The sequence below is a fragment of the Marinomonas sp. ef1 genome (assembly GCF_002806845.1).
Taxonomy (GTDB): Bacteria; Pseudomonadota; Gammaproteobacteria; order Pseudomonadales; family Marinomonadaceae; genus Marinomonas; species Marinomonas polaris.
This window is the reverse complement of sequence record NZ_NHTT01000015.1, coordinates 1-57671: the sequence shown is the minus strand read 5'-3', so window position 1 is coordinate 57671 and position 57671 is coordinate 1. Positions and strand designations below refer to the sequence as shown.

Here is a 57671-nt window from a genome sequence, read left to right as displayed (position 1 = left end):
CGTTTGCGATGATTTTACCAGCTTGGGCTGAAGGTACAGTGGCTCGTGCTCAATTTTCAACAGATGTTGTAGATCGAGAGCCGATTGATGATATTGGGCCCACTGTAAAAGTAGAATATGGCGAAATACAAAGAGTGTATTTCTTTACTGATTTACGTGATATGTCTGGCAGCCAAGTTATTCATCGTTGGAAACTGGATGGCGAAGATCAAGCTGATATAGGATTTGATATAGGTGGTGACCGTTGGCGAGTATGGTCAAGTAAACGATTAATGCCTGGTTTTGATGGTAAATGGAGTGTTGATGTCGTTCAGGATGGCCAAGTGATTGAAAGTCGTTCATTCGATTATGTGGATGAAGGTTAGTAAATCAGGCATTATTTACTGCTAAATTGTTGATATCGACTAAGGATTAATATGCCTCATTTACGTGTTCGTGGACTAGCTTTTGACGAATTAGAGTCTATCGCAGATATCCTGATAGAAAACTTAGCTGAAATTACCGATACGCCTAATTCACATTTTACCCTTGAGTATCAAGCAACGACGTATCTTGCGGTCGGCGGCGCTTCTCCAGCTTATCCATTCTTTGATGTTTTGTGGTTTGATAGAGGCGATGAAGTAAAGCGCAAAGTAGCGTTAATCATTGAAGAGTTGGTTAGACCATTGGTTGATAGTGGCCAAGACATTACCGTTTTGTTTCATGATCTACAGGGCAAAGATTATTACGAGAATGGCGAGCACTTTTAAGAGATAACCCCCTCCCAATCTCCCCCTTAGCAGGGGGAGGAGCTGAAGCCCCTTATCTTCAAGTATAGGGTTAGAGTGGGGTTGTTCGAGACTATCTTTGAAATTCGTAGACACTTCCCAAGTGCATTATCTGAGTTAATTCATCTAATGCGTTGCGACTTTCGATTAACAGCTGCGGATCGGCAAGGTCTTTTTCATGCAGTTCATCCCGGTAATGCTTATCTACCCAGATATTTAAACGCTCAAACAAGGTGTCATTCATCAGTGTCGATGGATTAATTGCCGCTTGCTCAGCTTGCGTGAGGGCAACACGAAGTCGTAAGCAAGCTGGGCCGCCGCCGTTGCTCATGCTTTGTTTGAGGTCAAAGACTTTGATCTCATTGATCGGCGATTGACCAACAACTAGGCTATTTAAATACGCCCAAACCGCTGGATTGTTTTCGCATTCACCCGGTACAACTAAGACCATGTCATCATCGTCACGGCTTAATAACTGGCTATTAAACAGGTAAGACTGAATACAGTCTTGTACTGATACGGCATTACTCGGAACTTCAATCAGGTGTAGCTTAGACGCTCTATCTCCCCAAGCTGTTAGTAAGTCTTGCTTCATCTTAGCGGTATCTAAGAAAGCCTCTTGGTGATAAAAGTGCGCGTTGCGGTTACCTACGGCAATCACGTCGTTGTGGAAAACACCAGCATCGATGACGTCTGGATTTTGTTGTGCGTAAACTACTTGTTCTGGGGATAATCCATGACGGCGGGCAACCGCTTGAGAGGCTTCTAAAGTGTGACGAGCTGGAAATTTAGCCGGATGTGGCGCGCTGTTGTTGAAGGCTTCCATTCCATACACAAAGAACTCGATGCCTTGTTCGCCATAACCATGGCAAAAACGTGTGTGGTTTGCTGCCCCTTCATCGCCAAAGTGATCGACACTAGGCAACGCTGGATGGTGAGCGAAATGTTTTTCGTCTTTAAAGGTCGCTTGTAAAATCGCGCCAGTGGTTTCATGTTCGATGGAACGATGGAATTTATTTACCAAGTTTGCAGGCGTGAAATGCACTCGCTTGTCACTGGTGTCACCACTTGGCGATACGGTTGCAGCGTTGGCTGTCCACATACAAGACGCAGAACTAACCGCAGCAAGCAGCTTGGGTGCTTGTTTAGCGGCTTGTTCTAATATATTTGTGTCACTACCAGAAAAACCTAAACGGCGCAGCGTTGGGATATGTGGGCGTTCGTGTGGCGCGAGTACACCTTGAACAAATCCCATGTCAGCCAAGGCTTTCATTTTTACTAAGCCTTGTTTTGCCGCTGCTTTTGGATTGGATGGACGTGCCGAGTTATTCAATGAAGCGACGTTACCAAAAGATAGGCCGCTGTAGTTGTGGGTTGGGCCCACTAAGCCGTCAAAATTGGCTTCTGTCGCTGTGTTCATAACTGCCTCTTGTAAATTGTGTCTTCTGTGTCGTTAAAGGGTAATGCCGTGACCGAGTTTTTCCGGCATGGTTAAGCTGTCTGCCTCAATACTGGCAACTGGGTACGCGCAATAATCTGCTGCATAGTAAGCGCTGGCTCTATGGTTGCCACTGGCGCCTGTGCCACCAAATGGCGCGTTGCTTGATGCACCGGTAGTTTGGCGATTCCAGTTGATAATGCCAGCACGGCTATACTGTAAGAACCATTCATACTCAGCAGCATCATCGGATAAGAGACCGGCAGACAAACCAAACTTGGTGTTGTTGGCGATGTTCATGGCTTGATCCAAAGAGTCATAACGAATCACAGTCAGCAAAGGGCCGAAATATTCCTGATCTGGAAGCTCGTCTAGCATGTCTGTTGCGTCGATAATACCCGGTGTAACAAAGCCGGTTTGGCTGTCGCCGCGAGTCATTTCTAGGATCGGTGATGCGCCTAATTTGATCAGTTTTTGGTAGGCTTGCAGTAAACCGTCGGCGGCTTGAGCTGATACGACTGGTCCCATAAAAGGTTGTACTTCGGCATCAAAACGATCGATTTTTAGCGCTTTGGTTGCCGTTACTAGGGACTGCAAAATCGCATCGCCAAGCTTGCCTTTTGGCAATAATAAACGACGGGCACAAGTACAACGCTGTCCTGCTGATATAAAGGCTGACTGGATGATTTCATGCACGGCAGCACGTTGATCCGCTATTTTTTCAGAAACCAATAATGGGTTGTTGCCGCCCATTTCTAACGCCAAAATTTTACCCAGATGGCCAGCAAAATCGTTGTGTAAAATGTGACCTACTTGTGGACTGCCGGTGAAGAATAATCCGTCGATGCCTTGGTGATTGGCCAAAGCAACGCCAGTGTCGCGCTCGCCTTGAATCAAGTTAAGTACGCCAGCTGGCAGACCAGCTTTTTCCCATAACTGAATGATCAAATCCGACGTAGCAGGAGCTTGCTCGCTTGGTTTGAAAACCACTGTATTACCTGCAATCAGCGCTGGAACTATGTGGCCATTGGGTAAATGCCCAGGAAAGTTGTAAGGGCCAAATACAGCAACCACACCATGTGGACGATGGCGTAGTCGGGCTGTGGCACCAGGCATAGGCGTGGTCTTTTCACCTGTTCTTTCGTGATACGCCTGTTTGGAAATCGCGACCTTGCCCACCATAGCAGCGGCTTCGGTGCGGGTTTCCCAGATTGGTTTGCCGGTTTCGCGGCTAATGGCGGTAGCGATTTCTTCGCTGTGCTGTTTTACCAATTCTGCGAAGGCTTCAATAATCGTTAAGCGTTCTTCTAAAGGGCGATTAGCCCAAGTAGGAAATGCAGAGCGAGCAGACTTGATGGCTAAATCTACTTGGTCTGAAGTGGCTGTGTTGGCTTGCCATACTAAACTTGCATCTGCTGGGTCGATAGAGCGGAGTAGCTGGCCTTCGCCTGCTAACCATTGACCATTAATATAATGTGCTTGTTTCATGATAGCTCCTGTTAATTCGTGCACTTTTAACTTTAGTACTTTCAATTCTGATAAAGGTTAAGCGCACTTATCTTGAATAGGGTGATAGTTCCACGATTCGAACGGGTTCTTTGTTTATTATGCAGAGGCAGTCTGCTTCCTCTTGAGTCAAAGTCATAGCGCTGCCAGGCGGTATTGATCGTTGAATCAGAATGCAACGAAAGTCTTTTACCTTGGCATTCGAGACAAGATAGTAATTACCTTCGCTCATCCCTTCACCTTTGCCTTCACGGATGCCTTTAGGTTGACCTATGTTAGCAAGGCAAAGTCGGCTATCTCGGACTGCTCGTATGTCTTGCACACGAGCCTCTAAACTTGGGCCGCCATCAAAAATGTCGACGTAGTTTTCATAACGAAAGCCTTCTTGTTCTAATAAACGACGGGCTGGCACCGTATTTTTGTGAACTTGTCCCAAGACGTCGCGGGCTTCTTGTGGCAGCAAGTTAACGTAGACTGGGTTGTTCGGCATAAGCTCAGCAATAAACTGTTTGTTACCTTGAGAGGTAAGTTCGTCAGCTTCTTTAAAATCAATAGAGAAGAAGTGGCGGCCAAGACTCTCCCATAGAGGAGAAATGCCATTTTCATCACTAACACCACGCATTTCCGCGAATACTTTATCGGTAAAACGTTCAGGAAATTGTGCCATGAACATAAAACGTGCCTTAGAAAGCAGTTGGCCGTTTTTTGAATGACGGTAATCTTCTTCTAAAAACAGTGTGCAGATCTCACTAAATCCGGTGAAGTCATTATTAAGTATCAGAGTAGGAATGGCGTTATGTACACCAAGTTCACGGGATGCGTGAGTAATGGTTCCTAGATGATAGCTGTAGAAGGGTTCATCTAAACCAACCGTAGCTAATATTCCACAGGTACCAACAATGTCACCTGTTGTGGTATCTTCAAGTACCATCAAATAATCTTCATTGTGGGGCTTGGTGACGTTTTCTTTGTTAAAAGAACGCACGGCGCCGTCGATTTTCTTTTGTAGAATGGCTTCATCAGACACCAAGGAGGTAAAACCAATGCCGGTTTTTTCTGCAAGTCGATAAAGAGACTTTAGGTCATTCTGACAAATGGGGCGTATGACCATCATGATGGTGTTCCTCGTATTTAATTAAGCTGCTTTTGACGGTTATTAAGATCATGCAGATCGTTATTATTGTTTATAGAGCAACCCACTGGATACGCTTTCCAGATGAAATGCCTAGCCTTTCTTGGGTCGATTTTTCTAATGCTAATCCTGCTACTTGCGGCTCAGCAGGTGCGGCAGTCACTCTGAAATTCTCTAAATGGCCTGCAGATATAAGGTGGATAGCGCCTTTTGAGGTTTCTGTTAGCGTCAGTGCCTTGTCTGTTTTCTGGTTGGTAATGGTGTGCAGGCTTTCTGTTCTTGCTTCGATACTAGGGCCGGCATCAAATATGTCCACATAGCCACGGAACTCAAAACCTTCATCTAATAAAATGTCTGCACTTTGCCCTGAGTTTTCATGCACTACACCAATTGCTTCTTGTGCGGCTTCTGGCAAGGTTGGAACATAAATCGGGTAGCGAGGCATTAATTCTGCGATAAAATTTTTATTGCTGACACCTGAAAGATAGTCGGCTTTCTTGAAGTCCATGGTAAAAAAGTGTTTTCCCAAGGCGTCCCAAAAAGCAGAGTAGCCGTGTTTGTCACTTTCGCCGCGCAATTCTGCAAATAAACGCTTAGTAAAACGCTCTGGATAACGAGCAATAAAGAGTAGGCGTGCTCTGGATAACAAAGACATAGCAAGGGGGTTCTGGTGCGCCTTGTCGACCACTAAGGCAATAAGTCGGCTGGTTCCGCTATAGTCATGGCATAAGAAGAGTGCAGGAATTCGATTGTGAATTTGCAACTGTGGCGACGCATGAACCACTTCATCAATGCGATAGCTGTAAAACGGTGTATCGACTCCCACCATGGCATCGATGCCACAACAACCAACAATCTGTTCATTGCTGGTATCCACCAACACAAACAAGTAGGATTCGTCGCCTGGCTGTACGACATCAGTTTGAAAAGAACGACGAGAAGACGCGATTTTGTCGTTGAGGCGTTCTCTGTTTGCGGGGAAGTTTGTAATACCAATACCCGCCTGTTGAGCAAGGCGTTCCAGCGCAGGAAGATCGGCAAAATCTACTGGACGTACTAGATACATAGAAAATTCCTGAAAATGGGTTAGGGCGATAATATGTAAGTATTATTGCTGAGTTCTATAGTACGTGTAAGAGAGTAACTTTCGCATTAGCGACAAGTTTTTCTAGATATTGGCTAATTATGGTCGATTTTTAAAAAGTATAGAGGTTTTAAATATGAAAGCGGGCGTTTATCAACATTATAAAGGGGCGCTGTACTGGGTTGAGCGAGTGGCAAAACACAGCGAAACTGAGGAAGAGTTAGTTATTTATCAGGCTTTATATGGAGAATTCGGCTGGTGGGCAAGACCGCTAAGTATGTTTCAAGAGTCTGTTGAAATAAATGGTGAAAGAATCCCGCGCTTTGATTGGGTTAGATCGGAGCGCGACGCGGGATAATTCTATTAGAATGTGGATGCATCAAACTGGTGGATGCATCCAGGGGGATTCACGCATAAAGTAAATGATCTGTTCTCTCAACCAACGATGGGCAAGGTCATTATTGAAGCGTTCATGCCAAAAAATATGGATAGGGTGTCGACCACTATATTCATCGAGCTCCAATACTTCTTTTGGAATTGGCAATAATTTCACTGGATAAAAATGGGCTTTCTCGCACATTATTTGTAAAAATAAGTCGCCAATTGAGCGAGATGTTACCAGTGCCATGCCTCTTTTCACTGCTTGCATAGCAACCATCAGGCTATCTGTTTCTAGACTTGGCTGAATTATATGACCTTGTTGTTTTAGTTTTTGTTCTGTTTTTGAAAAAGAGCCGTTTCGGTTGGGGCGCAAGTGATGTGTCACCACTTTGTGGGATAACAGCTCTGTTACCGTCAATTCTTCTTTGTGATAAAGCGGATGCGCTTCACTTAATATAATACAAGCTTCCATGTAGCCTATTAGCTTGCTGCGAACATTACCGGGCGTATCGTTGATGCGCATAATCCCAAGATCTACATTGCCTGAAACTAGCTCATCTAGGTGGGAATCTCCCCATGAGCTGATGGATAGTCTCATACCTGGTGCCTGATATTGTAATGACGCTAGTAATGGCTCAATAAAATTTTCTAAATCTCCTTCATCTACACGTAGCTTGAAACGTCGATCTAGGTTTTTTAAATCTAGTGAGTTCGGGCTCATTAATTCAGAAAGAGAGTTTAAAATTGGCTGAATTAGGTCGTGTAATTCAGAGGCTCGCGCTGTTGGGCTTAAGCCATAGGCTTGGCGAGTGAATAGCGAATCCTTAAATAAATCTCTTAAGCGTTGTAAGCTTTTACTAAGTGCAGGCTGTGTCACTCCAAGTCTTTCCGCGGCGCGAGAAACGCTGCCTTCTTCCATGATAGTGACGAAAGCGACGAGTAGCTTAATGTCTAATTTTAAGATGTCGTCTAGATGCATGGTCTTCTCAATACGATAGATAGTTTAAAAACAGGAGCTTTATCTATTCGATAAAGCTCCACCCTCTAAATACAACGCTTAGTCATTATTCAAAGGTATTATTCAAAGTCTTCGTGATGACGATATTTGACTCGGAATAATATAGTGTAAAACACAGGTACAGCGATCAGTGTCAGTATTGTCGCGAAGCCTAAGCCAAAGGAAATGACCACGGCCATGCCTTCAAAAAACGCATCGTAAAGTAATGGCACCATACCAAGAATGGTTGTGACTGCAGCCATACAAACAGGTCGAACACGGCTCACAGCAGAAATGAAGATAGCTTCGTATTTCTCTGTACCTTGTTCAAGTTCGTAGTTTATTTGGTCCGCTAATACGATACCATTTTTCACCGTCATACCTGACAAACTCAAGAATCCAAGCAATGCCATAAAGCCGAATGCAGAGTTCATTACCAGTAGCCCTGTTGAAACACCAATTAATGCTAGCGGCACACAGAACCAAATTGTCAGCGGCACACGAATTGAGTTAAACAGTAATATGGTGATGATAAACATAAATAGGTAGCCCATCGGCAAAGCCTTGAATATGTTAGCCTGAGCATCAGTACTGCTTTCGTATTCACCGCCCCAATCTAGAACATACCCTGGTGGCAAATGAATTGCTTCGATTGCGCCACGAGTTCGAGAAAATATCTCCATTGCTGTTTCATCACCTAAAATTTTAGGGTCAGCCATCACCGTAATAGTACGTTTACGATCTCGACGTTCAATGATTGGATCTTCCCAAACGGTTTCAAATCCAGATACCAGTGTCGAAAGGGTTACGTAGGATCCTGTCGCTGGGCTATAGATCTGTAAGTCACGGATTTGGTCTATTGAGACACGCTCATTTTCAGGCGCTGTTCTTACGATAGGTAGCAAGTCAGTGCCTTCACGATACAAACCAATTTGAGATCCAGTAAAGTTGGTTAACAATACATCGTCTAATTCTGTTTTGCTGATACCTAGACGTCGAGCTTGAGCATCATTAAAGATTGGGCGAAGCACCTTAACAGGCTGACGCCAGTTGTCTTTAATATTTTCAAGGCCACCATCAGTGCGGTAAATCTCTTGGATCTGCGCGCTTATTTGACGTAAATGTTTAGGGTCAGGACCACTTACACGAGCTTCAAGCTTAGCACCACTAGATGGCCCTAACTGTAGACGTTGTAGTTTTACCTCCAGCCCTGGGTACTCTTCTTGCATCTTGTAGTACAAGTCTTTGAGTAAGCTAGGAATTACATCAGCACTTTTGGTGCGAATAATGAACTGAGCGTAACTTGAGTTAGTTTGTTCTGCTGTGTACGTCAACATGAAACGCAAAGCGCCTTGCCCAGTTGTTGACGTTACGTAGTTAATACGATCGTCTTTCAACAGATCGCTTTCAATTTGTTTTACGGTTTTGTAAGTACTATCAATGTGGGTTCCTTCCGGCATTTGAATGTCCATGTAGAACATTGGTGTTGTCGAAGGTGGGAAAAAAGATTGTTTTACAAATTGGAATGCCCAACCTGCAGTAAACAAGCTACCAATTAAAAGAATGACCGTTACCCAGCGATAGTGCATGGCTTTATCTAGCAACCATTTATAACCAGTAAAGATAAAACCTTTGTAAGGGTCGGCTAGTTCTTCTGCTGAACCGTCTTCATTGTTGGCTTTTTGGATTGTTTCTTTGAAGAATAAATCACAGAAAAAAGGCGTCAATGTAATGGCTGTGATCCAGCTTAATAGCAGAGAAATCAACAAAACATAGAACAGCGAACCAACGAATTCACCAACAGCATCAGGCGATAAACCAATCGGTGCAAAAGCGGTAACTGCAATGACGGTTGCACCTAAAAGTGGCCATTTAGTCTGTTTCACAACTGCACTGGCGGCTTGTAATTTGGTCATGCCCCTTTGCATGCCTATGAGTACACCTTCGGTTACCACTATGGCATTATCTACCAACATACCGAGGGCGATAATCAGACCACCTAAAGATATTCGCTGTAGATTGATATGGAAGTAATCCATAATAATGAAGGTACCAAGGATGGTAAGTAACAGAATAATACCGATCAAAATACCAGAACGAATGCCCATGAAGACCAAAAGTACTAGGATAACGATACCTACGGCTTCAACTAGATTAAGCAAGAAGTTTGATACAGAACGATCTACTTCTTTTGATTGGAAATAAATAGGATCCATGCTTAAGCCAATAGGCTGCTGGTATTGAAGCTCTTCAATTCGGTTTTCTAATGCTTCGCCAATTTTCACCACGTTTACGCCAGATGAAAAGGATATGCCGAGTAATAGCGATTTAGCGCCATTGAAATCAACAATGTGAGTCTGTGGTTCAACATATTCACGTTTCACCGTGGCAATGTCTCGTAAACGAATTAAATTGCCATCCGATGGGGTACCGACAATAAGGTTCTCAAGCTCAGATATGTCTTTGAATTCACCAGTCGGGCTAATGCGAATATACTCACTGCCAACTTTTACACGTCCAGCGTTTGATACGCTGTTTTGGTTCGATAATAAGTCTTCTAATTGGCTTGGTGCGATGCCCATATTGGCCAATTTAGCACGAGAAATTTCAATAGTGACTTGCTCGTTTTGTTCTGCAGCTACGGTAACTTTAGCGACACCATCAACTAGTACTAATTCACGCTTGATGTAATCAACGTAGTTTTTAAGGTCTTTGTATGGATAGCCCTGACCATTGATCGCCAGCATCACGCCGTATACATCGCCAAAATCATCTAAAACAATAGGTGTGGACACGCCGCTTGGGAAATCGCCTTGAATATCGCGAATTTTCTTACGAACTTCATCCCATATTTGCTTTAGTTCTTTAGCGCGATAGGAGTCTTTGATGGTTAATTGAACCTTTGAATAGCCCGCTTTTGATGTTGATGTAATTTTATCTACGTAAGGCAGGTTCTGTAATTCAGTTTCAATCGGATAGGTGACTTCTTCTTCGACCTGTTCTGGTGAAGCGCCAGGATATTGGGTAATGATCAGAGCATCCTTGATAGTAAATTCAGGATCTTCTAATTGACCAAGGTTAGTAAAAGCGATAGTACCGCCGATCAATAAGATCAGTGTTACCATCCAACTCGTTACTTTGCGTTTAATAAAATAAGCAGCAATATCCATTATAGACCTCGCTCACGTGTCCAAGGGCGAACATGCATGGAGTCTGTGAGACTGTTTACTCCTGCAGCAACCACTTGATCTCCAGCGTTAAGGCCTGAAGTGATTTCAATTTGATTACCTTGTAAGGATCCAAGTGTCACAACACGTGCGCTCACTTTGCCTGTGTCTTTATTGAAGACCCAAACAGTGCTGTTTGATTTACCTGTGTCTGTATCTTCGCGACGTGTAACCGCTTCGACAGGAATAACAACATGCTTTTTCATCCCTAAAAGACGGTTTAAATCTATATCGACGTTCGCTGTCATACCAGGTAATAAAGTGTGTTCTGGTTTACCGTTGCGGATTAGGCGCAGTGAAACATCATAGGCCATGGATGTTTGATCGGGTGTTGTGTTGTGTTCTTTGTATGTGCCTGATAATACTTCGTCTGGTGCTACATCGACTATTACGTTTGGTTGATAGTCTGACTGTGTGGATTTAATGCTGACTACTAGGCTTTCTGGAACTTGAAACTCTACATCCAAATCGTCAATATTTTGTATGTGCATAATAGGTGCTGTAGCACTAATGTATTGAAAGTTTTCCGTCGCTACAGAGGAAATAACTCCTTTAAACGGTGCGTAAACTTTAGTGTATTGAAGTTGGTTTTTAGCAGATTGTAGGGCGTTATTAGTTTGATCCAATGTTGCTTTGCTTGAGTCATACTCAGATTTAGTTGTAGCGTTTTGCTTAAATATTGCCTGAATACGCTTAAACTGCGCCTCGGCAAGACTTTGGTTTGCTTCAGCAAGCTCTACTTCAAGTTTGAAATCAGTTGGATCCAGTAAAGCTAGAAGTTCGCCTTTATTGACCCGTTGACCAGCGACAACATTTACTTTCATTAATTGCCCGCCAACGCGGAAGGCAATATCTGCTTCTTCACTGGCTTTTAATTCTGCAGGAAAGCGACGAATATTTATTGAATCTGTTGCCTCAATGGTAATTAATTTTACTGGTCGCACAATTTCTTTTTCTACAGCTGATTCATCTTCGTTCGATGAACAGCCAGTTAGCAGCAGAGATGCTGCTAACGTTAAACCAATAATCGTATTAATACGTTTTTGGGAATTCATTGATTACTCCGTAAAAATATAGGAAATACTTAGATGAATGCATTTTATATCTCTGGAGTTAGGATATAAACTTTTAAATATATATGAAAGATATTCCATATGTTAGATATCTGTCTTATAGGTTATGTTTTATTGGTTTTTTTCTAACTCATTTAAAAATGTTTCCAGAATGAGATTGGCACGAGCACCTTTTCGAGTGATTGCTGAAAACTGGGTGATGTAATGGCATTCATTGGGAAGAATGGTGCGCATTCGGCCGTCACGAATCCAATGTTCTGCTACATGGTCTGGTAGAAAACCAATATAACGTCCTGTCAAAATAAGGAAGGCAATCCCTTCTCGGTCAGTCGCGGTTGCACTTGCGGTAAGAGGTTGGTGTTGGGCTTTTATTTCAGGTGTTTGCGCATAAGCAGGAAGTACTGCGTCAAAGTCTTTGAGTTTGTTTTTGGATATTTTGCCATCTGTGACCGAAAATAATGGATGAGTATCGCTGCAATAAAGTTTGGATTCTTCTTCGTATAGATGGTGATAATCTAAACCGCTGAGTATTTTTAGGTCTGGCACTATGCCAACATGCAAGCGCCCATCTAACACACCTCGTTCTACATCTGTGGGTGGAATCATCCGAATATTGATAGCAACTTGCGGGCCTTTGTCTTTTAGTCCTGCTAAAGCTCTTGTAATACGTGTATATGGCAGGGTCACAAGATTATCGGTAATGCCAATGTTTAATTCACCTTTCAAATGTTGATGAAGCGCATTGATGTTGGTTCTGAAATCTTCGATGGATGACAATAGTTGTAAGGTGAAGTCGTATACTTTGCTACCTTCATTGGTTAGCGAAAAACCTGAGCGGCCACGTTGACATAAGCGGAAGCCTAAACGTGTTTCTAAATCAGATATGGCAATACTGATCGCGGCGCGACTGATATTTAACTCAACTTCGGCAGCGGAAAATCCGCCACATTCCACCACTGTTCGGTAGATTCGTAAGATACGAAGATCAGCATCGCTTACCTGGCTTTGAAATTGATTCATTATTTATTCTGCCCTAGAGATCTTAGTTAAGTAAAAGATTAACTAAGCGTTAATAGATTCGACTTTTTATAATCTATTCCTCTTGTCATAGTAGAGTCAATGTTTGTCATCAGTGTGGCTTTTACTCTGTCGTAATGATGCCAATAACCCTTTTATAATGACTATATGGAGTACTCATGGAAATCATCGGACACTTGATCGGCGGTAAACACTCAGAGCAAGCCGAACGTACTCAAGATGTGTTTAATCCCGCAACTGGCAAGGTGGCAAAAAAAGTTGCCATTGCTTCTCGTGAAACGGTAGAAGAAGCTATTTCAGCTGCTCAAGCTGCGTATCCAGAATGGCGCAATACTCCGCCATTAAAGCGTGCGCGCATCATGTTTAATTACAAGGCTCTATTGGAAAAGCATGCCGATAAAATTTGTGAACTCATCGGTGCTGAGCATGGAAAAATTTGCCATGACGCCGCGGGTGAATTACAGCGCGGGATTGAAAACGTTGAGTACGCCTGTGGTGCACCAGAATTGTTGAAAGGTGAGTACAGCAAAAATGTTGGTCCAAATATCGATTCTTGGAGTGAGTTCCAACCGTTAGGTGTGGTGGCCGGTATTACGCCCTTTAACTTCCCTGCGATGGTACCACTGTGGATGTTTCCGATGGCGATTGTATGCGGTAATACGTTTGTCTTGAAACCGTCTGAACGCGATCCAAGTACCGCATTGTTTATCGCGGAACTATTGTATGAAGCTGGTTTGCCTGCTGGTGTATTTAACGTGGTGAATGGCGATAAAGTGGCTGTTGATACCTTATTGGAAGACAAGCGAGTAAAAGCCGTGAGCTTTGTCGGTTCCACGCCGATTGCCGAATATATCTATAGCAAAGCTAGTGCAAACGGCAAACGATGCCAAGCACTAGGTGGCGCGAAAAATCACGCTATTGTCATGCCGGATGCGGATATGGATAACGTTGTCAGCCAGTTACTTGGTGCAGCTTTTGGCTCCTCTGGCGAGCGTTGCATGGCCTTGTCAGTAGCAGTTGCGGTTGGTAAAGCCGCTGGTGATGCTTTGGTTAGCAAAATGGCCGAAGCCATGAAGCCTCTTAAAGTGGGTGAATGTTCAGATAAAACCAATGACTTTGGTCCAGTTATTACTAAAGAGCATAAAGACAAAGTGGTTGGTTTTATTGATAGCGCTGAATCACAAGGTGCGACGATTGTTGTTGATGGTCGTCACCCTAATGTTTCAGGTTATGAAAATGGTTTCTTTGTTGGTGCGACGCTTATTGATGGCGTGACCAAAGACATGGAAAGCTACCAACAAGAGATTTTTGGTCCTGTGCTGCAAGTGGTTAGAGTCGATACTATGGAAGAGGCCATGACGCTGATTAATGACCACGAATACGGCAACGGCACTTGTATCTTTACTCGTGATGGCGAAGCGGCGCGTTATTTCTCGGATAATATTGAAGTGGGCATGGTTGGCATTAACGTGCCTTTACCAGTGCCTGTGGCGTATCACAGTTTTGGTGGTTGGAAGCGTTCTTTGTTCGGTGATCTACATGCTTACGGTCCGGATGCTGTGCGTTTTTACACCAAGCGAAAAACCATTACTCAGCGTTGGCCTTCAGCTGGCGTTCGTGAAGGGAAGAGTTTTTCTTTTCCTTCATAGGGATTAAATCTATAAAAGATTTGAGTTATTTAATGGCTGTTTGTCGAAAGATAAGCGGCCATTTCTTATATACGAGAAATGTAAGCATAAAAACTTCTTCATACACTTCCCTCGTATTGGTTGGCAATATAAAGTAGCAGCGAAGGCTTGTTATGAATTGACACTTTTCTTTTCGCTAGGACCAATATGAATACCAAGATATCTTTTTTACATAGTGCTAAGTGGCTACCTGTTTTGCTGAGCGTTTTAATATCGGGTTGTGCCTTGTCACCTGAAAAAAAAGAAAGCGTTCAATCAAGTGCTGAGCTGACCATTGAAGTCGAAGGAAACTCGGCTTATTTATCTGGTGTCTTGGGCGCAGACCTCGTAAAGCAGCTAAGCGATATGGTGCGTAAAAATCCTAATGTCACGGATCTCGTTTTAGTTGATGTGCCAGGTTCTGTTGATCAGCAAGCGACAATGGAAGGTGCACGTTTGATCCGTCGGCTTGGCTTGAATACTCACATAGCGCCGACGGGTTACGTGCTTTCTGGTGGTGTTGATCTATTCTTAGGTGGTGTAACACGAAGTATTGGAGCTGGCGCTGGTGTTGGCGTTCATTCATGGTCAGATGGCACGAGAGTAGTAGCTAAGAGCTTGAGTGTTACCGATCCTGTGCATGCGGCGTATGTTAATTTTTATTTAGAAATGGGTGTGACAGAGAGATTTTATTGGTTTTCTTTGGATGCAGCTCCAGCGGATAGGGTGTACTTTTTATCACCAGAAGAAGTGTACGATTTTCAGCTAGCAACTGAATAGCGTCGAATTACATTAACGTCTTAAGGGGGCATTATGGAACAAATAGAACTGTTTGCCATAGAAAGCCCTTGCCGAGGTGTGTGTGAAAACAGTGCAAAGGGATTCTGTAAAGGCTGCTTACGCAGTAGGGAAGAGCGCTTTCATTGGTTTTCTTTGTCCAATGAAGCGCGACATCATGTATTGGATCTTTGTCAGCAACGTCGTGCGCGTCTGCTAAAAGCTCGCCAAGAAAGATTGGAAGCCGATTCCGCCAAGGCGCTTCCATATGGTATGGAAGATGAACAGATTACAGACCTGTTTGAACTAACAAATGATTAACCACCCACTCGGGCCGTTAATCGGTCAATTAATTCTCAAAAATCGCGTCTAGCGCTTCCGATAAACGTTCAACCCCAATGACTTTCATGCCTTCAATGGGCTTTTTGGGGCAGTTAGCTTTTGGTACCACCGCTCTGGTAAAACCATGTTTCGCCGCTTCACTAATACGTTCTTGTCCTGATGGCACAGGGCGAATTTCACCCGATAAACCGACTTCTCCAAGTACCACTAAATCATGTGGTAATGCTCTATCGCGGAAACTAGAGACTACCGCTGCGATAGCGGCAAGATCAGCGCTGGTTTCCAAAACTTTCACACCGCCAACCACGTTTAGATAGACATCTTGATCTGATGTTAGTAAACCACCGTGCTTGTGTAACACCGCCAATAGCATGGCTAAACGATTATGATCAAAGCCCACCGTGACGCGTCTTGGATTGCCTAAAGCTGAATCATCGACCAGTGCTTGGAGCTCAACCAATAACGGGCGCGTTCCCTCCCAAACAACCATCACAAGGCTACCAGCCGCGGGATGATTACTGCGGTTTAAGAAAATAGAACTTGGGTTTTTGACTTCTTTTAAGCCATTTTCGAGCATAGCGAAAACGCCAAGCTCATTCACGGCACCAAAGCGGTTTTTCATGCCGCGAAGGGTACGAAAGCGCGAGTCTTCTGAACCTTCCAGCAACACAGAACAATCTACCATGTGTTCAAGTACTTTCGGCCCAGCCAAAGAACCATCTTTAGTAACGTGCCCGACAAGCAATACCGCAGTTTGAGTTTGCTTAGCAAAACGCGTTAAAACAGCGGCACTTTCTCGAACCTGCGATACGCTGCCGGGTGCGGATTCCACACCATCTAAATGCATCACTTGGATCGAGTCGATAACCATGACTTTGGGTTTGACTTGTTGAGCGATGTTTAAAATCGCTTCCACATTGGTTTCTGACAACATTTTTAGGTTTTGTGTTGGCAGCCCAAGGCGTTGTGCTCGCATGGCAACTTGTTGAAGGGATTCTTCCCCTGTTACGTACAAAGCGGTTTGTTGTTGCGCGAGCCAGCACATGGTTTGCAGCAATAAGGTACTTTTACCTGCTCCTGGATGCCCACCAATCAGCACCACGCCACCGGGAACCAATCCGCCGCCCAATACTCGGTCGAATTCGTTCGCACCAGAGCTAAAGCGAGGTACATCACCCAAATCAACATCGGATAAGTTTTGGATGCCAGTTACTGCGCCAGCGTAACCTTGATAACGTGGATCTTGGCTGGCGGAAACGCGAGCAGAGGTTTTGCTAGAAGTAAGGCGAATTTCGGATAGTGAATTCCACGCACTGCAGGCTTGGCATTGTCCTTGCCATTTTGCGTAGTCGGCTCCGCATTCATTGCATACAAAGGCGGTTTTTGCTTTGGCCATGAGAGTCTCTTTTTGTCATAAAAAGGGCGCTATCAGCGCCTTTGAACAGTCTTACAAAATGAAATTAAGCTGTTGTGATAACGTCCATGTTATCACAGGAAAAAGCGGTTTCGCTTATTTCGATTTTTTCCAATTCACTGAGTAAAGATCGGTACGACGGTCTTTTAGGTTGTTCACCGAACCTTCGCTGCGAGTCAATTTGAGCTTATCTAAGTCCAAATCTGAGAACATGATCATTTCAGTGTTTGGCGTGGTTTCTGCCATCACTGCATCATGTGGGTAAGAGAAATCAGAAGGCGAAAATACCGAGCTTTGCGCATACTGAATGTCTAGGTTTTCTACCTGAGGAAGGTTGCCACAGCTACCACAAATAACCACATAACATTCGTTTTCAATGGCGCGCGCTTGAGCACAACGACGTACGCGCAAGTAACCGTTTTTGGTATCTGTCCAGAATGGTACAAACAAAATGTCCATGTCTTGCTCTGCAAGTAGACGACCCAATTCAGGGAATTCCACATCGTAACAAATCAAGATGCCCACTCGGCCAGCATCGGTATTGAAGACGCGTAAATCGTTGCCACCTTCAATAACCCAGTCACGGCGTTCATGGGGCGTGATGTGGATTTTCTTTTGCTCTTCCACTGTACCGTCACGACGACACAGGTAACTGACGTTATAAACAGTCTCGTCTTCAATTACTGGCATGGAGCCAGTGATGACGTTGATGTTATAGCTGACCGCGAACTGGGACATTTCGTTGATAAAGCGTTCAGTGAAGCTCGCCAAAAAGCGGATAGCTTCGGTTTGGTTGCTTTGGTCAGGACTTAGTCCAATCAGTGGCGCATTGAAGAATTCAGGGAATAAAACAAAGTCACTTTTATAATCGGATACCGCGTCGATAAAGTATTCGACTTGCTTCAACAGCTCGTCAACGCTTTCTACTTCACGCATTTGCCACTGAATCGCACCGATACGAACTTGGGTTTTACGTGAACGAATCACGTTGGTATCAGGTTCGAAGAAGATGTTTTTCCATTCCAACAAGGTTGCGTAGCCTTGAGATTTTTCATCTTCAGGCATGTAGCGTTTTAGCAAACGAGTAACTTGGAAATCGTTAGACAATTGGAAAGTCAGAATCGGGTCGTAAATTTTACGCTCGCGAACCGATTCTAAGTATTCCGCAGCGCTCATTTCATGGGCATGTTCGTGGTAGCTTGGAATTCGGCCACCAGCCAAAATAGCGCGCAAGTTATGTTGACGGCAAAGGTCTTTTCTTGCTTCGTATAAACGACGACCAAGACGGTAGCCACGATATTCTGGGGCGATTAAAACATCTAGACCATACATGGCGTCGCCACGCTCATCGTTCAGAATGTTTTCTTTTTGATCGATAAGATCATCATAAGTATGCGGGTTACTAAAACGCTGATAGCTAACTTGAACAGACAAGGCTAAACCGACAATTTTGCCGTGATCTTCTAAACAGATTTGTCCTTCAGGAAAATCCTTGATCAGCTTATGAATAGTATGTTCCGGCCATGAGCCACCAATGTCGTGATAGACCTTATCCATCAGTACTTTTATTTCGTCGTAGTCGTCGTTGGTAAGGTTACGAATGGTTAAATGTAAATCGTCGTGCATGTTGGCCTCTATAAATCGGTCTTATGTATTGCTCATGATAACGCGTATCGGTGTGAGTAAGTAAGAGATCAGTATGTCATAAGGGTGTATAACGCTAACTCAATAAGGGAGATAAAAAGAAAACCCCCGCCGAGGCGAGGGTTTTGATATTAAGAACACTATCTTTTTAGGAAGGGCGATTATTTTTTGCTGAACTCTGGGTACGCTTCCATACCACATTCAGAAAGGTCAACACCTTCATATTCCTCTTCTTCAGTAACTCGTACACCCATGATGGCTTTGATGATTAACCAAACCACTAGGCTAGAAACGAATACCCAAACGAAGATAGTAAGAGCGCCTGCGATTTGTCCGCCGAACGTCGTGCCATCATTAGTTAGTGGTACAGCTAGCAAGCCCCAAAGACCAACAACACCGTGAACAGAGATAGCGCCCACTGGATCATCAATTTTAAGCTTGTCTAGAGTCAGGATAGACACAACAACAATCAAACCACCAACAAGACCGATAAGCGTCGCACCTAGAGCAGATGGTGTATCAGGACCCGCTGTGATTGCTACCAAACCAGCAAGTACGCCGTTTAGAAGCATTGTTAGATCGGCTTTGCCGAATAAAATTCGAGCAAGGATAAGTGCACCGATTGCGCCACCAGCTGCAGCTGCATTTGTGTTTAAGAACACCATGGCAACAGAGTTAGCACTAGCGATATCACCAAGTTTTAGTACAGAGCCGCCGTTGAATCCAAACCAGCCCAACCATAGGATCAAAGTACCTAGTGTTGCTAGTGGTAGGTTAGCACCAGGAATAGCGCGAACTTCACCGTTAGGACCGTACTTGCCTTTACGAGCGCCGAGTACCAATACACCAGCTAGAGCAGCCGAAGCACCTGCCATGTGAACGATACCGGAACCTGCAAAGTCAGTGAAACCTAGGTCGCCAAGGCTAAACATACCGAATACAGAACCGCCCCCCCAAGTCCAGTTACCTTCCATTGGGTAAATGAAACCTGTCATTACGACTGCAAACACTAAGAAAGCCCAAAGCTTCATACGTTCAGCAACTGCGCCAGATACGATAGACATAGCTGTTGCAACGAACACAACTTGGAAGAAGAAATCAGAAGCACCAGAGTAGATTGCGCCGCCTTCAAACCCACCTTCACGACCAGCAAAGTCCGTTAAAGTAGAAGCAACATCTACGTCTTGAATACCAGTAAGGAACCACTCGCCACCGTACATGATGGCGTAACCGCAAACTAGATACATGATGCAAGAAATGGCAAACAAAGCCACGTTCTTGGTAAGAATTTCAGTGGTGTTTTTAGCACGTACTAGACCTGCTTCCAACATGGCAAATCCAGCTGCCATCCACATGACCAGCGCGCCACACACCAAGAAATAAAAGGTGTCCATCGCATATTGTAAGTGAAAAATTTGATCTTGCATGTTTCGCCCCCCTAAAGGCTTGTATAAATCGAGCAGTTATTAAACTGCTTCTACACCAGTCTCGCCGGTACGAATACGAACCGCTTGTTCAAGGTTAACGATAAAGATCTTACCGTCGCCGATTTTGCCAGTGTTTGCTGCGCCAGTGATGGCTTCAACCACTTGGTCGGTCATTTCATCTGCAATGGCAAGTTCGATTTTTACCTTAGGTAAAAAATCCACTACATATTCAGCGCCGCGGTATAGTTCTGTGTGGCCTTTTTGACGTCCGAAACCTTTCACTTCTGTTACGGTGATACCTTGAACGCCGATTTCAGAAAGTGCTTCTCGAACATCATCGAGTTTAAATGGCTTGATGATGGCAGTTATAAGCTTCATACCCACTGTCTCCTTTAAAAGTCAGTTTTATTGTCGTATCGCAGGTACTTAGCTTATTCAATATGCGTGCCATATATGGGGATGCCCTTATAACAATGGCTTTGTAAGGATTTTGTCGACTTTTCGGAATTAAAAAGAGCATCAGATGGCTTTATTTAGTGCGGCATATTGGTGTGTCTGCATTGGTTATTGCATTAACTTGGTGCGAGTGGGCAATTGATCCGAGTGGTGTTGTTGGGCGAGATCCCTATCTTATTGCTTCTGATCAGAAAACAAACATTTGGCTAAAAGTGTAATGCGTGCCTTATTTAGAGGATTTGTTTTGATTAAAGCCCGCAATATTTTATTTGGCGCACAAAAAAGAGGCAATTTAATGACGTTAGGTGTTTATAACGGAGCATTGATATAAAGATGTGCAGCCGAGAGCTTGTTTGCACCTTACTTAGGCTTCTATACTATTAAGTATTGTAAATACAAAAAATGAGAATGACATGATTGATCAATTTATAAAGCAACTTGGAACTGGACTAGGCCAAGCCGCAGAAACATTGGGTAAGTTGCCAAAAGAAGAAATTCAGGCGCAATTGCACGAGGTGGCTCGTAATACGTTAAGTAAAATGGATTTAGTCACCCGTGAAGAGTTTGAAGTGCAAGCGGCAATGCTAGCCAAGTACCGTGAAAAGCTCGCTGCATTGGAAGTACGTTTGAACGAGTTAGAAAAAAACGACTAACTCGTTTTCTTACAGTGGTTTGATATGGACAGTAGTCTGATATAAGTAATCGCTTGATATGGAAATGGTTAAGATTGGCTATTTCCAACCTTGAAGCCAATTATCTGGTGACGTCAGAGTTTGCCAAGGCAAGCAATACTGATTTTTATTGATAACAGCCTCAAGAACACATTCCACAACCGTGTTTTCTTCATCTCGAATCAGTTTTGTGACGATGAAATGCTTCTCTTTTTGTTGTGGCGATGTGGACGTCCATTTCGACAGCAGAAGTTTGTTGGGATTTATTTGGTTGAAAGCCATTTTTTAACCTTAGTTAATAGGTATTACCTATACGAAACAAGTGAAAAGCTGGATTGCTTTTCATGCGATAAAGCATCATAAAGAAATAATTTGGTCAAGGAGTGATCATGAGTTTAGCCACTATTTATAGTCGTGCCCGTGTGGGTGTGTCTTCCCCTTTAGTTACCGTCGAAACCCATATTTCAAATGGATTGCCTTCACTAAATATAGTGGGCTTGCCTGAAGCCGCTGTTCGAGAAGCGAAAGATCGAGTACGCAGTGCAATTATCAACAGCCATTTTGAATTTCCTACCCGGCGCGTCACCATCAACTTAGCACCAGCGGATTTACCCAAAGAGGGTGGCCGATACGATTTGGCGATTGCTATCAGTGTGTTAGTCGCGTCTGGGCAACTCGGAGAGCTGAATCTTCGTGACACTGAGTTTATAGGGGAGTTGGCTTTGTCGGGTGATATTCGTGGTGTGCCAGGGTTACTGCCATCTGCTATTGCTTGTCACCATGCTAATCGCCAACTGATTCTTCCTGAAGACAATCAGCAAGAAGCTGCCTTAGTGGAAGGCGACGCGGTGTTTGCCAAACATCTTACTCAAGTGACAGCTCATCTACTAAAATTAAGTAAGTTACCTGCTTGTGTTTCTAAACCCACTGAGCCTTTGCCTTTGGATCATAAAGACATGCGTGATGTAAAAGGTCAATATCAGGCTCGTAGAGCACTAGAAGTTGCAGCAGCGGGAGGACATAATCTATTGTTTATTGGACCAGCAGGAACAGGGAAAACCATGTTGGCGTCACGTTTACCAAGTATTATGCCCGCCATGACAGAAGCAGAAGCGCTGGCTGTAGCGTCTGTTCAATCGGTGGCTGGGCGAAAAATGGGGCTAGACTGGTATTGGTCCGAACGTCCGTTTCGATCTCCGCACCACTCTTGTTCAGCTGCTGCATTGGTTGGAGGCGGTTCAATACCTAAGCCAGGTGAGGCATCTTTGGCGCATTGTGGAGTGCTCTTTCTTGATGAATTGCCAGAATTTGACCGTAAGGTGTTAGAAGTGCTGCGCGAGCCCTTAGAAAACGGTGAAGTTCATATATCTCGAGCACGTGGACAAGTGACCTTTCCTGCTCGCTTTCAATTGGTTGCAGCAATGAACGCCAGTAATGAAGCCTACAGTGGTGGACAAGATTATTATCAATCCAGCGCTAGCCAAAAATACCTCAAAAAACTCTCTGCACCCTTTTTAGATCGCATTGATTTGCATGTAGAAGTGCCGCCTTTGCCTTCTGATGTTTTAGTGAATGCACAAGAAGAAGGAGAGTGCAGTGCTTATGTTCGTGAGCGCGTGGAGCTTGCGGTCGCAAGGCAGAGAGCTCGACAAGGAGTACAAAATGCTTTGCTAAGCGGTCGACAGTTAGAGGCTATTTGTGCGTTAAGTGAAGAAGATAAACAATTTATGCAGCAAGCACTGGAAAAGTTAAAACTCTCAGCTCGTGCTTACCATCGAGTCTTAAAAGTTGCGCTCACCTTGGCAGATTTAAACGATTCTCCAGTAACCAGGGCGCATTTAATGGAATCATTAAGTTATCGAAAAATGGAAAAAACCTTATCGATGGCGGTATCTTCTTAAACATATTATTTAAAATAAACATTTAAGAAATGCCGCTTAAAAACGTCATGTGAAGGTTTGTAATAGTAAATTTTTTTCTGCTGTATTGAAGGCTTAAGTATGTCTTCAATACGGTGTAGTGCAAGCTTTTTTACTCTTCTAAATGCAAGATAAAAGCTGTTTTAACTCTTTTCATTTCGTTACAATTCTCCTCCCGTTTTCGGGACTAATAATAATTAAATAGTCGTTGCGTGCTCAAGTTTGTCGATTTATTGGCGACGAAGGTAAGTAGCCTATGTGGAGTTTTGTCCTATGGTTATCCAGCTGTTCCCTTTTTGGGCATTGTTGCTGTCAGCAATTGCCTTTTTTCAACCGGATATATTTGTCGGTTTAAAAACACAAATTGTTCCATTATTGACTATCATTATGTTAGCGATGGGATTGACCTTAAGCCCAGCAGACTTCAAACAAGTTTTGAAGAATGGTAAAGCCGTTGGCGTGGGTGTGTTATTGCAATTTTTAGTCATGCCGATTGCCGCATTCTGTGTTGCCTTTGCATTTGGTTTTGATACTGAGCTAACCGTTGGCATGTTGCTAGTAGGCAGTGTGGCTGGTGGGACGTCATCAAATGTTATGTGTTATTTGGCAAAAGGCGATACGGCGCTGTCAATTTCTATGACGGCTATTTCGACCTTGCTTGGCGTGATACTGACACCATTTTTAGTGTCTCTAATGATTGGTCAAAGTGTTGATGTGCCAGTGGCTGGTATGTTGCTTAGCTTACTTAAAATTGTATTATTACCCGTTGCTGCGGGTGTATTGATTAATACTTTTTTCTCGAAGTTTGTTCGCAAGGCTGAACCGATTTTTCCTTATATTTCGATGTTTGCCATTGTACTGATTATTGCTATTGTTGTGGCCTTGAGTGCATCTAAGATCGTTCAAGTTGGGCTGGTTGTTGCGGCAGCTGTGATTCTGCATAATGCGATTGGTTTGACCTTGGGTTACTGGGTGACTTACTTGCTTGGTTTTGATGCACGTGTTTGTCGTACCATTGCCTTCGAAGTCGGTCTGCAGAACTCTGGTCTAGCTGCAGCATTAGCGGTGAAATTCTTCACGCCAATGGCGGCACTGCCTGGCACCATTTTCAGTGTCTGGCACAATATTTCAGGATCTTTGTTGGCAAGCTATTGGAGCCGTCGACCTGTTGCTGGAAATAACGCGCAAGAAACAGATAAATAATCTATTTGCTTAGCGTCAAAAAAGGGATGCCATTTGTGCATCCCTTTTTTGTGCTTGTTAGTTTTTGCTCTTATGATTTTTCTCTCAGTGCGAGACGCTTCATTGTCGGTTACACTTACGGCTGATTTTTAATAGCCATACGAGCCAGAGTTTTTCCATGAGTCAGTCCATGCCATCCATATCTCATCGTCTTCGTAATCTGAATGAGCGCCAGCTAGACGCCGTCAAACAGATCGATGGTCCTTTGCTAGTATTGGCGGGTGCTGGATCGGGAAAAACCAGCGTAATCACCACAAAGATTGCCTATCTGATTCAAACATGTGGCTTCAAAGCTAACAGCATTATCGCGGTGACTTTTACCAATAAAGCTGCGCGAGAAATGAAAGAGCGTGTGGTCGGCATGCTGTCTAAACAAGAAAGTAGAGGCTTGAGTATTTCGACTTTCCATAATTTAGGCTTACGCATTCTTCGTAAAGAATATCGCCGTGCAGGTTTAAAAGAAGGCTTCACCTTATTTGATTCCCAAGACTCGCTTAGTCTCATCAAGGAAATCCTAGATAAAGAATTCAACGGTCAGACTGATTCTGCTGCGTATTGTCAAAACACAGTATCTAATTGGAAAAACGATCTAACTACGCCACAAGAAGCCATGACCAATGCGGACACCGAAGAGTTTCTGCTGGCGGCGCAAGTGTATGTGCAATATCAGCGTTATTTGCGTGCTTACAACGCCGTGGATTTCGATGATTTAATTTTATTGCCTGTTAGTTTATTAATGGCTGACGCAGAGCTACGTGATCGCTGGCAAAACAAAGTTCGTTACTTGCTGGTGGACGAGTGCCAAGACACCAATGCCAGTCAATATGAATTGATCCGCTTGTTGGCAGGCTTTCGTCGTTGTTTTACCCTGGTGGGTGATGATGACCAATCTATTTACGCGTGGCGTGGTGCACGTCCAGAAAACCTAGAGCGTTTATCTGTAGATTACCCGAGCTTAAAATTGGTCAAGTTGGAGCAAAACTATCGCTCCACCAAAACCATCCTGAAAGCGGCCAATACGCTGATAGCGAACAATCCGCATATTTACGATAAAGCCTTGTGGAGTGATCACGAAGAGGGTGACCCGATTCGTGTCATGGTGACCCGTAATGAAGACGCTGAATCTGAACGTGTGGCGGCGGAAATTCAATCACGCCATTTACGTCATGAAATTCCCTATCGAGATTTTGCCATCTTGTATCGTGGTAACCACCAAGCACGCTTGTTAGAAATCAAGCTGCAAGCTTACCGTATTCCTTACAAGATGAACGGTGGCACTTCGTTTTTCTCACGGGCCGAAATCAAAGATCTAATGAGCTATCTGCGTCTTTTGGTAAACCCTTCCGACGACAACGCTTTCCTACGCATCGTTAACTTGCCGCGTCGAGAGATTGGACCAGCCACGCTTGAAAAAGTGGGGAATCTTGCCACTGAGCGCGGCGTGAGTTTGTTTGAAGCATCAGGTTATAAAGAGCTGGAAGACACCGTTACTGGGCGCTCATTAAAAAGTTTGCAGGACTTTGAGCGCTGGATGTCCAACTTGCGAAAGCGTTTAGAAGGCGCATCGCCAGTGCCCGTGATCGAGCAAATGATTCATGACATGGATTATTACGGCTGGATTCAAGAGCAAACATCTTCCAATAAAGCAGGCGATCGACGCATCGAAAACGTGCGTTTCTTACTCGATTCTATTCAGCGCATGATGGAATCTGCTTGGGAAGAAGACGAAACTGCAGGCTTGGATCAAGCGATTAGCAAGTTGCTATTAATCGATATGCTGGAACGCCAAGAAGAAGAGGAAGATGAAGACAAGGTGCAGTTACTGACGCTTCATGCCTCCAAAGGTTTGGAGTATCCACATGTGTTTTTGATCGGTTGTGAAGAAGAACTGTTACCGCATAGAAACAGCATAGAAAACGATGACATCGAAGAAGAGCGTCGTCTGGCTTACGTTGGCATCACTCGGGCGAAAAAAACCTTATGCATTACCTTAGCTGCAAAGCGTCGCCAATACGGTGAAGAAATTGACTGTATGCCGAGTCGATTCTTGGATGAACTACCGGAAGAAGATCTTGTATGGGAAGGCCGCAGCGACGAAGGGGAAAGCACTAAAAAAGAACGCGGCCAAGCTTCATTATCTGCCTTAAAAGCCATGTTAAATGGCTAAGTAGTTAAACAGCTAGTTGCTTGAGCTATTGTCGATCATGTATTGAATCGCACCACGTAGCTCATTTTCACTGCAATCGAAGCATAAACCTTTTGGTGGCATGGCTTTAAAACCATTTGTCGCATCTTTTAATAAAGTGTCTATGCCTTTTTCAACGCGTGGTTGCCAATCCGCTTTATTACCAAACTTCGGAGCGCCAGCAACGCCATTCATGTGACAAGCAATGCAATAGCTGTTGTAAAGAGTTTCGCCAGAACGAGCGGCATGTGCAACAGAAGAAAGCGCAAGAGCAAGGCTGGCGAAACCAAGAATAACGATGCGTTGTGTAAAAATCGCGATAGAAAAAGTCACAATGAATCCTTAGCGATGAAGAGTCAAAAACGATACAGTGATTAAAACACAAAGACGTGTTTTCCATCGCGTAATTTTTTATTCCGCTTTGTATTTTACTTCTACTTTATTTTTGTAACATATTAATAAGACAAGGAAAAAACATGACCACCGAACTCGTTCTCGTCGCCAATATTAAAGCCCATCCTGGCAAAAGTGCAGAGTTAAAAACTGCTCTAGAAGCTTTACTTGTACCAACTCGTGTTGAAGCAGGTTGTTTGCAATACGATCTGCATCAAGACAACAATAACGCCGAGGCGTTTGTCTACTTTGAACGTTGGAGCGGTTACGATACTTGGCAAGATCACATGAAAACAACCCATATCAATACCTTTTTGGAATCGACTAAAGACATTATTGCTGATTTTAGTGTGGCTGAGTTGCATAAAATAGGCTAAGTTTTTTCTCTTATAGGTTAACTGTTGGCAGTGTAAGCAGCTAACGAGAAACCCGAGTGATAGCAAAGCAATAAAAAACAGCTTATATCTGTTCTTTATTGCTTTAAGCACTGGAATCCTGAGGGATTTCCTTTAGAATACGCACTCCAATTTGTTCTGGTTTACTTGCAAAAGTATTAATGCCACGCAACAAGTCATGCGCCCGTAGCTCAGCTGGATAGAGCGTCGCCCTCCGGAGGCGAAGGTCGGAGGTTCAAATCCTCTCGGGCGTACCATTTTAATAATGGTCACTAACTCTGTAACCCACGTATTTGCTGGGTTTTAGAGAGTTTCTACTTCGAATTTCTTTTGGGCGATGCAACTCATTTTTTCTTATGGGACAAAATTGGGACACCTCCTAAAAAACTGTTTATGAGGGTTCTTTCGAGCGTCTAAATTTCATCTTTCAAAAAAATGAACTGTTTTGTCTAAAAACGGTTCATCGATTCGGTTTCCTAATTTCTTCGTGCTTACCTCAAGACAAGATATGTAGTGGTCTAATAAAACCGGACACCATTTTAGGTGGTAACATTGCCACATTAAGAGAGGTGTTTAATGACAAAACGTCGTGTATTTTCAGCAGAGTTTAAGCATGAAGCCGGCAGCTTAGTACTCGATCAAGGCTACAGTTTTACTGAGGCCTGCCAGTCCCTTGGCATTGGTGAGACAGCTCTACGGCGCTGGGTTAGTCAGCTTAAAGAGGAACGAGGTGGTGTCACACCAAAAGCGAAAGCTCTGACACCAGAACAGCAGCGCATACAAGAGCTTGAAGCCAAAATTAGTCGATTAGAAAGGGAAAAAGCCATTCTAAAAAAGGCTACAGCTCTCTTGATGTCGGACGACCTAGAACGTATGCGCTAATTGATAAGTTAAGAGAGCAAGAAGCAACAGAGGTACTTTGTGACTTGTTTGGCGTTCCAAGCAGTAGTTACTACGATTACCTCAAGCGTGAGCAGAAGATTGATGCTGAACGGTTAACATTGCGTAGCCTAGTGGCTCAGTATTTCAATGAGAGCCGTGGTGCGGAGGGAAGCCGAACATTACAGAATATGTTGCAGGATGAAGGCTATACGCTGGGTCGCTTCAAAGTCAGAAGCTTAATGAAGGAAGCTCGCTTATGCAGTAAACAACCAGGAAGGCATCGCTATAAGGATACAGGAGGCGAACAACCAGACGTCCCTAATCATCTGAGTAGAGAGTTCAATGTGAGTGCCCCTAATCAAGTTTGGTGTGGCGATATTACTTATATCTGGGCAGAAGGTCGCTGGTATTACTTAGCTGTCGTTTTGGATTTATATCGAAGGCGTATTGTTGGCTGGGCGTTCTCATCAAATCCCAATGCAGAGCTTGTTGTAAAAGCTTTAGATATGGCTTATGAACAGCGTGGTCGACCAAAAGGTGTGATGTTCCATTCGGATCAAGGCAGCCAATACGCGAGTCGAAAATTTAGACAACGGCTATGGCGTTATCGCATGAAGCAAAGTATGAGCCGCCGAGGAAATTGCTGGGACAATGCTCCCATGGAAAGAGTGTTTAGAAGTTTGAAGTCCGAGTGGATTCCAACGACAGGATACATGACTCAAAACGAAGCAAAACGAGATATCAGTTTTTATCTGATGGATTACTATAACTGGCGCAGGCCGCATCAATATAACAACGGGATGCCACCTGCCAAAGCGGAAGAACAACCTAATTTACTGTCCGGAATTAGTTGACCACTACAATATGTCTAAGAGGGGTTGTGCATTTAGAGCTTCTTCTCTTAGCTATGAAAGAGGAATTTTAGTTATGGCAACATTGGGTTTAGACAGCAGCGGACTTTGAAATTTGTAGTTCGTTACTGATAGAAAACTTGAGAGGTCAGCGTTTTAGTGACAAGTTTATTTTTTGATATACATTCCTAGCTTCTTTACATATGACTTGTGGTCTCAAATTCGTTGTGAGAACTTGTGTGTAACTTTGATTTTAACCACCTACGTACAAAGAGGAGGTCTTTCTCGATTAAGCTATCGCTACATTTATATAACTCAGTCAGCTCTTTAGTAGACAAGCCTACTAACTGCTTTAGTTTGAAGATTTCAACCTGCCTTGAATAGTTAGACTCTAATTTCAAGAGTAACTTTTCAATAGAAAGGCTTATTTCCATAAAAGATAATTCATCGTTAGTAGCACTATTAAATACACCAACTGTACTATCTCTTTTTTTTGCTGTTTTCTTCCTCGATATATCCGATAAAACTTGATTGATCAAGGTGGCAATAGCTAGATAAAAATCTCGTTTACTATTTAATTCTTCACGAGGAAAATGAGTCATCTTAAGATATGCTTCGTGAACTAAAGCCGTAGTTTTTTCCTGATCTTCTATGATATCTTTCGAAGAGTTAGGATGGCGTTGCTTTTGAATACGAGCAATGTCTTTTAATCTTTGGTAAACAAAAGTATATAAAACCTTTTCGGCATTTTTGTTTTTTTCACCAAATAAAATGTATAGATTAGTATTATATTTCAATGCTTATTTGACTCTCTCGAATGTGGTTATAGAAAATATTTCTTTTTTCTTGTTTTTTATTTCATTTGGATTGTATGAGTATTTATAAAGAGGAGCACTCTCTAAATCATCAGAAATGGGGAAGTACTCCCATTCAGTATATTGTATTATATTATTTTGATCTTTGTATTTTACTGCGGCATTAACTTGAGCAATTGTTGCTGTTGCCCCTTCATTTTTAAGCCACCACATATCAATATATTTTGATGAAACATCTATTGTATAGCTTTCAACTGGATTAATACAGTTAGAGTTTGTTTTATTAGACTCAAAAACTAGATTGTTTTTTATTAATATACAACCATTTTCGATATTTTCTTGTCCTATCTCTTTATAGCGCCATAATCCGTTAAATTTTAATTTATCTATATCTTCTTTTAAAGGCGTTAACCAGAGGTATTCAGCTAAATTCAAATGAGATATTCCATCTTGTTTTCCTATGCCCTTACTCTTTTCGACCAAGATTTTACTATCTTGATCATAATGCATTGCGACACTTCGATATTTTTCATTACCTTTATTCTCTACGGCATAAGCAGTCAAAGAGTATCCATTAAGGTCTTTAATAGAGCAGCCATTTAATGCACAGCCGAGAATTCCGCCTTCAAAACGAGAAAAATCGTCGATTGGCTCAAAGCTTACATTTTTTTTGGTGCTAGGTTTGCGCTCACAATTCGTAAAATCATCGCCTATACTAGGGTACTCATAAATGCCTTTAGCAGTTACTTTGTAATACGTTTCACCAATTGGCCCTGTGTAATTTTCAATAGAATATTTAGATACATCATAAAAACATAAATCACCATTTTTATCTGCTTTCTGTACAACGTAATTTGTTAGCGTTTTATCTAATGGTTGAAAAACCACTTCTTTAAAGTTTGTGTTTTTTGAATTTGTTAGTTTTTTATTTAGCTTTAATATCTCTATTTTTTTGTTTTCAGTTAAGTAGAAAGTAACATCGTCACCTGTATTGAAATTGTAATATCCATTCTCTGTTAACCCAGATAAACCACTTGAGGTTTCATAATATATTTCTATATCCATTTTTTTGGAGAGTTGAGCTTTTTTTGCATCTGCAATTGTTTTAAATGACATCATGGTTATTGTTGCGATGAAAATCAATTTAATTAAATTGATTTTTATTGTTTTGTTATCCGGCATTTTATAGATTTCACTTTATTTATGATTGTAAGTTTTGGATGGGATTATTAGTTCTTTAATCAATTTTCCTTTCATTTCATCAGATAGATCTCGATTTGATAGGATTTTTCTTCTGGTTAAATCTAACATGGTGTCTAAAGTGGCTTGTCTGTATATTTCATCATCGCTGTAATGTAATAAATTCGCTATTTCGAATAGTAAACTTTCAGCTGCTTTTTTTTCAAATTCAATTTGTTTGTTTTTTAAAAAGACAGATATCCAGAAGACGATTAAAGTTATGAATACGATTGAAATTAATAGAGATGTAAACCTCCTTCTTTTAATGAACTTTTTTAAAATATAAAAATAGCTTCCCTTCATGACTGATATGGGTTTTATTTCTAATATATTTTTAATGTCATTCTTTAGCTCTGTAATGTTAGAGTATCGGTTAGATGATTCATGCTGAGTGGATTTATTTATTATTTTTTCTAGCTCTTGAGAAATGTTATCTTTATTTAATGCTTCTAATAATTTCCCGGCTGAATAAATATCTATACTTTGTGTTAGTTCTTTTGACTCTAATTGTTCTGGACTTGAATATTCAGAAGTGAATGCGGATATGCCTTCTATGTCTGCCCCTGTTTTTGTTTTTATAAATAAATTGAAATCTATGAGTTTAGCTCTTCCTATCTCATCAATAATAATGTTTGAGGGTTTGATATCTCCATGTATTATATTTCTTGAATGTGCATGTTCTACTGCACTGCAAATATCAATAAATATACTAAGTTTTTCATTTTGACTTATATTCTTGTTTTTTAAATGGTCTCCTAGAGTTGAGCCATCAATCCATTCCATAGAAATATAAATATGTCCTTCGTGCTCTCCTCCATCAAATACTTTAGCAATATTAGGGTGGTTGAGACTTGCAAGAAGTTGTGCTTCACGAAATAAAGCCCATCGACCAATAACATTAACCAAAGCAGGTTGTATAAATTTTACCGCTACAGATTGTTCAAAGGTTTGATCATTTCTTTCGGCTTTATAAACGACGCCAATCCCACCAGAGCCTAGCTTATTCTGCAGTTTATATTTCCCTACAATAGAGCTTTCTAAGTAGATGTCAGAAGAGACTGCGTATGAAGCTGATACAGAGAGAATTTTTGTAAGGTCAAAGTCTGCATTGAAAGAAAGTTGATCATCAATATCTTTAAGTAGCTCTGGATGTTTTCGTTTCAAGTCTTCAATGAATTCACAGCGTTCTTCCTCATCCATATAAGATGTTTTGTGAATTAATTCAGTAAGAAGTGGCATTAATTTAACCTTACACAAGATTAGGCTGTCAGTGTCGCGTGATTATAACTGATTAATTTAGATGAAAAAATAAAAAATAATTTACGGGTTTCCTTTCAAAATACGTATCTTTGCCTTAGGAAAAGACGTTTCTAAAATCCTCCACGATGAAATTTTAAAGCCGTAGTGTTTTTTGTTCAAAAAACATCCAGTTAAGTCGTGGGAGAGCGTGTTGAAGTCAAGTTACACAGGGATTATGCGAGTTATTAAAGCTGCTGGATATTCATATCAAGGCTTTAAAGCTGCTTTTAAATATGAAGCAGCAGTCCGTCAAGAAACAGCTCTAATTTTAATAATGGGGCCAATCGCCTTACTTTCAGATAGCACGGGTGTAGAAAAAGCAATGTTGATCTCAACTTTGTTACTTGTGCTTATTGTTGAGTTACTTAACTCAGGAATCGAAGCTGTCGTAGACCGTGTAGGTGATGAATATCATGAACTTAGTGGTCGAGCAAAAGACATTGGTAGTGCTGCTGTTTTTGTTTCGTTAGTGGTCTTAATCGCTAGTTGGAGCTTAATTTTAGGTGATGAGGTGCTGTCTTATGCCTTTAATTAGAGCTTTTTTAGCCAAAGGAAATATGCTTGGGAAATTTGGAGTTATACGTTTTTTTAGACGCCCTATTTCATATAGTTTTCTTAGTACATTGGTCGGGATATATTTCGGAACAATTTTAAATGCACCTATTATTAATGAATTTATAAAAGTAACGAAAGGTACGGATTCATTCAGCTACGCTCTCATTGTTTCAATTCCAATTTTATTATCATCAGTTTTTGTTATTGTATTTCAGTTATTTGCTTTTCCACTAATAAATAAGTTGATATTCATTCCGCTTATTATTACTTCAGCATCCTGTGTATATGCCACCTTACATTATGGCGTTATTTGGGATATCGGAATGATTGAAAATACAATCGAGACAGATCCATCCGAAGCATTAGGTTTTCTTTCTTTTGGATCTATATCGTTTGTGATTATGCTTGGTATTTTTCCATCTATTTTTATTGCGTTGAAAAAGACAGGATTTAGAGCGACTTTATTAAAAGAAATCTCAGAACGAATTATTACTATTTTAATTGCTGTTTTTGTTGGTTTTCTAGTTGTTAAAATTAATTACAAAGAAATAGCAGCTGTAGGGCGCAACCATTCCTACATGGATAAAATGGTTACTCCTACTCATGTGTATGGAACTTATAAATATTTAAAAAAGTATGTATTTTCTGATCCTATTGAATATAGAGAGCTTGGGGATGATGCGAAAATAATACCGAATCATTCGAATAAACCGAATCTAATTTTTGTGGTTCTTGGTGAAACCGCTCGCTCACAGAATATTCAATACAATGGCTATTCTCGCAATACAAATCCTTATACAGAAAAATACGACTTAGTTTCATTTTCTTCAGTTGAATCCTGTGGAACAGCTACAGCGCACTCTGTGCCATGTATGTTCTCGAATTTATCTCGTCAGTCTTATAAAAAAGAAGTCGCAAATAGTCAAAGTAATGTTCTAGATATTATTCAAAAAAGTGGCTATCAGCTTTTATGGAAGGAAAATGATGGCGGTGATAAGGGAGTCGCCAAGCATATTCCTTTTGTCGAATTAGCGAGAAATCGATCTGAATTTTGTGATGGCAGTTATTGTTACGATGAAGCGCTAATCACGGATGTAGATAAAAACATCCAAAATATGGAGGCCTCAAACAAACTGCTTGCTTTTCACATTATTGGCTCTCATGGGACGACATACTATAAAAGATACCCTAAATCTATGTCTGTATTTGAGCCAGCCTGTGAAAGGCAGGACATTGAGCAATGTACTGACCAAGAAATCGTTAATGTTTATGACAATACGATTGTTTATACCGATTTTATTCTTTCTCAACTGATTGAAAAGCTAAAAAAATATCAAGAGAAATATAATGTCGGTCTTATATATGTTTCAGACCATGGAGAATCTTTAGGTGAAAACGGGCTGTATTTGCATGGTGCTCCATATGCATTTGCTCCCGAATACCAGACTCAAGTACCTTGGTTTGTATGGTTGCCAGAAGAAACGGCTACCGCTTTCAATATAGATATGGATTGTCTAAAAGCATCAAAAGATACTGACATTTCTCATGATTACTTTTTCCATTCATTACTTAGTCTTGCTCGTGTCTCTACACAAGAGCTGAACCCAAAGCTGAATATATTTAACGCATGCTTGGGGGCTCAAAAATGAGATCACGACAAGCTTTTGTTAAATTAGTTAGGGCGATAGTTGTCTGTTTATTTGTGTCTTGCTTTAGTGCGGTTCATGCTGATGATGCTATCGTGCGTGCTGGAGATAATCTTCAGATAGGTATTCCACTGATGGCTGGTATGGTTTCATTAATGAAAGGTGACTCTGAGGGTACTAAGCAATGGGCTGAAGGGGCTTTGTGGACTTCAGTTGCAACACATACTCTAAAATTTGCAGTAGATGAAGAGCGTCCAAACGGAAATGACAATAATTCATTTCCTTCAGGGCATACTTCAGCCGCTTTTCAAGGTGCGGCTTTCTTGCAGATGCGTTACGGATGGGAATACGGTGTGCCAGCTTATGCTGCTGCTTCTTTTGTTGGTTATTCTAGGGTACATGGTGAATATCATTACTGGCGTGATGTCGCAGCAGGAGCTGCGCTAGCCGTGGGTGTTCAATATGTCATAACTGGTATGGGAAAGAGTGTTAGAAACCTCGTAGTTGCTCCAATTATTGACAGAAATGCGTATGGACTTTATGCATCCATGAGTTACTAGTTACTGTAAATAAACAAAGCCAGTATGGATTCCATACTGGCTAAATAAAAGGCAAGGAGTTCGATTTATTGTCTTATGGCTGTTTACCAGCTGTGGTTCAAGGTGAGAGTGATATCTCTTCCGGGGTTGTAGAAATCTGCTGAACCAGAACCCGCGACGTATTCTTTACCTAGCAAGTTGCTGATGTTCATAGAAAGTTGGGTATCTTGTGTAACCTCATAGCCAAATGAAGCATCTATTATTACTGCGGATTCACTTTTCGAATCGTTGGTATTGGTGAAGTAGTAGGAGCCGATGTAACGAGCTCCTAGACCGACAGACATATCTTGGCGTGGAAGTGTGTAATGTCCCCATACAGAAGCGGAATGCTTGGGTGTGTATGAGATCGTTTTGCCTTCGTAAGTATCATCTTTGGTAATTTTTGGCTCCATGTATGAGTAACCACCGGAGATGTTTAAATTATCGGTTAACTCCGCGCGAGCTTCTAAATCCACACCTTTCACTTGGTTTTTACCAATGGTTTCACGAACGATGCCGCTACTTTGGAAAGATGAAGTTTCCACATTGCTTTTTTCAAGATCGTAAACAGCAATAGAGAACAGGGCGTTCATATTACTTGGCGAGTATTTAACACCGACCTCAGTTTGGTCGCCGCGGACGATTTTGGTACTTGTCGCTGATGGCGGTGCTACGGATTCTACTTGGCTTATGTAGGCAGACACTTCATCGTTAAATTTATATGTAAATGCCGAGCGGAAAGTGTCTTCTGAAAAGTCATTTGAAGATTTTGTCTCGGTCAAATAGTTCATTTGACTAACATCAATGTCGTCGTGTCTAGCGCCAATAGTAAGAATGTATTTATCATCTAATGCGAAGTTCTGCTGAATTAACACGGCTTTTGTTTGGTAATCAGTTTTTGTGTTTCCGTAAACTGGCGTGTTTGTAGGGGCACCAGAATAAATAGGATTATTAATATCAATACTTGAAGCGCTTCCATAGTAAGTAGTGGAATCTGTCGTCGAATCTTGATACTCGATACCAAATACAGTACTGCTATCTAGGCGATCAAAACTAATGTCATATTGCCCTAACAAGTTGCCATTGAACTGCTCTAATTTAGAGTCTTGGGCGTAGTAGTCGCGTCCCATAGTGGTTCCAGACGTGTCAGCAGAGTATTTGCTTAGGTACAAATAACCAAAGCTGTCTTCAGCATCACTGTAGCGTAAGTTTGAAATGACTTTAAAGCCATTATCAAGCTTGTGGGTAATATTGGCGCTGATGTTGGTTCGCTCTACATCGTGGGAATTATAATCAGGTTCACCATAAAATAGGCTGCTGTTATAATCTTTGCCAGCAGGATAGCCGCCGCTGTTTGGTGATGAATCGGTTTTTAGGTAGTCAACAATTAGGTTGGCTCTGGTGTTGTCATTAGGCTCCCAAGCAAGGCCGCCCATGATGAATTGTGAATCATCTTTTGAGTGATCGTATTCTCGGTCACTGTCTTTTACCTTGCCTGTTAGTCGGTAGGCTAGGTTTTTGTCTTCATCAAGTGTGTCGCCAACATCGATACCCATTTCTTTATGGTCGTTAGAGCCATATGTAACGAAGGCATTATTAAAGCGATAGAATTTTGGTTGTTTACTCACAAAGTTGATGGATCCACCTGGATCAGCAGGGCCGAATAAGGTGGAGTTCGCACCGCGGATTACCTCGACACGCTCAAAAGCATAAGCATCTTCTCTGATGCCTCTCATGGAACCAAGAGTGAGTCCATCTCGATAGGTTGTGGCGCTAAAACCACGAATTTGGAAATAATCGTTTCTGTCATCTGTGCTGTAGTAACCTGTCACTGTGCCTGGTGTATATTCAAGAACTTCTTCTGTGGTGCTGGCGCCACGTTGCTTGATTTCTTTTTCAGTGATGACAGAGACAGACGCTGGCGTGTCTTGAATGCTGGTAGCGACTTTGCCGCCGACCCATAGTTCTTTGGCCACAACTGATTCTGAGTCATCATCGGCTATAGCTTGATCATTCACCATGATAGGGGAAAGTCGAAAGGTGCCTGCCTCATTTTCTGTTTCTGCATACCCAGCAATTGGTGTGAGTGCGGAGCAGCAGAAAAGTGTCGCGACAGCGCAGTGGCTTTGCTTTAACTTAAAGGGAAGAGCGCTTTTCTTGTTCATTTTTGGTTCCTCTATAACTTCATAATATAAAAATAGTATTGCTAATGATTATTGATACGTATTTGTTATGGATAAGGGTTTCAGTCTGCTTTGCTTAAGTGTGTTTTATTCTCTTGTGTCGTCCAATTGGCAAAACCATTGGGCTGCCGGAAATAGGGTCTGTAATGACTTGGCTCTGGAGGCCAAACACAGCGTGAATCATGTTTTCTGTTACCACCTCGTTTGGTGCTCCATTGGCAAAGACTTGACCTTGTTGTATGGCGATAAGCTGGTCTGAATAACGCGCTGCAAGATTAAGATCGTGCAATACCAATACGATGGTGGTGCCACGGGTTTGGTTTAGGTCGACAAGCAGGTCAAGTACTTCAATTTGGTGAGCAACGTCCAAGAAGGTGGTCGGTTCGTCTAATAGCAATATGTCGGTTTCTTGCGCTAATGCCATGGCGATCCAGACGCGCTGGCGTTGTCCACCGGATAATTCGTCTATTTCTCGGTCCAAAAGCTCTGTGGTTTTGGTGGTTTCTAGTGCTTTGGTAATGGCTTCATCGTCTTCTTTGCGCCATCGTGACAGGAATCCATGATGGGGATGTCTGCCTCGGCTGACTAGATCGCTGACTGTGATGCCTTCTGGTGCAATGGGTGATTGGGGCAATAAACCAAGCGTTTGCGCTAGTTGTCGTGTTGGCGTGTTGTGTATCGATTTGCCATCAAGTAAAACTTGACCACTAGACGGTGATAATAAGCGTGACATAGTGCGTAATAAGGTGGATTTTCCGCAGGCATTGGCGCCAATGATAGATGTAATTTGACCAGGTTTAATGTCTATATTGATATCATTAAGGATGTTTTTTTCACCATAACCTGCAGCAAGATGATCGACAAGGAGTTGGTGTTTTAGTGTCATAGTGAGCCACCTTTACGATTAACACGAATAATAAGATAAATAAGGTAGGGCGCACCTAAAGCGCCAGTAATCACGCCGACAGGGTAACGACTCTGTAGCAAGAATTGTCCGATGTAATCACCGCCCATCACTAAGCAAGCCCCAACTAAACCGGAAGGAATCAGCAAGGAACCATTGTTCTTTACTAGGCGTGCTGCAATTGGGCCTGACAAGAAAGCAACAAACGCAATAGGCCCTGTTATCGCGACTCCCACCGCAATAAGTCCTACCGCCGACACTATGACAGTAAGGCGAGTCATGCCGACTCGAACACCCAGTGCGTGGGCGGTATCGTCACCCATTCTTAATGCTTCTAAATCTCTGCTTCGACTTAGTAAAAATCCACCAAATATCAATAAAGAAATGATTAGCGGTAAGGCTTGATGAATTTGTGCGGAGTTCACACTACCACTGAGCCAGCGCATGGCTTCTTGACGGTCCCATGCTTGGGCTTGTGATAGTAAATACACAATAAAACTTTCAATCATCGCTGAGACGCCAATACCAACCAGAATAAGTCGAGCACCTGACGCACCATTTCGATAGGACAAGCCGTAGACCGCTAAGGCGACCAATAAGCCTACGGCGATAGAGAAGAAGGCCACGCTAGTGCCATCCATATGTAGCATAATAATGGCAAATACCGCGGCGGCGGTCGCACCTGAACTTACTCCGATAATATCGGGGCTAGCCAATGGGTTTCTCAGCATCACTTGGAATGCCACGCCAGCCATACCAAAACTCATGCCGACGAGAAGAGAAATAATGGCTCTTGGTAGGCGTAACTGACCAACGACAAAAGAGGCACCAGGAACGTTTTCACCCAGTAAAACGTTTATGACATCTTGTGGCGGTGTAAAGGATTGCCCCAAGCTTAAGGTGATTGAAAACGCAGCGACAGCCAATAAGCAAAGTAAGCTAGCTACGTATTTCCAGCGCTTGGATCGTTTTTTTCGTCCATTGGTAACGCGTGCGAGCGTCGAGTTTGTGTTAATCATAACTCTCTCACCCGTTGTCGACGGACAATCCAGATGAAGAAAGGTGCGCCAACAAAGGCGGTCACAACACCAACTGAGAGTTCACTTGGTCTTGATATAATGCGTCCTAACACATCCGCACTTAATAATAAGCATGCGCCGACAAGCGCTGAAAAAATGAGCAGCCAGCGGTTATCTACGCCGACAAGCAGTCGACATAAATGAGGAACCACGAGACCAACAAAGCCGATAGGGCCACAAATAGCCGTTGTTGCTCCGCACAGAAGTACCGCAGATAACCAAGCTAAAAGACGAATCCTAGTTACATTTTCTCCCAGTCCAGCGGCAATATCGTCTCCGAGTGCAAGCGTGTTTAACTTCCTAGCAATAAATACACTAAGTAAAAAACCAACGATTAAGAAGGGCAAAACTAGCTGGATGCTATCAAACGTGGCGCCACCGACGCCGCCAATTTGCCAAGAGTTAACGCTGCCGGCAATGTCATTTCTTGGCAAGACGACAGCCACAATAAAAGAAGACAGCGCAGCAGAAGTGGCGGCACCCGCCAAAGCGAATTTGAGTGGGGTGGATTTGCCGTATCCTAGCGAACTAATGAAATAGACGAAGATGGCTGTTATGCCTGCCCCCAATATGGCAAGCCAAACATAGGTTTGCAGTTGGTTAATACCAAACCACGCCAGCCCAATAACAACAAAGAAAGCGGCACCCACATTAACGCCAAGAATCCCAGGGTCGGCTAATGGATTGCGGGTCACACTTTGCATAATGGCACCAGATAATCCCAAGGCGCAGCCCGCAAAAATGGCGAGCACTGTGCGTGGTAGGCGCATGGTCACAGAGGCTTCTCCCATGGTGTTCATTTGGCCTTGTAAGGCGCCTATTATTTCCTGCCAAGTAACCTCCCTCGTGCCAATGGCAATAGAGGAAAAGCACAACAGCAGTAAAGCGACTAGGACGACGAATAAGGCAATGGGCTTCTGTTGTAAAAGGCCTTTATGTTTGGAATTGTTCTGGCTCATTTGGCTTTACGAGCCGCTTCTGCAAGCGCTTGAAGGTAATCATCTAACACCCAGGTAATAGACAGTGGCGTTGGATTAGCTGCAGTCGCCATTTTGCTATTGCCCAGCATGACAATAGAGCCATTTTTAACCGCACGCATTTTTGACATAAGTGGGTTTGATTCTAAAGGCGCCAGCAACTCTTCATTGCCATAGGTAACGAAAATGTCTACGTCGTTAAACATGTCTATTTGCTCAATGCTGCTTTCGCCAGAGAAGAGCCCATCTTTACTGATGTCTTTGATACTTTGAGGTGAGTGCATGCTTAGATCATCAAAAAATTTCACACGGGTATCATTGGCGCTGTAAAAGCGAATAACACTTAAATCGGTCGGATCAAGATGAGTGATAAACATGGCAGATTTACCTTTTAACTCTGGGTATTGATCAACACGCTCGGCGATGTCTTTTTCAATGCTGGCAATGAGTTCTTCGCCTTCTTCCGCCATTCCCAGCCCAGCACTATTAATGCGAATCATACTGCGCCAGTTGGTAGACCAAGGCTTGTCTGGAAAAGCAACGACAGGCGCTATCATGCTTAGCGTGTCGTAATCGGATTGGCTTAAGCCGGAGTAAGCCGCCAGAATAACGTCGGGTTGTGTTGCTGCGACCGCTTCGAAATCGATTCCATCGCCTTCATCAAACAATACGGGCGTCTTAGCATTCAGTTTTTTAAGTCGTGCAGTCACCCAAGGCAATAAACCATCGTTATCGTCGTCTCCAAATGTGGCGGCAGCAAAACCAACGGGAACGATACCTAGAGCAAGTGGTACTTCATGGTTTGCCCATGCCACAGTTGCCACGCGTTTTGGTTTGTGGGTAATGGTTGTTGAGCCGAAAGCGTGTTGAATCGTAATAGGGGAGCGTACGTTGTCCGCGGCCCATGCATTATTTAAAAATATAGAAACAATAGTAATAACAATAATCATCTTCATATTGTGTTTGTGCCATGCCAATCAAATAGAGTGCTAAATAAAGGAACGAGGTCGTTAGGAATTACAATGCAATGAGTGAGTTTTTATGGGAATGAAACTCATAATCAATTGTAAAGCGAGTCGGATGATAGAGTTAATCTTCAGAATATAATTGTATAAATCGGTCGTTTTCGTCTTGAGCCAGTTGCTTAGGTGTCAGGCTAGAGTATTTTTTGATCAATTTTATATAGTGAGATTGGTCGTTAAAACCTTCTTTGGGAAAGAGTTCGCCCACTTTGAGTGAGTCGAAGCTGTGGCGAAACCGCAAAATGTCACAGTAGCTTTTTAGCGGTAAGCCAAGCCACTTAGTAAAGTATCGATTGATTTGGCGACTGCTCCAATTGGCTGCTTGAGATATTTCAGTCACTGTTATTGAACCATGTGTCTTATAAATCAGTTCTGACATGACTTTTTTTCGTGGGTCTATTGGCGCTGTCAGCTGGGACGCAAAATACAAACTGAGCTTATTAGCAAAAGTATCCAGGCTTTTTAGGTCGTTTAGTTCTATACCCGCGAAGCCAATGTCGAGTGTAATGCGATGATTCAGAATGTTGGCGACAGAGGTGCTCAATAAATGCTCAACGGCTAATATTTTTAAGCGAACCCCCAGTAATACTGACTGTTTTGGCATGACGCCCTGCTTAGCGTCTGTTTCTAGTCCTACCAAGGATATGTGCAGCGGATATTCGGCATTGTGGAAAAAGTACAAATCAATCCCGCCATCAGGGAAGGTGGAAAGTTCTTCATCTTTATCGCTTGGATTTTCGATCATCCAAAAGCTTTCAACGAATGGAGCTAAGTCGTCGCTTGGTACTAATGACGTTAGTTGAATAGTCTCTTTCATTACCTAATCGCAAAGTTGGAGGTGAGTGTTGCGCGTTCGTTCCTTCGATGGCTACTTTAAATTTAAGTAGATAGTATAACGATTAAAAAGCGATCTTCTAGCTTCAATTGAGATAGATTCGTATTAACTCTTAGTTGTTATTATGAGGCACTGGGGATAAAAGAGGTGGTAGATGATCAAGCAACAAAGCAAATTCAACGGTTATTACATTGCGATCCTGCTGGCAATTGTTTTTTCTTGGTGGGGCTTTTTAGATACTAAAGCGTCCGACTATGTTTCTTCTTCCTTGGTGCAGGCGTTAAGTGCCTTTGGTTTAGCCAAATTATTTAATGCAACGGTTTCTGTGCTGCAAAGTATTCAAATTAGTGTGTTTGTAAGTTCCGTTACTATTGGTGAGTTATTAGATCCGTTTAACGACATGGTGGAAGACTTTTCTGGCGTAATGAAGGTGGCGGTGTCGTCGCTTATTTTCCAAAGTATTCTGCTAAAAATCATTGCTACAGTGTATTTCAAAGCCTTTGTGACCTTGTCGGGTTTAATTTTTGGTTACTTGTATTGGGTGAAAAGTCATTTTATCGAAGTGGCTTATAAAGTGTTTGTCACAGCTGTGGGCGCGAAGTTCTTATTGGTGCTGGTGGTTTTGTTATCGGCGTTGGTCGATGCCTCATTTTTGAATGAAGAAAAGACGCAAACCATGGATAAAATACAAGTGCATTCTGACGAGATGAACGAGGTCACAACAGGTTTAGGCGTCGCAGCGGATCTCAAACAATCCCTTGATAAAGACAAACAAACGCTTCAAATCAAACTGGACGAGCAACAGAACGTACTGTCTAACCATGATGCACGTTTGGTGGATTTAACCGCTCAGAATGAATCCCTTAATCGTCAAATATCGTCACGCAAAGAGATGTTGTCTACTCTAGACATTCTGTTTAATAACGATGCAGTGTTAGCGGATTTACGCACACAGCAAAGCGTCCTGAGTGATGATCGTCAGCGTGCGGAACAAAACATCAAGACTTCGCAAAATAAGATAAATGCCTTGCAGCAATCCATTGCTGATTTAGGCAACCTTACCTTAGAAGACCAAGGTTTTTTCGCGTCAATTAAACAAAGCACCTTTGGTCTGAGTCATTTTAAAGACAAGATCAGCGAGTATGTGGAAACCCTCAATGGCTTGGTAAATGACTTTCTCATACTGCTGGCGTTGTTTGCCTTCAATACCGTGTTGATCCCAGTATTGTTCCTCTATCTGGGTGCAAAAGGCTTCAAGTTAGTTTGGCAAATGAAACCGTCTGATCTGATAGAACGGGCCAAACAAGGCGTAAAAGAGAGCCTATAAAGCGCTCTTACTTATGTTTTAGCCAGCCTTTCGCCGCGTCAGTAATGGCAACAAGAGCGGGGTTGGAAAGGCGTTGTTCGGTGGCAATAGCAAAGAATTGCTCGCGTATTTCTTCGGTGCTGCCGATGAGTTCTACTTGGAACTGTTTAGCTACTTCGTTAGCAATGGCAGATGGCACGATAAAGACGCCGGCGCCTCCTTGACCGAAGGTTTTCATTAATGCTCTATCGTCAAACTCTCCCATGATTTTTGGATGGATATGGTATTTTTCTAGCCATTGTAAGAGTTGGATTTGTATTAAAGATTGATCACTAGGAATTAGAAACGGCGTGCCTATAAGGTTCTTTGGAAAGTCTATATGACCTTTTTCAACTAGGTTTGGTGCCGCCATAAAAGACGTACCACATTCACCTAAGAAGTGATTAAAACCACGCACACCCAAGTGTTGTGGAATTGGGCCATCGGCGATAATAAGATCCAATTTATGCAACGCCAATTCGCCCAATAAATCTTCTAAGCTGTTTTCTTTGCAGACAAGTCGTATCGGATCTTCTAAATCCATAGCTGGAGCCAATAGCCGATAAGCAATGGATTTTGGTATCGAATCCGCTATGCCGACGCGCAGTAATTGTGTTCTATCAGTCGACGCGATACGCACAGATTGTTCCAGCTCACTCCCCAAAGTAAAAATCTCATCCGCGTAACTCAGTACCATGCGGCCAGTATCGGTCAGTTCTAGATTACGTCCAACCTTGTTAAAAAGATCTTTGCCCAATTGTTCTTCCAGTAAGCTGATCTGTCCACTGATAGTCTGGGGCGTAATATGTAAGTGTTCACTGGCTTTTGTAATGCTGCCTTGCTTTGCCGCCATCCAAAAATAATGCAAATGTTTGAAATTGATCATAATTCACCGACACTTCGAAAAAAGCTGACTATTTACATAAATAATTCGATTATATCTTATGGGTTTTTGTGAGTAAGTTGAAGTTTCCAACATAACTTACTCATTCATGAGTAAAGGAGAACAAGATGAGAATCAAGGTACAAGCACGTCGTCTAGCTCTTACTAAAAGTTTAAAAGCCTATGTGAAGCGCCGTCTTAATTTTGCATTGAATTCCCGTTATGACAATATTCAACGAGTGACCGTGACGCTTACCGACGTTAATGGTCCTAAGGGTGGTGAAGATAAACACTGCCAAGTATTGGTCAAAATTAATGGCCAAAAAGAAGTAGTAATTAGTGAGCAGCAAGCCGATATGTATTCCGCTATAGACAGTGCGGCCAGCCGCACGAGTCGAACCGTGACACGACGTATTGAGCGACTACAACACAAAGCCACGCGATTAAAAGCTGCTTTCCATAAAATGAGACCGCAGAAGAAAATGCCTCGCGACATCTATGAAGAATACGAAAACGAATATGGCTACTATCAGCATGCCTGAGTGATAGCTAGAAAGCGTTATACTAGATAATCGAAATTCCCGTTTTAGGCGAACCAATTAATAAGGTTCGCCTTTTTTGTTTTTTCAGTTAGTGACGTTGATAACTTTGGGAGCGCTGATGACCTAATCTAAGAGCTTAAATAGGGCGGCGAGTTATAATATAAAGCGAATCAAATACAGGGGGGAATAGCTTGGTTCTGAAAGTTGTATTAGTCTTGCGAAGATACTGCGTATTTTATTTGTTCAAAGTCAAATCCACGATATTGAAGGTAGCGTGATTGTTTGGCTTTTTCTTTGAAGTCGGTACTGATTTCCTCTCCGAATCTTCTTTCCTTAAGTTGCTTTGCTAACTCAAACCAATCTGCATTTGCTTCTGATAGAGCTGTTTTTGCTAACTCGCTATTGATACCTTTTTGTATTAGTTCTTGCTGAATCCGGCTTGCTCCAAGAGGTTTGCTTAGTCGGCTCCTTACAAATATTTCAGCGAAGCGCTCATCATTGAGATAGTTCATTTCTTCAAGGCGTTCAATTGTTGCGCTGATCTCTTCTTCCTCGTGCCCTTTCGTTTTTAATTTTGTGACTAGCTCTTGTTTGCTGTGCTCTCTGTGACTTAGCAGTGACAAGGCTTGGTCGAATATTGATGTCTGGTGTTCTTTCATATCTATATCTCTGCTTGTCTTGGTTGAGAGGTTATTTTATCAGCTGAATGGGGTTTTTACATTTTGTTTTTAATTGACTATATTTTTTATATTTTTTAGTTTTTTATTCTTTATTGTTAATATAAATAAGATGATAAAACTGCATATCTTGTGTGATTATGGGTGATGTGACTTTTATATTTATTTGAGGTTTTTCTATGCGTGTTTGCGTGTTGGGTGCGGGTGTTGTTGGCTTGACTTCAGCCTATTATTTGGCGAAAAAAGGCTTTGAGGTGACAGTGATTGATCGTCAAGAAGGTGTGGCTCTTGAGACTAGTTTTGCTAACGCAGGGCAAATTTCACCTGGCTATTCTGCACCTTGGGCAGCGCCTGGCATTCCACTTAAGGCTATTAAATGGCTAATGCAAAAACACGCGCCATTAAAAGTTAGTGCTGATCCTGAGCTTAAAAAATTAGCTTGGATGGGGAAGATGTTGGCGAACTGTAATGAAAAAGCCTACGACGTGAATAAGTCTCGTATGGTGGCATTGGCGGAATACAGCCGTGACCAGTTCATTGCTATGCGCAAAGATATTGGTATTAAGTACGATGATGGGCAAGGTGGTTTGACTCAGTTATTTCGTAAGGATGAGCAAGTTGAAGCGTCCGAAAAAGATATCAAGGTGCTAAAAGCCTTGAATGTCCCACATCAAGTGTTAACGCCAGCACAAATATTAGAAGTTGAGCCTGGACTTGCTCCGGTAATTGATAAGTTTAAAGGTGGACTTCGTCTGGTCGGAGATGAAACCGGAGATTGTTTTGTTTTTTGCCAAGAGTTGAAGAAACACTGTGATGAATTAGGCGTTAAATTTAAATTTGGCGTAGCGATTGATCGCTTGGTCGTAGAAGGTGGTAAAATACGCGCCGTTAAAACCGATCAGGGTGACTTTGAGTTTGATAATGTCTTGGTGTCCATGGGGAGTTATTCAAAAGAGTTACTAAAAGCGATCGATATTTCTATTCCTGTTTACCCTGTGAAAGGTTATTCCTTAACTGTGCCAATTACGGATGCGCAATTTGCTCCTATTTCTACGGTGATGGATGAAACCTACAAAGTTGCAGTGACTCGACTAGGTGGTCGTATTCGTGCCGCAGGCACTGCAGAGTTGAATGGCTATAATCTTGATTTGCCAAAAGTGCGCACAGAAACTATTACGCATGTTGTTCATGACTTGTTTAATCAGGGTTGTGAGTTGTCCCAAGCGGACTACTGGACAGGACTTCGTCCAATGACTCCAGATGGCACGCCTGTTGTTGGGCGAACAGGTATTGATGGTTTGTATTTGAATACCGGTCACGGAACATTAGGTTGGACGATGAGCTGTGGCTCTGCGGCAGTGATTGCTGACATTATGTCTGGCGATAAAACTGATATCGATTCACGGGACCTTTCAGTACAACGTTATAAGTAATACAACGCTTTAAAAGTTTAAGGGGCGAAAATGGCAAGGCCACTCACGGCAACGGTAGATTTGGAAGCGATCCTACAAAACTACCGCTATGCAAAAAAGTTACAGCCAACTTGTAAAGCGTTTGCTGTTGTTAAAAGCAATGCGTACGGACATGGTGCGGTTGAAGTGTCGCGTTATTTAGATAAAGAAGTAGATGCTTTTGCAGTGGCAGCGATTGAAGAAGCAATTGCTTTACGAGAAGCAGGCATTGTTTCTCCTATCTTGTTGTTGGAAGGTGTATTTGAAGGTGAGGAGTGGGCGCTATGCGAGAAGCATGGTTTTTGGTCTGCTCTAGAAAATGCTCAGCAACTGGATGAACTACAAGCTAGCCATGCCAAAATTGAAAAGGTTTTCCTGAAGTTAGATTCAGGCATGCATCGTCTTGGGGTTGATAAAGAAACCGCGCCAGTGTTTGTTTCGGCGTTAAAAGACAGTGGCCAAGTGGGTGAGGTTGTTTTAATGACGCATTTTTCTTGTGCGGATGATTTGTCAGATTTAACGACTATGCAGCAGTTGGCTTATTTTGAACAAGCGCGTCAGTCGATTGGTGACATTGAAGCCAGCGTGGCGAACTCTGCGGCAATTATGAAGTGGAGCGTGCCTGAAGGTGGTTGGATTCGTCCGGGTATCATGTTGTATGGGATTTCTCCTTTTGCTGAAGTGAGCGGTCGAGCAGTGGGCTTGCGCCCAGCGATGACCTTGTCGTCCAAGGTGATTTCAACACGCAAACTTAAGCAAGGTGACAAAGTCGGTTATGGTCTTGGGTATGTCGCTGCAGAAGATCACGTATTGGCGACGGTTGCTGTGGGCTATGGCGATGGCTATCCTCGTCACGCAGTAAATGGTACCCCGTTGCAAATCGATGGAAAGCCCGCTTGCCTAGCAGGTCGTGTGTCCATGGATATGATTACGGTGCGTATGCAAGACTTTGCCGCTGAGCCTGCAATGGGTCAAGAGGTAGTGCTTTGGGGTGGCGATGTGCCCGTCGAAGAAGTCGCTGATTACGCCGGTACTATTGGTTATGAGCTAGTGACCAGAATGACCGCGCGACCTCATTATCGTTATATTCGCGGTGAAGGTTCTAAGTAATGCCTTTCTAGAAATATCAAGCAAAAGTAGGTTTACATCCGTAAATTCTACTTTTGCTTAAGTTATGCACAAAATAAGCTTTAAATTACTGCGGTTTCTTTTGAAAACACCTATCCTTTGCGTGTACTATTTTGTGCTTTTCGTTGCATCGAGTTGGCACGTACTAATCTGCCATTCACGCAATCCAATTCGTCCAGAAAAATAGAGATAGAGACTCATCCCATTATGAAGAGTTCTGAGTTACGCCAGTCATTTTTATCGTACTTTGAAAGTAAGCAGCATCAGATCGTAGAATCCAGTTCATTGGTTCCTGGAAATGATCCTACATTGCTGTTCACCAACGCTGGTATGGTCCAGTTTAAAGATGTGTTTTTGGGAGAGGATCTTCGCCCATACTCACGAGCAACGACGTCTCAGCGTTGTGTTCGAGCGGGTGGTAAACACAATGACTTAGAAAACGTCGGTTATACCGCGCGTCACCATACGTTCTTTGAGATGTTGGGTAACTTCAGCTTTGGTGATTACTTCAAAAAAGAGGCGATTCATTATGCGTGGGAATTTCTAACGGTTGTATTGAAATTGCCAACTGAAAAGCTGTTGGTAACAGTTTACGCAGACGATGATGAAGCGTTTGATATCTGGAACAAAGATATCGGTCTTCCTGCAGAAAAAATTATCCGTATTGGTGATAATAAAGGCGGCCGTTACCAATCTGATAATTTCTGGGCGATGGGCGATACAGGTCCTTGTGGTCCTTGTTCTGAAGTGTTTTATGATCATGGTGAGCATATTTGGGGTGGGCCTCCAGGTTCACCTGAAGAAGACGGCGACCGTTTCATTGAAATCTGGAACGTTGTTTTTATGCAATTTAATCGTTCTGCTGATGGCACTATGGCGCCATTGCCTAAGCCTTCTGTTGATACTGGAATGGGCTTGGAGCGTATCGCGGCGATTTTGCAGGGCGTTCATAGTAACTACGAAATCGATTTGTTCCAAAATCTGATTAAAGCAGCGGCACAAGTGGTTGGTACTCAAGATCTGAGTGCGCAGTCTCTTCGAGTTATTGCTGACCACATCCGTTCTTGTTCCTTCATGATTGTTGATGGCGTGATTCCATCAAATGAAGGTCGTGGTTATGTTTTGCGCCGTATTATTCGTCGAGCGATTCGTCACGGTAATAAGCTTGGACAAAAAGGTGTGTTTTTCCATAAATTGGTGGAAGCACTTGATGTCGAAATGGGTGAAGCTTACCCAGAGTTAACAAAATTAAAAGAGCGAGTTGCTTCTATTCTATTAAAAGAAGAAGAGCAGTTTGCCAAAACCCTTGATCAAGGGATGAAGATTCTTGAAGAAGCGATCTCTGAACTAGGTGACCAAAAAGTTATTCCTGGTGAGACTGTTTTCAAACTTTACGACACTTATGGTTTTCCTGCGGATTTAACCAACGATGTTGCGCGTGAAAATGATCTAGAAATAGATGAGGCTGGATTTGAAGTCGCGATGGACGCACAGCGTGCTCGCGCTCGCTCAGCCAGTAACTTTTCTATGGATATGTCGAGCGGCGTTAAATTGGACTCTGTTACAGAATTTACTGGTTACGAGAATCTAAACGCTACCTGTGAAGTTGAAATGATCCTCGTTGATGGTACTTCAGTTAAAGCTATCGAAGCAGGTCAAGTTGCGGCAGTGATTTTGAAATCTACTCCTTTTTATGCGGAATCTGGTGGTCAGGTTGGCGATCAAGGTTGGTTACGTGGTGCCGGTGCTTTCAAAGTATCTAGCACAACTAAACAAGCTAAAGCACATCTGCATTACGGTGAGCTAAAAGAAGGTCGTTTGGCGGTTGGTGATCAGGTGACTGGCGAAGTGGATCGCACTTTGCGCATGGCGACCACATTGAACCACTCTGCTACTCACTTAATGCACGAAGCACTGCGTCGTATTTTGGGTGATCATGTTTCGCAAAAAGGCTCTTTGGTAAATCCTGAGCGTTTGCGTTTTGACTTCTCGCATTTTGAAGGCGTTACGGCGACAGAAATCGAGCAAATTGAAGACATGGTTAACGAACAGATTCGCTTAAACCGTCCGGTAGAAACAGACATCATGGATGTTGAATCTGCTAAAGCGAAAGGCGCGATGGCGTTGTTTGGCGAGAAATACGATAGCGAAGTGCGAGTATTGACGATGGGTGCGGATTACTCGATTGAGTTGTGTGGTGGTACTCATGTTAGTCGTACAGGCGATATTGGTTTCTTTAAAATCATTACAGAAAGCGGTATTGCTGCTGGCGTTCGCCGTATTGAAGCCGTGACAGGTAAAGTGGCAATTGATACAACGCGCCAGACTGAATCTGTGCTAGATGGCATTGCAAGTCTTGTCAAAGGCAATAAAGACAGTGTGTTAGACAAGGTGGTTGCCTTAAACGATCATGCGCGCAGCTTGCAAAAAGAATTGGATGTATTGAAAGGTAAAATGGCAGCTTTAGCTGGCGCTGATTTGGCTTCTCAGGCGGTAGATATCAGTGGCGGTAAGTTGTTGGTTGCTCAGGTTGAAGTGGAAGATCCAAAAGCGTTACGTGATTTACTAGATGAGTTGAAAAGCAAGCTAGAATCGGCAGTCATTTTATTGGCTGCGGTTAATGATGGCAAAGTAAGTTTGATTGCTGGCGTAACCAAAGAGTTGACTAAAAACGTGAAGGCTGGGGATCTGATTAAAATGATTGCGCCTTATGTTGATGGTAAAGGTGGTGGTCGTCCAGATATGGCTCAAGCTGGTGGTAACAATCCAGATGGATTATCTGCAGCTCTTGAGTCAGTGCCTGGTTGGGTAGCTGAAAGAGTTTAAATTGAATCATTCCTTAAGAGCTTTGATTTCGGCTTTTTTGATTTAAATAGTGGAAAAATTATGGCGTTGTTAGTTCAAAAATACGGCGGCACCTCGGTAGGCACAATAGAGCGTATCGAGGCAGTTGCAGATCGAGTGTTAAAGCATAAGCAACAAGGTGATGACATAGTGGTTGTGGTTTCAGCCATGAGTGGTGAAACCAATAGGCTGATTGCTCTTGCGAAAAGCATCAATGCTTCACCAAGCGCGCGTGAAATGGATGTGCTTTTGTCTACCGGAGAGCAAGTTACTATTGCTCTTTTGTCTATGGCGTTGATGAAGCGTGGTCTTGATGCTCGTTCTTATACTGGCTCTCAGATTCGTATTACTACTGACAGCGCTCATGGTAAAGCTCGAATTCAAAAAATTGATACCGAAGCAATGCGCGCAGATTTAGACGCTGGACGAGTGATTGTGGCTGCTGGTTTCCAGGGAGCGGATGAGTTAGGCAACATTACGACATTAGGTCGAGGTGGCTCTGATACCACTGGTGTTGCGCTTGCTGCCGCTTTGAAGGCGGATGAGTGTCAAATCTATACCGATGTGGATGGTGTTTATACGACGGATCCTCGTGTTGTAGATAGTGCTCGACGTTTGGATAAAATTACTTTTGAGGAAATGCTAGAAATGGCTAGCCTTGGCTCGAAGGTGTTACAAATCCGTTCCGTAGAGTTTGCTGGTAAATATCAAGTGCCACTTAGGGTGCTGTCCAGTTTTGTTGAAGGTGAAGGTACGTTGATTACAACTGAGGGGAGTAAGGGTATGGAGCAGCCAGCGGTTTCTGGAATTGCGTTCAATAGAGATGAAGCAAAATTAACATTGAAAGGAGTTCCTGATATTCCAGGTATTGCTTCTCGTATTCTTGGTCCTATTAGTGATGCCAATATTGAAGTAGACATGATTGTTCAAAACGTATCTGTGGATGGTACAACAGACTTTACCTTTACCGTGCATCGCAATGAATATGATCAAGCTTTGTCTACCTTGAATGTTATCGCGAAAGAGCTTGGAGCGAGTGCTGTGCTCTCTGATGCCAAGATTGCTAAGGTGTCTATTGTCGGTGTGGGTATGCGCTCTCATGCGGGTGTAGCGAGTACTATGTTTAAAGCTTTGGCTGCGGAGTCTATTAACATTCAGTTGATTTCTACTTCGGAAATTAAAGTGTCAGTCATTATCGATGAAAAATACATGGAGTTGGCGGTTCGTGCATTGCATTCCGCTTTCAAATTGAATGAAACGGCATCAGGTGTTCGAGAAGCTTAACAATTGGATACATAAAACCCTGTAGTTATGGATGGTTTAATTTTTATTGAGAGGCTACAATTAGCTTTGTAGGAATTGCCCTACAAGATTTGTCGGGCAATTCATCTTAATAAATAGTTAAAGGCAATTACAGGGAGATATTCTTATGCTTATTCTTACTCGTCGTGTTGGTGAAACTTTAATGGTTGGTGATGAAGTTTCTGTCACTGTATTAGGTGTAAAAGGAAATCAGGTACGCATTGGTATAAATGCACCTAAAGATGTGTCTGTTCACCGTGAAGAGATTTATCTTCGTATTCAGAAAGAGCAAGACGAACAAATTTCTGAAGATTAATTTCTAAAAAAGCCTTTACAAGACAAATGTGTCGTATATAATGCGCCCCACTTGTTACGGAGAGTTGGCCGAGTGGCCGAAGGCGCGCCCCTGCTAAGGGTGTATGGGTTAACACTCATCGAGGGTTCGAATCCCTCACTCTCCGCCATTTCAAGTTTGTCTTTTGAGAGTTTACTCTCTGAGCAAAAAGGCAGGAATTTTGTTTTGCACCAGTAGCTCAGCTGGATAGAGTACTCGGCTACGAACCGAGCGGTCAGAGGTTCGAATCCTCTCTGGTGCACCATTCCAAAAAAAATATTTTAAGAGATATTCTTTAAATACTGTGAGTAAAGATTTGTTTTGCACCAGTAGCTCAGCTGGATAGAGTACTCGGCTACGAACCGAGCGGTCAGAGGTTCGAATCCTCTCTGGTGCACCATTCTTAAATCTCTAAAAAAATATTTTTTTGTTATATCTGAAAGAAATATCATATGCACCAGTAGCTCAGCTGGATAGAGTACTCGGCTACGAACCGAGCGGTCAGAGGTTCGAATCCTCTCTGGTGCACCACTTCTAGTTATCCTCTAAGATTCTTTATACTCCTTAAGTTAATTTATAAACTCCTTGTTTTAATCTCTTATTGTATTTTTGTTATTATGCCTTCGAATGTTTGTGTTAGCTCATTCACGCTTTTGCAGCGTCGTAATGTCTGAAGGTTTTCTTTAACTTCCGCAAAACCAAACCGTAAGTGTCCACACCATTGTTTCAATCTGCCAAGTGTAGCGACTTCGTCATAATATTCTTGTAGTTCGGTGCTATAGCCTGCAAAGAGTCTGTTTAGAGTCGTCAAGTCTATTGTATTATTTTGTCCGTTTAGTCCAGCTCTTATTTGTTGAAATACAAATGGGTTGTTGAGTGAGCCACGTCCAATCATGAAGTGCTTGCATCCTGTAATGGATTGGCAGCTTAAGAGTGATTCTGTATCTGTAATGTCTCCATTGGCGACGACAATCATGCTTGTCTTATCTTTAATTTCGCCTATTTTTTCCCATCTTGCTGGTGGTTTATAACCATCTTTTTTAGTGCGTCCATGTATCGTGAGAGTGTCAACACCAGCGGCCTCAATGGCGGCTACGTTATCAAATAGTAATGCTTCATCTTCGAAACCTAAGCGAATTTTCGCTGATACAGGAATTTCGCTCGGCAGTATGTTTCGGATTGCGCTCATGATGTCATAAAGTGCATCAGGGGTTTGTAATAAAACAGAGCCGCCACCGTGACCATTTACGCGTTTTGCTGGGCAGCCAAAATTTACATCGATGTGAGTGGCTCCGGCTTTAGTTGCATTCAAGGCGCTTTCCGCCATAAGTTCTGCGTTACTACCTAGTAGTTGAGTGTGAACTGGATGGTTATGTATTGTTCTTGCTTTGTTAGTGTTTTCTGGAGCAAGGCGTTTGAATGTTGTTGCGGGAATGGGGTACTGGGTGACCCTGATGAATTCCGTAACTAAGTAGTCCATGCCGCCAATTTGCGACAGCAATGCTCTCATTGTGTGATCCATGACACCTTCCATCGGTGCGACGGCCAGTACAATGCTATTGTTATTCGTTGAAGTTTTTAGGGTGGTGGCTGTTTTTAGGGAATTGTTCACGAAATAAGTCTAACTGTTATGCAATAAAAATATGAAACTGTTCTGGTTTGTGGTAAAAAACTAACTATCAAAAATAAACAGCGCTCTTGGGTGTGCATCTGATCACATTAGATCTGTACAAACAAGACGAGAAAAAAGGTAACGATACTATGAATGGGTTGCTAGAAGATGGTGTGGGGTTGATGGTGTTAGGGATGGGCTTTGTATTCCTGTTTCTAGTGGTGTTAATTTTTGCGACAGGTTACATGTCGCGGCTACTAAATTATTTGTTTCCTGAAGTGCCTGTTGCCGTAGCGTCAAAGCCTGCTTCTAAAAATCTTTCTTCTTCTGGTGTGGATGCGCAAATGACTGCGGTTATTACTGCTGCTGTTCATCAACACAGAAACAGTAAAAAATCTTAATTTTCTAATACTAACTCTTCTAATTTCTTTGAGGCTGAAACATGACAACAACAAAGCAACCTCTTGGCATTACTGATGTCGTTTTACGTGATGCTCACCAATCCTTGTTTGCAACGCGTATGCGCATTGACGATATGCTTCCAATCGCAGAAAAACTTGATCAAGTCGGCTTTTGGTCGCTTGAATCTTGGGGCGGTGCGACATTTGATTCTTGTATTCGCTTTATTGGAGAGGATCCTTGGGAGCGTATTCGTGAATTGAAAAAAGCTATGCCAAAAACGCCTCAGCAGATGTTGTTGCGTGGGCAGAATTTGCTTGGCTACCGTCATTATGCTGACGATGTTGTGAATAAGTTTGTTGAACGTGCTGCCTTTAATGGTGTAGATGTTTTTCGAATCTTTGATGCGATGAATGATCCGCGCAATTTGGAGACGGCGATTAAAGCAGTTAAGCAGCAAGGTAAGCATGCTCAAGGGACGATTTCTTATACTAAGAGCCGAGTTCATACCACTAAGAACTGGGTGGATTATGCAAAAACGCTTGAAGATATGGGGGCGGACTCCATCGCTATTAAGGATATGTCTGGCATTTTGACTCCATATGATGCCTTTGAATTAGTTAGTTTGTTGAAAGCTCAGACTCAGCTGGAGGTGCAATTGCATGCGCACGCTACGTCTGGTTTGTCAGATATGACGATTTTGAAAGCTGTTGAGGCTGGAATAGATCGAGTTGATACAGCTATTTCTTCTATGTCGATGACTTATGGTCATAGTGCGACAGAATCCGTGGTTGCTGCGCTGCAGGGTACAGATAGAGATACAGGTTTAGATTTAGAATTATTAGAAGAGATTGCGGCTTATTTTCGTGAAGTTAGAAAGAAATATGCGAAATTCGAGGGCTCCCTTCGAGGTACAGACTCCCGCATATTGATTGCTCAAGTGCCTGGCGGCATGTTGACTAATATGGAAAGTCAGCTTAAAGAGCAAGGTGCAGCAGATAAGTTTGACGAAGTGTTAAAAGAGATTCCAAAAGTTCGTGAAGACTTGGGGTTGATTCCACTTGTCACGCCTACTTCTCAGATTGTTGGTACTCAGGCGGTTTTGAACGTCCTTACTGGTGAGCGATATAAGTCTATTTCAAAAGAAACAGCAGGTATTTTGAAGGGTGAGTATGGTGCGGCTCCTGCTGAATTTAATAAAGAGTTGCAAGCGCGAGTTCTAGATGGGGCGGAGGCGATCACTTGTCGACCAGCTGACTTATTGTCACCTGAAATGAATAAACTGACTGAAGAGTTGCTTGGTCTTTCAAAAGAAAAAAATATTCAGTTGTCTGATGATCAGATTGATGACGTTTTAACGTATGCCTTGTTCCCTCAGATTGGTCTTAAGTTCTTACAAAATCGTGGAGATGCAAGTGCTTTTGAACCAGCGCCGACGCTTGATGATATTGTTGATAGTAAGCCCGCTGCTGCAAGTGCATCTTCTAATGAAGCGAGTGTCTATACCGTTTCAATTTCTGGACAGAGTTTTGTTGTTCAGGTATCTGAAGGTGGCGATGTTAGTAATATTCAGCCAGTAGCTAATGTTCCAAGTGCTCCAGCTCATGCATCTTCAGTTCCTGCTGCGTCATCTGGTGAAGATGTTCCTTCTCCGTTAGCGGGTAATATCTTCAAAGTGCTTGTGTCTCCAGGTCAGCAAGTTGAAGAAGGTGATACTGTGATGATTCTTGAGGCAATGAAGATGGAGACAGAAATATCTGCGCCTAGATCCGGTGTCGTTGGTTCCATTAATGTAAAAGAAGGTGACTCCGTGCAAGTTGGTCAGTCACTTCTTACTTTGTAGTTGAAGGAATCAATCGAAAATGGAAAACAAATTATTAAATCTTTATCACGACACAGGAATTTACCAGCTGGAGCTTGGTCAGTTTGTGATGATCTGTGTTGGTTTGCTGTTGGTTTATCTGGCAATCAAAAAAGGTTTTGAGCCACTTCTGCTTTTACCTATTGGTATTGGTGCGGTTCTAGTCAATATTCCTGGTGCTGGTTTTATGGCTGCACCGGTTTATGATGCAACTGGTCACATGGTTTCTCCAGGTGGTCTTCAATACTATATTTATCATGGTGGTATTGAGACAGGGTTGTTTCCATTGATTATCTTTATGGGTGTTGGGGCTATGACGGACTTTGGTCCTATGCTTGCTAACCCAAAAACATTACTGCTTGGGGCTGCTGCTCAGTTTGGTATCTTTGCCACGGTTATTGGGGCTGTTTTATTAAGTGCGTCCGGCATTATGGATTTCTCATTAGCGGATGCTGCAGCGATTGGTATTATAGGTGGCGCGGACGGCCCGACGGCCATCTTCGTTGCTAGTAGATTAGCGCCTGATTTGCTTGGTGCGATTGCTGTAGCGGCTTATTCCTATATGGCGTTAGTGCCACTTATTCAGCCGCCAATCATGAGAGCGCTAACAACTAAAGAAGAGCGCTCGATTAAGATGGAGCAGCTTAGGCCTGTTACTAAGAAAGAGAAAATTGTTTTTCCAATTGTAGTGACTATTTTGGTTGCGATGTTTTTGCCATCTGCAGCGCCTCTGCTTGGAATGTTCTGCTTTGGGAACTTGATGCGTGAATGTGGTGTTGTAGACCGTTTAAGTGATACGTCTCAAAATGCTTTGATTAACATCGTAACTATCTTCTTGGGTTTAGGTGTCGGTTCAAAGTTAAGTTCAGAGGCTTTCTTGAATTTAGAAACGCTAGGGATTTTGAGCTTAGGCTTGATTGCATTTTCTATCGGCACGGCTGCAGGTGTATTGATGGCGAAGTTGATGAATAGATTCTCTAAAGATGCCATTAACCCGTTGATTGGTGCTGCTGGTGTGTCGGCCGTTCCTATGGCTGCGCGCGTGGCGAATAAGGTTGGTCTTGAAGCGAACAAGCAAAACTTCTTATTAATGCATGCGATGGGTCCTAATGTTGCGGGTGTTATAGGTTCTGCTGTGGCGGCTGGTGTAATGCTGAGTTACGTCGGTGGTTAGTGTTTTATTGCCAGTTTTCAAAAAGACACTCCGGTGTCTTTTTGTTTATGTGTGGCTTGTTGAGTTTAATTTAAATTAA

At 42.7% G+C, this 57671-nt stretch carries 52 protein-coding genes and 5 tRNA genes (1 of these 57 running past the window's edge); 31 read left to right on the top strand and 26 right to left on the bottom strand.

Annotated features, from left to right (window positions below; genetic code table 11):
• Positions 1 to 365: the 3' portion of a DUF2914 domain-containing protein gene (locus CCS02_RS18270; RefSeq protein WP_072840651.1), read on the top strand. 43 nt of this gene lie to the left of the window's left edge; 365 of the gene's 408 nt are visible here — the last part of the coding sequence; its start codon lies off the left edge, out of view; the stop codon is at positions 363 to 365.
• Between the two features lie 51 nt (positions 366 to 416).
• Positions 417 to 749 (top strand): DUF1904 family protein, encoded by a 333-nt coding sequence (locus CCS02_RS18265; RefSeq protein ID WP_012071338.1) that lies wholly within the window; start codon positions 417 to 419, stop codon positions 747 to 749.
• A 91-nt stretch (positions 750 to 840) separates the two neighbouring features.
• Here the strand turns inward: CCS02_RS18265 and astB are convergent, their stop codons facing one another.
• The 4 genes from astB to CCS02_RS18245 all read right to left on the bottom strand — a co-directional run bounded on the left by astB (position 841) and on the right by CCS02_RS18245 (position 5909).
• Complete coding sequence (gene astB, locus CCS02_RS18260; RefSeq protein ID WP_100637378.1) at positions 841 to 2187, bottom strand: N-succinylarginine dihydrolase; 1347 nt, start codon at positions 2185 to 2187, stop codon at positions 841 to 843.
• A gap of 33 nt (positions 2188 to 2220) precedes the next feature.
• A complete protein-coding gene (gene astD / locus CCS02_RS18255; RefSeq protein WP_198515420.1) occupies positions 2221 to 3693 on the bottom strand; it encodes a succinylglutamate-semialdehyde dehydrogenase in 1473 nt (490 codons plus the stop codon).
• A 67-nt stretch (positions 3694 to 3760) separates the two neighbouring features.
• The gene (gene astA / locus CCS02_RS18250; RefSeq protein WP_072840648.1) at positions 3761 to 4825 is read right to left on the bottom strand and encodes an arginine N-succinyltransferase; all 1065 of its coding nucleotides are present in this window, start codon (positions 4823 to 4825) and stop codon (positions 3761 to 3763) included.
• A gap of 70 nt (positions 4826 to 4895) precedes the next feature.
• A complete protein-coding gene (locus CCS02_RS18245; RefSeq protein WP_100188296.1) occupies positions 4896 to 5909 on the bottom strand; it encodes an arginine N-succinyltransferase in 1014 nt (337 codons plus the stop codon).
• Between the two features lie 154 nt (positions 5910 to 6063).
• On the opposite strand from CCS02_RS18245, the gene CCS02_RS18240 reads away from it, so the two are divergent.
• On the top strand, positions 6064 to 6285 hold the full coding sequence (locus tag CCS02_RS18240) for a DUF1653 domain-containing protein (protein WP_072840646.1): 222 nt from the start codon (positions 6064 to 6066) through the stop codon (positions 6283 to 6285).
• A gap of 21 nt (positions 6286 to 6306) precedes the next feature.
• Here CCS02_RS18240 and CCS02_RS18235 read toward each other — a convergent pair whose 3' ends face one another.
• From CCS02_RS18235 to CCS02_RS18220, 4 genes are all read right to left on the bottom strand, one after another.
• Positions 6307 to 7287 carry a LysR family transcriptional regulator gene (locus CCS02_RS18235; RefSeq protein WP_100637377.1) on the bottom strand — a complete coding sequence of 327 codons (981 nt, stop codon included), beginning with the start codon at positions 7285 to 7287 and terminating at the stop codon, positions 6307 to 6309.
• A 98-nt stretch (positions 7288 to 7385) separates the two neighbouring features.
• Positions 7386 to 10475, bottom strand: coding sequence for an efflux RND transporter permease subunit (locus tag CCS02_RS18230; RefSeq protein ID WP_100637376.1), 3090 nt, complete (start codon positions 10473 to 10475; stop codon positions 7386 to 7388).
• Positions 10475 to 11587 (bottom strand): efflux RND transporter periplasmic adaptor subunit, encoded by a 1113-nt coding sequence (locus tag CCS02_RS18225; RefSeq protein ID WP_100637375.1) that lies wholly within the window; start codon positions 11585 to 11587, stop codon positions 10475 to 10477. Before CCS02_RS18225 ends, CCS02_RS18230 begins: the two co-directional genes overlap by 1 nt.
• Positions 11588 to 11716: 129 nt before the next feature.
• On the bottom strand, positions 11717 to 12625 hold the full coding sequence (locus CCS02_RS18220) for a LysR family transcriptional regulator (RefSeq protein WP_100637374.1): 909 nt from the start codon (positions 12623 to 12625) through the stop codon (positions 11717 to 11719).
• 176 nt (positions 12626 to 12801) lie between these two features.
• Between CCS02_RS18220 and CCS02_RS18215 the strand changes: the two genes are divergently transcribed.
• The 3 genes from CCS02_RS18215 (at position 12802) to CCS02_RS18205 (ending at position 15408) form a co-directional block, all read left to right on the top strand.
• The gene (locus CCS02_RS18215; RefSeq protein ID WP_100637373.1) at positions 12802 to 14292 is read left to right on the top strand and encodes a CoA-acylating methylmalonate-semialdehyde dehydrogenase; all 1491 of its coding nucleotides are present in this window, start codon (positions 12802 to 12804) and stop codon (positions 14290 to 14292) included.
• Between the two features lie 186 nt (positions 14293 to 14478).
• Positions 14479 to 15090 (top strand): alpha/beta hydrolase, encoded by a 612-nt coding sequence (locus CCS02_RS18210; protein WP_012071327.1) that lies wholly within the window; start codon positions 14479 to 14481, stop codon positions 15088 to 15090.
• Between the two features lie 33 nt (positions 15091 to 15123).
• Positions 15124 to 15408 carry a DUF1289 domain-containing protein gene (locus CCS02_RS18205; RefSeq protein WP_100188289.1) on the top strand — a complete coding sequence of 95 codons (285 nt, stop codon included), beginning with the start codon at positions 15124 to 15126 and terminating at the stop codon, positions 15406 to 15408.
• Between the two features lie 28 nt (positions 15409 to 15436).
• On the opposite strand, the gene radA is transcribed toward CCS02_RS18205, so the two are convergent.
• From radA to glnK, 4 genes are all read right to left on the bottom strand, one after another.
• Positions 15437 to 16825, bottom strand: a complete 1389-nt coding sequence (gene radA / locus CCS02_RS18200) for a DNA repair protein RadA (protein WP_100188288.1) — start codon at positions 16823 to 16825, stop codon at positions 15437 to 15439.
• A gap of 114 nt (positions 16826 to 16939) precedes the next feature.
• A complete protein-coding gene (locus CCS02_RS18195) occupies positions 16940 to 18469 on the bottom strand; it encodes a bifunctional GNAT family N-acetyltransferase/carbon-nitrogen hydrolase family protein (protein WP_072840637.1) in 1530 nt (509 codons plus the stop codon).
• A 179-nt stretch (positions 18470 to 18648) separates the two neighbouring features.
• On the bottom strand, positions 18649 to 19914 hold the full coding sequence (locus tag CCS02_RS18190) for an ammonium transporter (protein WP_072840636.1): 1266 nt from the start codon (positions 19912 to 19914) through the stop codon (positions 18649 to 18651).
• Between the two features lie 39 nt (positions 19915 to 19953).
• Positions 19954 to 20292, bottom strand: coding sequence for a P-II family nitrogen regulator (gene glnK, locus CCS02_RS18185; RefSeq protein ID WP_012071322.1), 339 nt, complete (start codon positions 20290 to 20292; stop codon positions 19954 to 19956).
• Between the two features lie 158 nt (positions 20293 to 20450).
• Between glnK and CCS02_RS22190 the strand changes: the two genes are divergently transcribed.
• Together CCS02_RS22190 and CCS02_RS18180 are read left to right on the top strand one after the other, a co-directional pair.
• Entirely contained in the window at positions 20451 to 20588 is a 138-nt protein-coding gene (locus tag CCS02_RS22190; protein WP_157789924.1) for a hypothetical protein, read from the top strand.
• Positions 20589 to 20783: 195 nt separating this feature from the next.
• Entirely contained in the window at positions 20784 to 21023 is a 240-nt protein-coding gene (locus CCS02_RS18180; protein WP_072840635.1) for an accessory factor UbiK family protein, read from the top strand.
• A gap of 78 nt (positions 21024 to 21101) precedes the next feature.
• Here CCS02_RS18180 and CCS02_RS18175 read toward each other — a convergent pair whose 3' ends face one another.
• The gene (locus tag CCS02_RS18175; protein WP_100188285.1) at positions 21102 to 21323 is read right to left on the bottom strand and encodes a TIGR02450 family Trp-rich protein; all 222 of its coding nucleotides are present in this window, start codon (positions 21321 to 21323) and stop codon (positions 21102 to 21104) included.
• Between the two features lie 107 nt (positions 21324 to 21430).
• On the opposite strand from CCS02_RS18175, the gene CCS02_RS18170 reads away from it, so the two are divergent.
• The 3 genes from CCS02_RS18170 to rep all read left to right on the top strand — a co-directional run bounded on the left by CCS02_RS18170 (position 21431) and on the right by rep (position 26369).
• Entirely contained in the window at positions 21431 to 22942 is a 1512-nt protein-coding gene (locus CCS02_RS18170) for a YifB family Mg chelatase-like AAA ATPase (protein ID WP_100637372.1), read from the top strand.
• 291 nt (positions 22943 to 23233) lie between these two features.
• Positions 23234 to 24163, top strand: coding sequence for a bile acid:sodium symporter family protein (locus tag CCS02_RS18165; protein ID WP_012071318.1), 930 nt, complete (start codon positions 23234 to 23236; stop codon positions 24161 to 24163).
• 157 nt (positions 24164 to 24320) lie between these two features.
• Positions 24321 to 26369 carry a DNA helicase Rep gene (gene rep / locus CCS02_RS18160; protein ID WP_100637371.1) on the top strand — a complete coding sequence of 683 codons (2049 nt, stop codon included), beginning with the start codon at positions 24321 to 24323 and terminating at the stop codon, positions 26367 to 26369.
• 12 nt (positions 26370 to 26381) lie between these two features.
• Here the strand turns inward: rep and CCS02_RS18155 are convergent, their stop codons facing one another.
• Positions 26382 to 26720 (bottom strand): c-type cytochrome, encoded by a 339-nt coding sequence (locus CCS02_RS18155; protein WP_072840630.1) that lies wholly within the window; start codon positions 26718 to 26720, stop codon positions 26382 to 26384.
• Between the two features lie 143 nt (positions 26721 to 26863).
• On the opposite strand from CCS02_RS18155, the gene CCS02_RS18150 reads away from it, so the two are divergent.
• The 3 genes from CCS02_RS18150 to CCS02_RS18140 all read left to right on the top strand — a co-directional run bounded on the left by CCS02_RS18150 (position 26864) and on the right by CCS02_RS18140 (position 28911).
• The gene (locus CCS02_RS18150; protein ID WP_100188281.1) at positions 26864 to 27157 is read left to right on the top strand and encodes a putative quinol monooxygenase; all 294 of its coding nucleotides are present in this window, start codon (positions 26864 to 26866) and stop codon (positions 27155 to 27157) included.
• A gap of 198 nt (positions 27158 to 27355) precedes the next feature.
• Positions 27356 to 27432, top strand: a tRNA-Arg gene (locus CCS02_RS18145).
• A 319-nt stretch (positions 27433 to 27751) separates the two neighbouring features.
• A protein-coding gene (locus tag CCS02_RS18140) for an IS3 family transposase (protein ID WP_100637370.1) occupies positions 27752 to 28911 on the top strand; the annotation gives its coding sequence in 2 pieces (ribosomal slippage) (positions 27752 to 28004 and positions 28004 to 28911; 1161 coding nt in all).
• Between the two features lie 194 nt (positions 28912 to 29105).
• On the opposite strand, the gene CCS02_RS18135 is transcribed toward CCS02_RS18140, so the two are convergent.
• The 3 genes from CCS02_RS18135 to CCS02_RS18125 are packed head-to-tail and all read right to left on the bottom strand — an operon-like array spanning position 29106 to position 32201.
• Positions 29106 to 29705: an ECF-type sigma factor gene (locus CCS02_RS18135; protein ID WP_100637369.1), complete on the bottom strand. Its 600-nt coding sequence runs from the start codon at positions 29703 to 29705 to the stop codon at positions 29106 to 29108.
• A gap of 3 nt (positions 29706 to 29708) precedes the next feature.
• A complete protein-coding gene (locus tag CCS02_RS18130) occupies positions 29709 to 30905 on the bottom strand; it encodes a hypothetical protein (protein WP_100637368.1) in 1197 nt (398 codons plus the stop codon).
• Between the two features lie 15 nt (positions 30906 to 30920).
• A complete protein-coding gene (locus CCS02_RS18125; RefSeq protein WP_100637367.1) occupies positions 30921 to 32201 on the bottom strand; it encodes a serine/threonine protein kinase in 1281 nt (426 codons plus the stop codon).
• Positions 32202 to 32409: 208 nt separating this feature from the next.
• Here CCS02_RS18125 and CCS02_RS18120 point away from each other — a divergent pair, with 208 nt between their 5' ends.
• From CCS02_RS18120 to CCS02_RS18110, 3 genes are read left to right on the top strand one after another with little or no spacing between them, the layout of a single operon-like run.
• On the top strand, positions 32410 to 32796 hold the full coding sequence (locus CCS02_RS18120; RefSeq protein WP_425435123.1) for a diacylglycerol kinase: 387 nt from the start codon (positions 32410 to 32412) through the stop codon (positions 32794 to 32796).
• Entirely contained in the window at positions 32783 to 34465 is a 1683-nt protein-coding gene (locus tag CCS02_RS18115; RefSeq protein WP_100637366.1) for a phosphoethanolamine transferase, read from the top strand. Before CCS02_RS18120 ends, CCS02_RS18115 begins: the two co-directional genes overlap by 14 nt.
• On the top strand, positions 34462 to 35022 hold the full coding sequence (locus CCS02_RS18110) for a phosphatase PAP2 family protein (protein ID WP_100188276.1): 561 nt from the start codon (positions 34462 to 34464) through the stop codon (positions 35020 to 35022). Before CCS02_RS18115 ends, CCS02_RS18110 begins: the two co-directional genes overlap by 4 nt.
• An 83-nt stretch (positions 35023 to 35105) precedes the next feature.
• On the opposite strand, the gene CCS02_RS18105 is transcribed toward CCS02_RS18110, so the two are convergent.
• From CCS02_RS18105 to CCS02_RS18080, 6 genes are all read right to left on the bottom strand, one after another.
• The gene (locus CCS02_RS18105) at positions 35106 to 37205 is read right to left on the bottom strand and encodes a TonB-dependent siderophore receptor (RefSeq protein ID WP_100637365.1); all 2100 of its coding nucleotides are present in this window, start codon (positions 37203 to 37205) and stop codon (positions 35106 to 35108) included.
• Positions 37206 to 37299: 94 nt separating this feature from the next.
• A complete protein-coding gene (locus tag CCS02_RS18100; protein ID WP_100637364.1) occupies positions 37300 to 38109 on the bottom strand; it encodes an ABC transporter ATP-binding protein in 810 nt (269 codons plus the stop codon).
• On the bottom strand, positions 38106 to 39146 hold the full coding sequence (locus CCS02_RS18095) for a FecCD family ABC transporter permease (protein WP_100188273.1): 1041 nt from the start codon (positions 39144 to 39146) through the stop codon (positions 38106 to 38108). The genes CCS02_RS18100 and CCS02_RS18095 overlap by 4 nt, the downstream gene beginning before the upstream one ends.
• Complete coding sequence (locus CCS02_RS18090) at positions 39143 to 40165, bottom strand: FecCD family ABC transporter permease (RefSeq protein WP_100188272.1); 1023 nt, start codon at positions 40163 to 40165, stop codon at positions 39143 to 39145. Before CCS02_RS18090 ends, CCS02_RS18095 begins: the two co-directional genes overlap by 4 nt.
• Positions 40162 to 41139: an iron-siderophore ABC transporter substrate-binding protein gene (locus tag CCS02_RS18085; protein WP_100188271.1), complete on the bottom strand. Its 978-nt coding sequence runs from the start codon at positions 41137 to 41139 to the stop codon at positions 40162 to 40164. The genes CCS02_RS18090 and CCS02_RS18085 overlap by 4 nt, the downstream gene beginning before the upstream one ends.
• 133 nt (positions 41140 to 41272) lie before the next feature.
• Entirely contained in the window at positions 41273 to 42022 is a 750-nt protein-coding gene (locus CCS02_RS18080; RefSeq protein ID WP_100188270.1) for a helix-turn-helix domain-containing protein, read from the bottom strand.
• A gap of 172 nt (positions 42023 to 42194) precedes the next feature.
• Between CCS02_RS18080 and CCS02_RS18075 the strand changes: the two genes are divergently transcribed.
• Positions 42195 to 43367, top strand: a complete 1173-nt coding sequence (locus tag CCS02_RS18075; protein ID WP_100637363.1) for a hypothetical protein — start codon at positions 42195 to 42197, stop codon at positions 43365 to 43367.
• A gap of 7 nt (positions 43368 to 43374) precedes the next feature.
• Here the strand turns inward: CCS02_RS18075 and nhaR are convergent, their stop codons facing one another.
• Entirely contained in the window at positions 43375 to 44271 is an 897-nt protein-coding gene (nhaR, locus tag CCS02_RS18070) for a transcriptional activator NhaR (RefSeq protein WP_100637362.1), read from the bottom strand.
• A 125-nt stretch (positions 44272 to 44396) separates the two neighbouring features.
• Between nhaR and CCS02_RS18065 the strand changes: the two genes are divergently transcribed.
• A complete protein-coding gene (locus tag CCS02_RS18065; RefSeq protein ID WP_072840615.1) occupies positions 44397 to 44810 on the top strand; it encodes an HPF/RaiA family ribosome-associated protein in 414 nt (137 codons plus the stop codon).
• 209 nt (positions 44811 to 45019) lie between these two features.
• Here the strand turns inward: CCS02_RS18065 and recX are convergent, their stop codons facing one another.
• The gene (gene recX, locus CCS02_RS18060) at positions 45020 to 45469 is read right to left on the bottom strand and encodes a recombination regulator RecX (protein ID WP_100188267.1); all 450 of its coding nucleotides are present in this window, start codon (positions 45467 to 45469) and stop codon (positions 45020 to 45022) included.
• 197 nt (positions 45470 to 45666) lie between these two features.
• On the opposite strand from recX, the gene CCS02_RS18055 reads away from it, so the two are divergent.
• From CCS02_RS18055 to CCS02_RS18015, 9 genes are all read left to right on the top strand, one after another.
• Positions 45667 to 46920, top strand: a complete 1254-nt coding sequence (locus CCS02_RS18055; RefSeq protein WP_100637361.1) for a D-amino acid dehydrogenase — start codon at positions 45667 to 45669, stop codon at positions 46918 to 46920.
• Between the two features lie 30 nt (positions 46921 to 46950).
• Entirely contained in the window at positions 46951 to 48048 is a 1098-nt protein-coding gene (gene alr / locus CCS02_RS18050) for an alanine racemase (RefSeq protein ID WP_100637360.1), read from the top strand.
• Between the two features lie 225 nt (positions 48049 to 48273).
• Entirely contained in the window at positions 48274 to 50892 is a 2619-nt protein-coding gene (gene alaS / locus CCS02_RS18045; RefSeq protein WP_100188265.1) for an alanine--tRNA ligase, read from the top strand.
• A 60-nt stretch (positions 50893 to 50952) separates the two neighbouring features.
• The gene (locus CCS02_RS18040; RefSeq protein ID WP_072840610.1) at positions 50953 to 52194 is read left to right on the top strand and encodes an aspartate kinase; all 1242 of its coding nucleotides are present in this window, start codon (positions 50953 to 50955) and stop codon (positions 52192 to 52194) included.
• Positions 52195 to 52339: 145 nt separating this feature from the next.
• Complete coding sequence (gene csrA, locus CCS02_RS18035) at positions 52340 to 52528, top strand: carbon storage regulator CsrA (protein WP_072840609.1); 189 nt, start codon at positions 52340 to 52342, stop codon at positions 52526 to 52528.
• A gap of 58 nt (positions 52529 to 52586) precedes the next feature.
• Positions 52587 to 52676 (top strand) — tRNA-Ser (locus tag CCS02_RS18030).
• 58 nt (positions 52677 to 52734) lie between these two features.
• A tRNA-Arg gene (locus CCS02_RS18025) sits at positions 52735 to 52811 on the top strand.
• 58 nt (positions 52812 to 52869) lie between these two features.
• A tRNA-Arg gene (locus tag CCS02_RS18020) sits at positions 52870 to 52946 on the top strand.
• Between the two features lie 54 nt (positions 52947 to 53000).
• A tRNA-Arg gene (locus tag CCS02_RS18015) sits at positions 53001 to 53077 on the top strand.
• Positions 53078 to 53144: 67 nt separating this feature from the next.
• Here CCS02_RS18015 and CCS02_RS18010 read toward each other — a convergent pair.
• Positions 53145 to 54158, bottom strand: coding sequence for a tRNA dihydrouridine synthase (locus CCS02_RS18010; RefSeq protein ID WP_100637359.1), 1014 nt, complete (start codon positions 54156 to 54158; stop codon positions 53145 to 53147).
• 149 nt (positions 54159 to 54307) lie between these two features.
• On the opposite strand from CCS02_RS18010, the gene CCS02_RS18005 reads away from it, so the two are divergent.
• Genes CCS02_RS18005 through CCS02_RS17995 form a run of 3 tightly spaced genes read left to right on the top strand, consistent with a single transcriptional unit; the run spans position 54308 to position 57592 of the window.
• The gene (locus tag CCS02_RS18005; RefSeq protein ID WP_100637358.1) at positions 54308 to 54559 is read left to right on the top strand and encodes an OadG family protein; all 252 of its coding nucleotides are present in this window, start codon (positions 54308 to 54310) and stop codon (positions 54557 to 54559) included.
• 41 nt (positions 54560 to 54600) lie between these two features.
• Positions 54601 to 56400 carry a sodium-extruding oxaloacetate decarboxylase subunit alpha gene (gene oadA / locus CCS02_RS18000; RefSeq protein WP_100637357.1) on the top strand — a complete coding sequence of 600 codons (1800 nt, stop codon included), beginning with the start codon at positions 54601 to 54603 and terminating at the stop codon, positions 56398 to 56400.
• 19 nt (positions 56401 to 56419) lie between these two features.
• Positions 56420 to 57592, top strand: coding sequence for a sodium ion-translocating decarboxylase subunit beta (locus CCS02_RS17995; RefSeq protein WP_100637356.1), 1173 nt, complete (start codon positions 56420 to 56422; stop codon positions 57590 to 57592).
• Positions 57593 to 57671 lie beyond the last annotated feature (79 nt).

What these genes read in the sequence shown, in the direction of transcription:
- CCS02_RS18265 (WP_012071338.1), top strand. Translation starts at nt 417, where the DNA reads ATGCCTCATTTACGTGTTCGTGGACTAGCTTTTGACGAATTAGAGTCT.
- astB (WP_100637378.1), bottom strand. Translation starts at nt 2,187, where the DNA reads ATGAACACAGCGACAGAAGCCAATTTTGACGGCTTAGTGGGCCCAACC.
- astD (WP_198515420.1), bottom strand. Translation starts at nt 3,693, where the DNA reads ATGAAACAAGCACATTATATTAATGGTCAATGGTTAGCAGGCGAAGGC.
- astA (WP_072840648.1), bottom strand. Translation starts at nt 4,825, where the DNA reads ATGATGGTCATACGCCCCATTTGTCAGAATGACCTAAAGTCTCTTTAT.
- CCS02_RS18245 (WP_100188296.1), bottom strand. Translation starts at nt 5,909, where the DNA reads ATGTATCTAGTACGTCCAGTAGATTTTGCCGATCTTCCTGCGCTGGAA.
- CCS02_RS18240 (WP_072840646.1), top strand. Translation starts at nt 6,064, where the DNA reads ATGAAAGCGGGCGTTTATCAACATTATAAAGGGGCGCTGTACTGGGTT.
- CCS02_RS18235 (WP_100637377.1), bottom strand. Translation starts at nt 7,287, where the DNA reads ATGCATCTAGACGACATCTTAAAATTAGACATTAAGCTACTCGTCGCT.
- CCS02_RS18230 (WP_100637376.1), bottom strand. Translation starts at nt 10,475, where the DNA reads ATGGATATTGCTGCTTATTTTATTAAACGCAAAGTAACGAGTTGGATG.
- CCS02_RS18225 (WP_100637375.1), bottom strand. Translation starts at nt 11,587, where the DNA reads ATGAATTCCCAAAAACGTATTAATACGATTATTGGTTTAACGTTAGCA.
- CCS02_RS18220 (WP_100637374.1), bottom strand. Translation starts at nt 12,625, where the DNA reads ATGAATCAATTTCAAAGCCAGGTAAGCGATGCTGATCTTCGTATCTTA.
- CCS02_RS18215 (WP_100637373.1), top strand. Translation starts at nt 12,802, where the DNA reads ATGGAAATCATCGGACACTTGATCGGCGGTAAACACTCAGAGCAAGCC.
- CCS02_RS18210 (WP_012071327.1), top strand. Translation starts at nt 14,479, where the DNA reads ATGAATACCAAGATATCTTTTTTACATAGTGCTAAGTGGCTACCTGTT.
- CCS02_RS18205 (WP_100188289.1), top strand. Translation starts at nt 15,124, where the DNA reads ATGGAACAAATAGAACTGTTTGCCATAGAAAGCCCTTGCCGAGGTGTG.
- radA (WP_100188288.1), bottom strand. Translation starts at nt 16,825, where the DNA reads ATGGCCAAAGCAAAAACCGCCTTTGTATGCAATGAATGCGGAGCCGAC.
- CCS02_RS18195 (WP_072840637.1), bottom strand. Translation starts at nt 18,469, where the DNA reads ATGCACGACGATTTACATTTAACCATTCGTAACCTTACCAACGACGAC.
- CCS02_RS18190 (WP_072840636.1), bottom strand. Translation starts at nt 19,914, where the DNA reads ATGCAAGATCAAATTTTTCACTTACAATATGCGATGGACACCTTTTAT.
- glnK (WP_012071322.1), bottom strand. Translation starts at nt 20,292, where the DNA reads ATGAAGCTTATAACTGCCATCATCAAGCCATTTAAACTCGATGATGTT.
- CCS02_RS18180 (WP_072840635.1), top strand. Translation starts at nt 20,784, where the DNA reads ATGATTGATCAATTTATAAAGCAACTTGGAACTGGACTAGGCCAAGCC.
- CCS02_RS18175 (WP_100188285.1), bottom strand. Translation starts at nt 21,323, where the DNA reads ATGGCTTTCAACCAAATAAATCCCAACAAACTTCTGCTGTCGAAATGG.
- CCS02_RS18170 (WP_100637372.1), top strand. Translation starts at nt 21,431, where the DNA reads ATGAGTTTAGCCACTATTTATAGTCGTGCCCGTGTGGGTGTGTCTTCC.
- CCS02_RS18165 (WP_012071318.1), top strand. Translation starts at nt 23,234, where the DNA reads ATGGTTATCCAGCTGTTCCCTTTTTGGGCATTGTTGCTGTCAGCAATT.
- rep (WP_100637371.1), top strand. Translation starts at nt 24,321, where the DNA reads ATGAGTCAGTCCATGCCATCCATATCTCATCGTCTTCGTAATCTGAAT.
- CCS02_RS18150 (WP_100188281.1), top strand. Translation starts at nt 26,864, where the DNA reads ATGACCACCGAACTCGTTCTCGTCGCCAATATTAAAGCCCATCCTGGC.
- CCS02_RS18130 (WP_100637368.1), bottom strand. Translation starts at nt 30,905, where the DNA reads ATGCCGGATAACAAAACAATAAAAATCAATTTAATTAAATTGATTTTC.
- CCS02_RS18125 (WP_100637367.1), bottom strand. Translation starts at nt 32,201, where the DNA reads ATGCCACTTCTTACTGAATTAATTCACAAAACATCTTATATGGATGAG.
- CCS02_RS18115 (WP_100637366.1), top strand. Translation starts at nt 32,783, where the DNA reads ATGCCTTTAATTAGAGCTTTTTTAGCCAAAGGAAATATGCTTGGGAAA.
- CCS02_RS18110 (WP_100188276.1), top strand. Translation starts at nt 34,462, where the DNA reads ATGAGATCACGACAAGCTTTTGTTAAATTAGTTAGGGCGATAGTTGTC.
- CCS02_RS18105 (WP_100637365.1), bottom strand. Translation starts at nt 37,205, where the DNA reads ATGAACAAGAAAAGCGCTCTTCCCTTTAAGTTAAAGCAAAGCCACTGC.
- CCS02_RS18100 (WP_100637364.1), bottom strand. Translation starts at nt 38,109, where the DNA reads ATGACACTAAAACACCAACTCCTTGTCGATCATCTTGCTGCAGGTTAT.
- CCS02_RS18095 (WP_100188273.1), bottom strand. Translation starts at nt 39,146, where the DNA reads ATGATTAACACAAACTCGACGCTCGCACGCGTTACCAATGGACGAAAA.
- CCS02_RS18090 (WP_100188272.1), bottom strand. Translation starts at nt 40,165, where the DNA reads ATGAGCCAGAACAATTCCAAACATAAAGGCCTTTTACAACAGAAGCCC.
- CCS02_RS18085 (WP_100188271.1), bottom strand. Translation starts at nt 41,139, where the DNA reads ATGAAGATGATTATTGTTATTACTATTGTTTCTATATTTTTAAATAAT.
- CCS02_RS18080 (WP_100188270.1), bottom strand. Translation starts at nt 42,022, where the DNA reads ATGAAAGAGACTATTCAACTAACGTCATTAGTACCAAGCGACGACTTA.
- CCS02_RS18075 (WP_100637363.1), top strand. Translation starts at nt 42,195, where the DNA reads ATGATCAAGCAACAAAGCAAATTCAACGGTTATTACATTGCGATCCTG.
- nhaR (WP_100637362.1), bottom strand. Translation starts at nt 44,271, where the DNA reads ATGATCAATTTCAAACATTTGCATTATTTTTGGATGGCGGCAAAGCAA.
- CCS02_RS18065 (WP_072840615.1), top strand. Translation starts at nt 44,397, where the DNA reads ATGAGAATCAAGGTACAAGCACGTCGTCTAGCTCTTACTAAAAGTTTA.
- recX (WP_100188267.1), bottom strand. Translation starts at nt 45,469, where the DNA reads ATGAAAGAACACCAGACATCAATATTCGACCAAGCCTTGTCACTGCTA.
- CCS02_RS18055 (WP_100637361.1), top strand. Translation starts at nt 45,667, where the DNA reads ATGCGTGTTTGCGTGTTGGGTGCGGGTGTTGTTGGCTTGACTTCAGCC.
- alr (WP_100637360.1), top strand. Translation starts at nt 46,951, where the DNA reads ATGGCAAGGCCACTCACGGCAACGGTAGATTTGGAAGCGATCCTACAA.
- alaS (WP_100188265.1), top strand. Translation starts at nt 48,274, where the DNA reads ATGAAGAGTTCTGAGTTACGCCAGTCATTTTTATCGTACTTTGAAAGT.
- CCS02_RS18040 (WP_072840610.1), top strand. Translation starts at nt 50,953, where the DNA reads ATGGCGTTGTTAGTTCAAAAATACGGCGGCACCTCGGTAGGCACAATA.
- csrA (WP_072840609.1), top strand. Translation starts at nt 52,340, where the DNA reads ATGCTTATTCTTACTCGTCGTGTTGGTGAAACTTTAATGGTTGGTGAT.
- CCS02_RS18005 (WP_100637358.1), top strand. Translation starts at nt 54,308, where the DNA reads ATGAATGGGTTGCTAGAAGATGGTGTGGGGTTGATGGTGTTAGGGATG.
- oadA (WP_100637357.1), top strand. Translation starts at nt 54,601, where the DNA reads ATGACAACAACAAAGCAACCTCTTGGCATTACTGATGTCGTTTTACGT.
- CCS02_RS17995 (WP_100637356.1), top strand. Translation starts at nt 56,420, where the DNA reads ATGGAAAACAAATTATTAAATCTTTATCACGACACAGGAATTTACCAG.